Origin of the sequence: Acetobacter okinawensis JCM 25146 (assembly GCF_000613865.1) — a bacterium.
Lineage (GTDB): Bacteria > Pseudomonadota > Alphaproteobacteria > Acetobacterales > Acetobacteraceae > Acetobacter > Acetobacter okinawensis.
Genome location: NZ_BAJU01000023.1, coordinates 1 through 42313, shown reverse-complemented (window position 1 = coordinate 42313; position 42313 = coordinate 1). Strand labels below are relative to the sequence as shown.

At 60.6% G+C, this 42313-nt stretch carries 36 protein-coding genes, 1 tRNA gene and 9 pseudogenes; 23 read left to right on the top strand and 23 right to left on the bottom strand.

Going from position 1 to position 42313, the window contains the following annotated elements:
- From JCM25146_RS10275 to JCM25146_RS10250, 6 genes are all read left to right on the top strand, one after another.
- The coding region (locus JCM25146_RS10275; protein WP_025827776.1) for an allantoate amidohydrolase at positions 1 to 1228 on the top strand (1228 nt) is incomplete at its 5' end.
- Positions 1200 to 2426: a pyridoxal-phosphate-dependent aminotransferase family protein gene (locus tag JCM25146_RS10270; protein WP_025827774.1), complete on the top strand. Its 1227-nt coding sequence runs from the start codon at positions 1200 to 1202 to the stop codon at positions 2424 to 2426. The genes JCM25146_RS10275 and JCM25146_RS10270, both read left to right, overlap by 29 nt.
- A gap of 34 nt (positions 2427 to 2460) precedes the next feature.
- Positions 2461 to 2865, top strand: a complete 405-nt coding sequence (gene hpxZ, locus JCM25146_RS10265; protein WP_025827772.1) for an oxalurate catabolism protein HpxZ — start codon at positions 2461 to 2463, stop codon at positions 2863 to 2865.
- A gap of 15 nt (positions 2866 to 2880) precedes the next feature.
- Positions 2881 to 3069, top strand: a complete 189-nt coding sequence (locus JCM25146_RS10260; RefSeq protein ID WP_025827770.1) for a DUF4089 domain-containing protein — start codon at positions 2881 to 2883, stop codon at positions 3067 to 3069.
- Positions 3066 to 4415 carry an AtzE family amidohydrolase gene (locus JCM25146_RS10255; RefSeq protein WP_025827768.1) on the top strand — a complete coding sequence of 450 codons (1350 nt, stop codon included), beginning with the start codon at positions 3066 to 3068 and terminating at the stop codon, positions 4413 to 4415. Before JCM25146_RS10260 ends, JCM25146_RS10255 begins: the two co-directional genes overlap by 4 nt.
- A gap of 97 nt (positions 4416 to 4512) precedes the next feature.
- Positions 4513 to 6387, top strand: coding sequence for a CocE/NonD family hydrolase (locus JCM25146_RS10250; RefSeq protein WP_025827766.1), 1875 nt, complete (start codon positions 4513 to 4515; stop codon positions 6385 to 6387).
- Here JCM25146_RS10250 and xdhC read toward each other — a convergent pair.
- The 8 genes and pseudogenes from xdhC to JCM25146_RS10210 all read right to left on the bottom strand — a co-directional run bounded on the left by xdhC (position 6344) and on the right by JCM25146_RS10210 (position 15816).
- Entirely contained in the window at positions 6344 to 7102 is a 759-nt protein-coding gene (gene xdhC, locus JCM25146_RS18710) for a xanthine dehydrogenase accessory protein XdhC (RefSeq protein WP_408734918.1), read from the bottom strand. The two genes, JCM25146_RS10250 and xdhC, sit on opposite strands and share 44 nt — an antisense overlap.
- Before the next feature lie 96 nt (positions 7103 to 7198).
- A pseudogene (gene xdhB, locus JCM25146_RS18705) lies at positions 7199 to 9588 on the bottom strand (xanthine dehydrogenase molybdopterin binding subunit).
- The gene (xdhA, locus tag JCM25146_RS10235) at positions 9581 to 11098 is read right to left on the bottom strand and encodes a xanthine dehydrogenase small subunit (RefSeq protein WP_025827765.1); all 1518 of its coding nucleotides are present in this window, start codon (positions 11096 to 11098) and stop codon (positions 9581 to 9583) included. The pseudogene xdhB and the gene xdhA overlap by 8 nt, the downstream one beginning before the upstream one ends.
- 64 nt (positions 11099 to 11162) lie before the next feature.
- The gene (locus tag JCM25146_RS10230; RefSeq protein ID WP_025827763.1) at positions 11163 to 12623 is read right to left on the bottom strand and encodes a nucleobase:cation symporter-2 family protein; all 1461 of its coding nucleotides are present in this window, start codon (positions 12621 to 12623) and stop codon (positions 11163 to 11165) included.
- Positions 12624 to 12627: 4 nt separating this feature from the next.
- A complete protein-coding gene (gene uraH, locus JCM25146_RS10225) occupies positions 12628 to 12960 on the bottom strand; it encodes a hydroxyisourate hydrolase (protein ID WP_025827762.1) in 333 nt (110 codons plus the stop codon).
- Positions 12957 to 13475 carry a 2-oxo-4-hydroxy-4-carboxy-5-ureidoimidazoline decarboxylase gene (uraD, locus tag JCM25146_RS10220; protein WP_025827761.1) on the bottom strand — a complete coding sequence of 173 codons (519 nt, stop codon included), beginning with the start codon at positions 13473 to 13475 and terminating at the stop codon, positions 12957 to 12959. The genes uraH and uraD overlap by 4 nt, the downstream gene beginning before the upstream one ends.
- Positions 13472 to 14368, bottom strand: coding sequence for an allantoinase PuuE (gene puuE, locus JCM25146_RS10215; RefSeq protein WP_025827759.1), 897 nt, complete (start codon positions 14366 to 14368; stop codon positions 13472 to 13474). The genes uraD and puuE overlap by 4 nt, the downstream gene beginning before the upstream one ends.
- A gap of 29 nt (positions 14369 to 14397) precedes the next feature.
- The gene (locus JCM25146_RS10210) at positions 14398 to 15816 is read right to left on the bottom strand and encodes an FAD-dependent oxidoreductase (protein ID WP_025827757.1); all 1419 of its coding nucleotides are present in this window, start codon (positions 15814 to 15816) and stop codon (positions 14398 to 14400) included.
- 151 nt (positions 15817 to 15967) lie between these two features.
- Between JCM25146_RS10210 and JCM25146_RS10205 the strand changes: the two genes are divergently transcribed.
- Both JCM25146_RS10205 and guaD read left to right on the top strand, forming a co-directional pair.
- Positions 15968 to 16870 (top strand): LysR family transcriptional regulator, encoded by a 903-nt coding sequence (locus tag JCM25146_RS10205; protein WP_025827755.1) that lies wholly within the window; start codon positions 15968 to 15970, stop codon positions 16868 to 16870.
- Positions 16871 to 16890: 20 nt separating this feature from the next.
- Positions 16891 to 18221: pseudogene (gene guaD, locus JCM25146_RS18700) on the top strand (guanine deaminase).
- Here guaD and JCM25146_RS10195 read toward each other — a convergent pair.
- A complete protein-coding gene (locus tag JCM25146_RS10195) occupies positions 18218 to 19810 on the bottom strand; it encodes a gamma-glutamyltransferase family protein (protein ID WP_025827753.1) in 1593 nt (530 codons plus the stop codon). The pseudogene guaD and the gene JCM25146_RS10195 overlap by 4 nt on opposite strands.
- Positions 19811 to 20035: 225 nt before the next feature.
- Between JCM25146_RS10195 and JCM25146_RS10185 the strand changes: the two genes are divergently transcribed.
- From JCM25146_RS10185 to JCM25146_RS18695, 3 genes are all read left to right on the top strand, one after another.
- Complete coding sequence (locus JCM25146_RS10185; protein ID WP_051544192.1) at positions 20036 to 20647, top strand: nucleoside 2-deoxyribosyltransferase; 612 nt, start codon at positions 20036 to 20038, stop codon at positions 20645 to 20647.
- Positions 20648 to 20780: 133 nt separating this feature from the next.
- On the top strand, positions 20781 to 22046 hold the full coding sequence (locus JCM25146_RS10180) for an FAD-dependent oxidoreductase (RefSeq protein WP_025827749.1): 1266 nt from the start codon (positions 20781 to 20783) through the stop codon (positions 22044 to 22046).
- A 6-nt stretch (positions 22047 to 22052) separates the two neighbouring features.
- Positions 22053 to 22529: a c-type cytochrome gene (locus JCM25146_RS18695; protein ID WP_025827747.1), complete on the top strand. Its 477-nt coding sequence runs from the start codon at positions 22053 to 22055 to the stop codon at positions 22527 to 22529.
- 22 nt (positions 22530 to 22551) lie between these two features.
- Here the strand turns inward: JCM25146_RS18695 and JCM25146_RS18690 are convergent.
- Positions 22552 to 22930 (bottom strand): annotated as a pseudogene (locus tag JCM25146_RS18690) (hypothetical protein).
- Between the two features lie 162 nt (positions 22931 to 23092).
- Here JCM25146_RS18690 and JCM25146_RS10160 point away from each other — a divergent pair.
- Positions 23093 to 23875: an META domain-containing protein gene (locus tag JCM25146_RS10160; protein WP_025827745.1), complete on the top strand. Its 783-nt coding sequence runs from the start codon at positions 23093 to 23095 to the stop codon at positions 23873 to 23875.
- Between the two features lie 333 nt (positions 23876 to 24208).
- Positions 24209 to 24907: a hypothetical protein gene (locus JCM25146_RS10150; protein ID WP_148299043.1), complete on the top strand. Its 699-nt coding sequence runs from the start codon at positions 24209 to 24211 to the stop codon at positions 24905 to 24907.
- Positions 24908 to 24961: 54 nt separating this feature from the next.
- Here the strand turns inward: JCM25146_RS10150 and JCM25146_RS10145 are convergent, their stop codons facing one another.
- A complete protein-coding gene (locus JCM25146_RS10145) occupies positions 24962 to 25366 on the bottom strand; it encodes a hypothetical protein (RefSeq protein WP_253518187.1) in 405 nt (134 codons plus the stop codon).
- Positions 25367 to 25549: 183 nt separating this feature from the next.
- Here JCM25146_RS10145 and JCM25146_RS10140 point away from each other — a divergent pair, with 183 nt between their 5' ends.
- Entirely contained in the window at positions 25550 to 26230 is a 681-nt protein-coding gene (locus tag JCM25146_RS10140; protein ID WP_025827740.1) for a YoaK family protein, read from the top strand.
- 180 nt (positions 26231 to 26410) lie between these two features.
- Positions 26411 to 26587: a hypothetical protein gene (locus JCM25146_RS22910; RefSeq protein WP_199897724.1), complete on the top strand. Its 177-nt coding sequence runs from the start codon at positions 26411 to 26413 to the stop codon at positions 26585 to 26587.
- 68 nt (positions 26588 to 26655) lie between these two features.
- Here the strand turns inward: JCM25146_RS22910 and JCM25146_RS10130 are convergent, their stop codons facing one another.
- Positions 26656 to 26958, bottom strand: a complete 303-nt coding sequence (locus JCM25146_RS10130) for a YggT family protein (RefSeq protein ID WP_242401051.1) — start codon at positions 26956 to 26958, stop codon at positions 26656 to 26658.
- Positions 26959 to 27077: 119 nt separating this feature from the next.
- Between JCM25146_RS10130 and JCM25146_RS10125 the strand changes: the two genes are divergently transcribed.
- Positions 27078 to 27153 (top strand) — tRNA-Ala (locus JCM25146_RS10125).
- A gap of 44 nt (positions 27154 to 27197) precedes the next feature.
- Here the strand turns inward: JCM25146_RS10125 and JCM25146_RS10120 are convergent.
- Positions 27198 to 27431: a hypothetical protein gene (locus tag JCM25146_RS10120; protein WP_148299042.1), complete on the bottom strand. Its 234-nt coding sequence runs from the start codon at positions 27429 to 27431 to the stop codon at positions 27198 to 27200.
- Positions 27432 to 27568: 137 nt separating this feature from the next.
- Here JCM25146_RS10120 and JCM25146_RS10115 point away from each other — a divergent pair, with 137 nt between their 5' ends.
- The 4 genes and pseudogenes from JCM25146_RS10115 (at position 27569) to JCM25146_RS23850 (ending at position 31541) form a co-directional block, all read left to right on the top strand.
- Positions 27569 to 28030: a (2Fe-2S)-binding protein gene (locus tag JCM25146_RS10115; RefSeq protein WP_025827735.1), complete on the top strand. Its 462-nt coding sequence runs from the start codon at positions 27569 to 27571 to the stop codon at positions 28028 to 28030.
- A pseudogene (locus JCM25146_RS18680) lies at positions 28027 to 30243 on the top strand (molybdopterin cofactor-binding domain-containing protein); the annotation flags it as partial. The gene JCM25146_RS10115 and the pseudogene JCM25146_RS18680, both read left to right, overlap by 4 nt.
- A 6-nt stretch (positions 30244 to 30249) precedes the next feature.
- Positions 30250 to 30966 carry a c-type cytochrome gene (locus JCM25146_RS24915; RefSeq protein ID WP_369347407.1) on the top strand — a complete coding sequence of 239 codons (717 nt, stop codon included), beginning with the start codon at positions 30250 to 30252 and terminating at the stop codon, positions 30964 to 30966.
- Positions 30876 to 31541 carry a c-type cytochrome gene (locus JCM25146_RS23850; RefSeq protein WP_242401049.1) on the top strand — a complete coding sequence of 222 codons (666 nt, stop codon included), beginning with the start codon at positions 30876 to 30878 and terminating at the stop codon, positions 31539 to 31541. Before JCM25146_RS24915 ends, JCM25146_RS23850 begins: the two co-directional genes overlap by 91 nt.
- A 59-nt stretch (positions 31542 to 31600) precedes the next feature.
- Here JCM25146_RS23850 and aldA read toward each other — a convergent pair.
- The 10 genes and pseudogenes from aldA to JCM25146_RS18660 form a co-directional block, all read right to left on the bottom strand.
- Positions 31601 to 33044 (bottom strand): annotated as a pseudogene (gene aldA / locus JCM25146_RS18670) (aldehyde dehydrogenase).
- 366 nt (positions 33045 to 33410) lie between these two features.
- Positions 33411 to 34247 (bottom strand): aldo/keto reductase, encoded by an 837-nt coding sequence (locus JCM25146_RS10090; RefSeq protein WP_025827731.1) that lies wholly within the window; start codon positions 34245 to 34247, stop codon positions 33411 to 33413.
- 187 nt (positions 34248 to 34434) lie between these two features.
- The gene (locus tag JCM25146_RS10085) at positions 34435 to 35034 is read right to left on the bottom strand and encodes a thioredoxin domain-containing protein (protein WP_025827729.1); all 600 of its coding nucleotides are present in this window, start codon (positions 35032 to 35034) and stop codon (positions 34435 to 34437) included.
- A 45-nt stretch (positions 35035 to 35079) separates the two neighbouring features.
- A pseudogene (locus JCM25146_RS10080) lies at positions 35080 to 36440 on the bottom strand (outer membrane beta-barrel protein).
- A gap of 174 nt (positions 36441 to 36614) precedes the next feature.
- Entirely contained in the window at positions 36615 to 37151 is a 537-nt protein-coding gene (locus tag JCM25146_RS10070; RefSeq protein WP_148299041.1) for a cytochrome c family protein, read from the bottom strand.
- Between the two features lie 2 nt (positions 37152 to 37153).
- A complete protein-coding gene (gene mauA, locus JCM25146_RS10065) occupies positions 37154 to 37750 on the bottom strand; it encodes a methylamine dehydrogenase (amicyanin) small subunit (protein ID WP_025827723.1) in 597 nt (198 codons plus the stop codon).
- Positions 37737 to 38348 carry a thioredoxin domain-containing protein gene (locus JCM25146_RS10060; protein ID WP_369347406.1) on the bottom strand — a complete coding sequence of 204 codons (612 nt, stop codon included), beginning with the start codon at positions 38346 to 38348 and terminating at the stop codon, positions 37737 to 37739. Before JCM25146_RS10060 ends, mauA begins: the two co-directional genes overlap by 14 nt.
- Positions 38348 to 38932, bottom strand: coding sequence for a MauE/DoxX family redox-associated membrane protein (locus tag JCM25146_RS10055; protein ID WP_025827720.1), 585 nt, complete (start codon positions 38930 to 38932; stop codon positions 38348 to 38350). The genes JCM25146_RS10060 and JCM25146_RS10055 overlap by 1 nt, the downstream gene beginning before the upstream one ends.
- Positions 38929 to 40127 (bottom strand): annotated as a pseudogene (locus tag JCM25146_RS24910) (amine dehydrogenase large subunit). Before JCM25146_RS24910 ends, JCM25146_RS10055 begins: the two are co-directional and overlap by 4 nt.
- 139 nt (positions 40128 to 40266) lie before the next feature.
- Positions 40267 to 41153, bottom strand: a pseudogene (locus tag JCM25146_RS18660) (LysR family transcriptional regulator).
- Between the two features lie 61 nt (positions 41154 to 41214).
- Between JCM25146_RS18660 and JCM25146_RS10040 the strand changes: the two are divergent.
- The 3 genes and pseudogenes from JCM25146_RS10040 to JCM25146_RS23845 form a co-directional block, all read left to right on the top strand.
- Entirely contained in the window at positions 41215 to 41742 is a 528-nt protein-coding gene (locus JCM25146_RS10040) for a PACE efflux transporter (RefSeq protein WP_025827718.1), read from the top strand.
- A 121-nt stretch (positions 41743 to 41863) separates the two neighbouring features.
- Positions 41864 to 42100, top strand: a complete 237-nt coding sequence (locus tag JCM25146_RS10035) for a (2Fe-2S)-binding protein (RefSeq protein WP_025827717.1) — start codon at positions 41864 to 41866, stop codon at positions 42098 to 42100.
- 34 nt (positions 42101 to 42134) lie between these two features.
- Positions 42135 to 42313, top strand: a pseudogene (locus JCM25146_RS23845) (hypothetical protein); the annotation flags it as partial.

Below are 42313 nucleotides of genomic sequence, written 5' to 3'. Positions count from 1 at the left end.
CACGCAGGACGGTCTTTTCCGCGCGTATCTGTCCGATGCGCACAGGAGCACCTGCCAGCAGGTCGCACAGTGGATGCACGCCGCAGGCATGACCAGCCGCACGGACGCCGCAGGCAACCTGATCGGCCGTTACGAGGGGCAGACACCCGGCGCACCCGCGCTGCTTATTGGCTCGCACCTGGATACCGTGCGCAATGCGGGCCGGTATGATGGAACCTTGGGTGTTATGCTGGGCATAGAAGTTGTGGCCCATCTGGCCGAACGGGGTGAGCGCCTGCCATTTGCCATAGAGGTGATCGGCTTTGGGGATGAGGAAGGCTCGCGCTTTCCTGCCTCCATGCTGACTTCCCGCGCGGTGGCTGGCACGCTGGACACCCTACCGCTGGATGCGGTGGACGCCAGCGGCAGCACGCTGGGCGATGTACTGCACCACGCAGGGCTGGACCCCGCCCGTTACAGGGAGGCCGCCTATACCCCCGAACAGGTTGTGGCCTATCTGGAAGCGCATATAGAGCAGGGGCCGGTGCTGGAAGCGGCGGACATGAGCGTTGGCGTGGTCACGGCCATTGCCGCGCAATACCGCTTCAAGGTGAGTATGGTGGGGGTAGCGGGCCATGCAGGCACCATGCCCATGTCCCTGCGCAAGGATGCACTGGCCGCCGCCGCACAAGCCCTTGTGGAAATCGAACGCATTGGTGCCAGTGGTCCGGCCGATCTGGTGGCAACGGTTGGTCAGTTGCACGTAGGGCCGGGAGCCAGCAATGTTGTGCCCGGGCATGTCACCTTCAGTCTGGACATCCGTGCGGGCACGGCAGACGTGCGCGACCGGGCTGCCACCAAAATCCGCACGGCCTTGCAAGATATTGCAGACACCCGTGGCGTGGCACTGCGTATTGAGCTCCAGAACGATCTGGCCCCCACCCCGTGCGACCCGGAGCTGACCGCGCGTCTGGCAACATCCGTTGCCCGCATTACCGGCCAGCCCGCGCACAGGCTGGTCAGCGGTGCGGGGCATGACGCCATGGTCATGGCAGCACTCACCCCGGTTTGCATGCTGTTCCTGCGTTGCCACAAAGGGATCAGTCACAACCCGGCCGAAGCCGTGCGGCATGATGATGCACACACGGCCCTGCTGGTCATGCTCGACTTTATACAGGCACTTGCGCCACCCCGGCCCCAACACCAACGGAGTTTTCTGCATGAGTTCCTCTTTTTTCCGGCAGATTGATCCGCCCCAGCGTATGTTAATGGGCCCCGGCCCCATTAACGCGCATCCGCGTGTGCTCCGCGCCATGTCTGCGGACATGCTGGGCCAGTTCGACCCGGAAATGACAGAGTACATGAACGAAACCATGGCTCTGTACCGTCAGATTTTCATGACGCAGAACCAGTGGACCTTTCTGGTGGACGGCACGGCGCGCGCGGGCATTGAGGCAGCTCTGGTCTCTCTGGTGGAACCGGGCGACAAAATTCTGCTTGTCCGGGCCGGGCGCTTTGGCCTGCTCCTGTCCGAAATAGCCGAGCGTATTGGTGCCACCATCTGCTCGCTTGACCTGCCATGGGGGGAAGTGGCCACACTGGCCCAGATCGAGGACGCGCTGAAAACCCACAAGCCCAAAGTCTTTGCCTGCATTCATGGGGACACCTCCACCACCATGGCCCAGCCACTGGATGGCGTGGGCGCACTGTGCCGCAAATATGATGTGCTGTCCTACACGGATGTCACCGCAACACTGGGCGGCATGGCTGTCAGGACGGACGAATGGGGGATTGATGTGGTCTCCGGCGGGTTACAAAAATGCATGGCCGGCCCCCCCGGTTCCGCCCCCATTACCATATCCGACCGGGCGGCCGAGCACATTATGGCCCGCCGCCATGTAGAGGCCGGTATTCGCGCCGAAGGCGTGCACAACGGCAGCCGTACACGCATCCTTTCCAATTACTTCGATCTGGCCATGGTCATGGACTACTGGTCGGAAAAGCGCCTTAACCACCATACCGAGGCCACAACCATGCTCTACGGCGCGCGGGAAGCCGCACGTATTGCACTGGAGGAAGGGCTGGAAGCCCGCTTTGCCCGCCACGTACAGGCCAGTTCGTGCCTGATTGCAGGGTTGCGCGCCATGAACCTGCGCCTTTTTGGCAATGACGCACACCGCATGAGCAATGTGACCGGTATATGGATTCCAGACGGCGTGGATGGCGAGGCCATACGCACCCGCATGCGCGATGACTTTGGCATAGAAATCGGCACGGCTTTTGGCCCGCTGGCAGGCCGCGTCTGGCGCATTGGCACCATGGGGTACAACGCCGTCAAACATAAGGTGCTGCTGACCCTTGGCGCGCTGGAAGCCTGCCTTGCGGCACAGGGCCATGCCCTGCCACGTGGTGCTGCGGTAGACGCAGCACTGGCGGACTGGCCGTAAAAGGCCAGTCCATAACAACAAGGAGGCAAAGCGCATGCAACTCGATGATGCCCAGACCATCGTGGCGCTGACCCACTGCTCCGACCAGTACGAACACGCACTGGCCGAAAACAGGGTGGAGGAGCTGGACGCCCTGTTCTGGCAGGGACCGCAGACCGTACGCTACGGTGTGGGAGAAAACCTTTACGGCGCGGACGAAATTGCCGCCTTCCGCCGTAACCGCACGGGTGGCTCACCCGCCCGCACCGTGCTGCGCCGCACCATAACCCCCATTGGCACCCATGCGGGGGTCGTCAGTCTGGAATTTCGCCGCATCGGTTCCACCCGCACAGGGCGGCAGATGCAGACATGGATCAACACCCCTGATGGCTGGAAAATTCTGGCAGCTCATGTGTCCATCATGGCCGAGCAGCCAGAAACAGAACGCCCCACACTGTAAGGAAAGGAGCACGCCGTGACTTCGCCTCCCTTCTCTGACGAGGTTCTTGTTGCCGCCCGCGCACAGGCCATGGAGCTTGCACTCCCCCCGGCCTGTGTTGCCGGTGTTATTGCCAACACCAGAGTATTGCAGAACTATGCTTCCCTTATAAGGGACTTTCCATTACCCGATACGTGCGAACCAGCGGGGGATTACACGCCATGACCCGCTTTGCAAGTGCTCAGAGCATTGCGCATGACATCCGCAGTGGCAAACGCAGCGCAGCCTCCACCATGCAGGCCGTGCTTAACACCATAACCCAGCACGACAGCGCCATTCATAGCGTAACGCACCTGTTTGCCCAGCAGGCCATGCAGCAGGCCCATGCGGTGGATGCCATGGTGGCGCGTAAGGAGCCGCTCCCCCCGCTGGCCGGTGTGCCGTTCGGGGTCAAGGACCTGTTTGATATTCAGGGCCATGTGACCACCGCAGGCTCCATTGTGCTGCGCAACACCCCCCCTGCGGCACAGGATGCAGCCCTTGTCGCCCGGTTGCGCACCGCCGGAGCCATTCCCGTAGCCACGCTGAACATGGATGAATTTGCCTACGGTTTTGCCACGGATAATGCTCATTACGGTATCACCCGCAACCCGCATGATACGCAGCGCATGGCCGGTGGCTCCTCCGGCGGGTCCGCTGCCGCCGTGGCCGCAGGCTTTTTGCCCTTTACACTGGGGACAGACACCAACGGCTCCATCCGTGTACCCGCATCCCTTTGCGGGGTATGGGGGCTCAAGCCCACGCTGGGCCGCCTGCCGCGCGCAGGGGCCTACCCTTTTTCCGCCAGTCTGGACGTGGTGGGCCATTTTACCGGCACGCTGGAAGACCTGCGGAATATTTTTTACATCATGGCAGATACCCCTGCCGAGCCCGAACCGCAGGACCTGCGCGTAGCCTGTCTGGGCGGCTGGTTTGCCCAGAACCTGAGCCCCGCACTGGCAGCGGCCATAAGCCGGGTTTGCGCGCACCTTGGGCTTACGGGCACCACCGAACTGCCACAAACGCCCACAGCACGGGCTGCCTCCTTCGTCATCACCGCTTCCGAAGGGGGGACATTGCACCTGCCCCGCCTGCGTGCCGCAGCGGAGGAGTACGACCCCGCAACCCGTGACCGACTACTTGCCGGTGCCATGCTACCCGCCAGCACCTATGTGCAGGCCCAGCGCTTCCGCCGCTGGTTCCGCGAGCAGGTGCATGCTGTATTTGAGCAGGCGGATGTGCTGATTGCCCCATCCGTCATGTGTGAGGCCCCTCTGCTGGATGACCCGACCATCATGGTTGGGGGCAAGCCCACCTCCGCCCGTGCCAATCTGGGCCTGTACACCCAGCCACTCAGCCTGCCGGGCCTGCCCGTGCTGTGCCTGCCATTGAGCAACACAGGCACGCTGCCTCTGGGGCTACAACTGGTTGCCGCCCCCGGGCGTGAGGCAGCTCTGTTCAGCCTTGCCCGCAAGCTGGAGCAGGCAGGCCTTGCCGGGCGCTACCCGCTCAACACGCAGCAGGCCGCCTGACAGACACAAGATAGGATAATGTTGTAATATAAGGTTGCTCTTTCGTCCGTTTGCGGCCAACCATTTCGTTACCGATATATTGTACGAAAGAACACCCATGCACCGGTTTCTGCTTTTCTTGGGATGCGGGCTGGCCGCTCTTGCGGTCAGCCATGCCCATGCAGGCACGTTACCCGACACGGTTGGACGCGGGAGTTGCGCAGTCAGCAAACAGACCGATGTCCCCGTCACCATGCGCGATGGCGTGACACTACGCGCAGATGTGTACACCCCCGCAACAAAGGACAAAGTCCCCGTTATTCTGATGCGCACGCAGTATGGCAAGGCTGCTGCGCAGACTGACCCGTCGCGCTTCCACTCCCCCGACTGGTTTGCATCCCACTGCTACATTGTGGCGGTGCAGGATATTCGTGGTCAGGGAAAATCCGATGGCGTGTTCTACGAATATCGCAATGACCGTGACGATGGATATGACACCGTGGAATGGGCCGCGCGCCTGCCCGGCTCCACCGGCAAGGTCGGCATGTATGGGTCCTCCTATGTGGGTGCGACCCAGTGGCTGGCCGCTACCGCCACACCTCCATCGCTTGCTACCATTGTTCCCTCCAACACCGGCTCGGATTACGGCGATGGCTGGACTTACGAGGATGGCGCCTTCCGTCTGGCATTTATTGAACCATGGATGATGGAGGACATTGCCTCCTCCGCGGCAGAAAACCGGGGGGATAAAAAACTGGCGGCAGAACTGGCGGCACAGGGGCACAATGCGGCTGTACTTATGCGCCAGACCCCCTATGCCACCTTCACGCCCTTTACCGTGGACGGCAAAAATGTTGCCCCGTATTTTTACGATGCCATCAAACACTCCACATCTGATGCATACTGGAAGGCGTTCGACATCAAATCCCGCTATGCCAAGGTAACCGTACCCGTCCTGGCGTTTGATGGATGGTATGATTCCTTTTTGAGCGGCGCGCTGGAAAACTTTAACGGCATGCAAGCCCAAGGTGGCTCGGCGGCTGCACGCGCCAACCAGCGCATTGTCATCGGCCCGTGGGACCACATTGGCTGGGGCCGCCCGGATTCCAGTGTCAGCCCACGGCTCAAGGCCATCGGCCCCGTGGCCAACAGTCCGGTGAACGAACTGATGCTCCTGTGGTTTGACCATGTTTTAAAAGGCATGGACAACGGTGTGCAAACCGGCCCGCGCGTGGACTACTTTACCATGGGCGAAAACCGCTGGCACACAGCCTCCTCCTGGCCCATTGCCGGAACACAGTACCAAAAGTGGTATCTGGGCAGTGGCCGCAGCGCATCCTCGGTTATGGGCGATGGTAGCCTGACACCTGAGCATCAGGACAAACACAGCACCACAAAGACCGACACCTTTGTGTATGACCCGCACAACCCCGTACCCAGCGTAGGTGGACATTCCTGCTGCGAATGGAGCTTTGGCCCGCAGGGACAATACGACCAGTCCCAAGTTGAGCAGCGGCCAGACATACTGGTCTATACCAGCAAACCGCTGAATGCCCCTTTGGCCGTAACCGGCCCGATTACGGTTGACCTGTTTGCCACCTCCACCGCAACAGATACGGACTTTACCGCCAAACTGGTGGATGTCGCCCCCGACGGCACGGCCCTTAACCTGAACAATGGGATTCAGGTCGCACGTTTTCGCAATTCACTCTCCACACCGGAGCTGATCACCCCCGGTGCAGTGTACGAATACCGGATAAAAGTCTGGCCAACCAGCAACCTGTTTTTAAAAGGTCACAGCATACGGCTGGAAATTTCCTCCAGTGATTATCCGCAGTTTGCACCCAACCCCAATACCGGGGAGGTGTTTGGCCAGTCCGACCGCACGCTTGTCGCCACACAGACCATTCTGCATGACCGCAAACATCCTTCAGCGCTTGTTTTGCCCGTTATCCCTGTAACGCAAGGGGTGGATCACCCGCCCGCGTTGTAAAAACCTGCTGCCGGGGTGAGGGATGGAGCAGTTTTTCCACCACCTCGGCCGCCACAAGGGCGGCAATAACCTCGGGGCGTTTGTCCCGCACACCCCGATCCCCTATAGGGCAGACCAGTTTTGCCAGATGCTCTGGCAAAACTCCAACTTCTGCGAACGATTTTTCAAACCGCAGCCGCTTGGCGCGCGAGCCGATCAGCCCCACATAGGCCAGACCGGGCTGGAGGAGTGCCGCCTCCACAATAAGCGCATCCAGCGTGTGCGATGGGGTGAGCACCAACACCCCCGCCCCCGGTTGTGCCGTAGCCAGCACCCCGGCCCAGTCGGATGTTACGCGCACATCCACCCCGCTGGGCACGGTACCAAATTCATGCGCACGCGGGTCCACCCAGACCAGCCGTAGCGGCAGGGGGGCAAGTGCGTGGGCAAGTGCGCGCCCCACATGCCCGGCCCCGAACAGGAACAGGCTGACCCGCAGGTTGCTCTGGCGGGCAAGCTGGTCCTCCAGCTCCGTGCATAACTCCGGGGTCAGCACCTCCAGCCTGACAGCCACACGGCCACCACAGCACTGGCTGACATTTGCCCCCCCCAGCACAATCTGGTGTTCGCGCACCACCTCGCCCGAGCAGAGCATGGCATGGGCGTGCTGCTCACACGCCAGTTCCAGCGCGCCGCCCCCCACAGTGCCTGCCACAACAGCCTGCCCTACCAGCATAAAGGCTCCTTCCTCCCGCGGGTGGAGCCGCGCGTCAGGGTTACACGCGCCACAACAAGGGGCTGCGGGGCCTGCCGCCACTGGCGGAGCAGGACGTCAGGCGCGAGCCTGTGCATCTGCCCCCGCACGGCGCTGGCGCAGGCGTTCGGCCACGCGCAAAATCTGCTCAGGCGTTGCCGGAGCATTCAGCCCCGGGCAGGTGCGGTAGTCATCCACACTGGCCAGCGCATCGGAAATGGCATGCAATACGGCCACACCATGCACAAAAGGCGGTTCCCCCACCGCCTTGGAGCGGAAGATGGTGTCCTCCCTGTTGGGGACGTTTTCCATAAGGCGCACATTAAAAATACGGGGCCGATCAGAGCAGGCAGGAATTTTGTATGTGCTGGGGGCATGTGTGCGCAACTGGCCTGCCGTATCCCAGAACAGTTCCTCCATGGTTAACCAGCCAGCACCCTGCACAAAGCCACCCTCTATCTGCCCGATGTCAATATCAGGGTTAAGCGAGAGACCGGCATCATGCAGAATATCCACACGCTCCATGCGGTTCTCGCCTGTCAGCAAGTCCACCGCCACTTCTGCGCAGGCGGCACCATAAGCAAAGTAGTAAAAAGGGCGCCCCCGCCCGGTTGCCGCATCCCACGAGATTTTAGGCGTTTTGTAAAACCCCGTGGAGGAGAGGGAGATACGCGCCATATACGCTGCATTGACCAGCGTTGCGAACGGCACCAGTGCCTCCCCCACCACAACGCCTTGGGCGGTAAACTGTATCTGTTCGGGCGGGGTCTGCCAGTGGCTGGCGGCAAATGTTACCAGCCGGTCCTTGATTGTGCGCACCGCCGCCAGCACGGCCATGCCGTTCAGGTCCGCACCGCTGGACGCCGCGGTTGCAGAGGTATTGGGCACTTTGCCAGTGGTGGTGGCGGTAATGCGCACACGCTCCTGCGCAAGCCCGAACTCGCGCATGGCAATCTGCACCATTTTGGTGTGCAGGCCCTGCCCCATTTCCGTGCCGCCGTGGTTCACCTGCACGGAGCCATCAGTATAGACATGCACCAGTGCGCCCGCCTGATTGAAATGCGTGGCGGTAAAGGAAATACCAAACTTAACCGGCGTAATGGCAATGCCGCGCCGCATATGCGGGCTTGTCTTGTTAAAAGCCTTATCTGCTCACGGCGCTTACGGTAATCACAATCTATGGCAAGCTGGCTCAGCACCTCCGTGGTAATGGAATCCTCCACGGTCATATGGTACGGGGTCAGGTTCCGTTCGGTTGTGCCATAGGCATTGCGTAGCCTGACATCCAGCGGGTCCAGCCCGGTGGCAAAAGCAATTTCCTCCATAATCCGCTCGGCCGCAGCAACCCCCTGCGGGCCACCAAAGCCGCGAAAAGCCGTGTTGGACTGTGTATTGGTCCGCAATGGCAGGGAGCGCAGGCGTACATCGGGGTAGTAATAGGCGTTATCGGCATGGAACAATGCGCGGTCCGTAACCGGGCCGGACAGGTCGGCCGACCAGCCACAACGGGCAGCCAGCTCCATATCCACCCCCAGCACATGGCCCTGTGCGTCAAACCCCACATCATAATCGATCACAAAGTCATGGCGTTTGCCTGTGACCATCATATCGTCATCACGGTCGAGGCGGAGTTTGGCGGGGCGGCCCGTGCGGGCAGCGGCAAGGGCTGCAAGGCAGGCCACAATGTTGGCCTGTGTTTCCTTCCCGCCAAAACCACCACCCATGCGCCGCACTTCCACGGTCACAAGGTTGTTGGGGCAGCCCAGAACATGGGCCACCATATGCTGGGTTTCCGTCGGGTGCTGGGTGGAGGAACACACGCGCATCTCCCCATCCTCCCCCGGGCAGGCCAGTGCGGCCTGCCCTTCCAGATAAAAGTGCTCCTGACCGCCAACCACAAGCTGGCCCGCAAGCCTGTGCGGGGCAGCGGCCAGAGCCTGCGGGGCGTCTCCGCGTGTCATTTCCAGCGAGCGGCAGACCAGTGCCCCGCCTTGGGCACGTGCCTGCTCTATGCTCAGCACAGCGGGCTTGTCCTCGTACGTGACCTGCGCAAGGGCTGCGGCATGGCGGGCAGCATGGCGGGTCTGGGCCACCACGGCAAACAGGGGCTGGCCATAAAAAAACACATGATCTTCGGCCAGAAGTGGCTCATCGCCCGCCCCCACGGGACTAATCTGGTTGTGCGCCACGTCCTGCGCGCGCAGCACACACAACACGTCAGGGTGGGCCTCAACCGCGCTCAGGTCCATGCTCAGGATACGCGCATGGGCACTACGGCTTAGGCCCAGAGCAACGTGCACGGCGTTGGGGGGGAGTGGCACGTCATCCACATACCGTGCCTCCCCCGCTACGTGCAGGTGCGCACTTTCGTGCCGCAGGGAAGAAGATGCCCCCCCAGCAACCTGCACGGAACCATGGGGCAGCGTTGTATCGGTCTGGGTCTGCACGGTGCTCTGTACCTCAACCATCCGCCAGCTCCCGCCAGTTCTGTAATGTTGGAGCCCCTGTGGTCATGCCCGCTACGCTGCTGGCTGGCTCGGGCTCAAACAGGCGAGCCAGCAGATTGGCCGCAACAGTGGAGCGGTACCAAGCACTGGCGCGCATATCTGACAGGGGGGTAAAATCCTCCTGTATGGCAGCCTGAGCGGCGCGCAGGGTCGCCTGTGTTCTGGGCTGGCCAAGCATGGCGGCCTCTGCCTTTTTGGCCCGGCAGGGTATGCCCGCCATACCCCCATAGGCCAGACGGGACTGCTGTATGGTGCCGTCCGCGGCCATAACCAGCACAAACGCCCCCAGCACAGCCGAAATATCCTGATCAAAGCGTTTGGAAACCTTATACACCGCGCACACGCTCCCCTGCACCAGTGGCGGCACCAGAACCCCTTCTATGAACTCGCCGGGCTGAATATCCTGTTTGCCATATTCCAGAAAAAACGCCTCCAGCGGCACAACGCGCCGCACGTCTGCGCAACGCAGGTGCAACTGCGCCCCTGCCGCCATAAAAATGGGCGGGCCATCGCCAATGGGGGAGGCATTGCCAATATTGCCACATACCGTGGCGGCATTGCGCACCTGTGTGGAGCCAATGCGCCGCAACGTTTGCTCTGCCGCAGGCAGGTGTGCAAACAGGTGGGGCATGGCCTCGGTATAGGTGACCGCAGCCCCGATCCACAATGCACCATCGGGGCGGGTGTGGATGTTGTGCAGGTCCTGTGCAGACCGCACGGCAATAATATGGGGGAGCTGGCGCAACCGTTTGGTCACCCACAGCCCCACATCCGTGCCACCGGCAACCAGCACGGCCGCCGGGTCCTGCGCATAGGCCGTAGCCAGTGCGTCCACACTGGCGGGCAGCGTTATGCGTCCTTTGGGGCTGCGCAGTTCCACCGTTTTGCCATCCTGCAAGGCACGCAGGCGTACGGTCAGTTCCTCATGGCGCGCACTTATGGGCTCACCATTACGAACGCAGTGGGCGGCCGCTTTTTTCATGGCGCGCACTATGGGTGCATAGCCCGTGCAGCGGCACAGATTGCCTGCAAGGGCCTCGTTTATCACGCGCTCGCCATCCAGTGTGCCCTCCAGCGCCGCCAGATCCGCGCGTGTGGACAATGCGACCATGGACATGACAAACCCCGGAGTGCAGAAGCCGCATTGCGACCCATGCTCGTCCACCATGGCCTGCTGCACGGGGTGCAGCCCACCACTGGCAGTCCGCAGGTCCTCCACAGTCAACAACTGCGCGCCATCAAGCATCCATACCATATGGATACAGGCATTGACCGCACGCCACACCAGCCTGTCCTGCTCCAGCCGCCCGACAAGCACGGTGCAGGCACCGCAGTCTCCCTCGTTACAGCCTTCCTTCGTACCTGTGCGGTTCTGCTGCTCGCGGAGCCAGTCCAGCAGGGTCATCTCCGGCGGCAGGTCCGAGAGATGGTGGAGTGTATCCCCCACATAAAAGCGGATGTGCTGGCGCATGCATGCTCTCCCGGCCTGCTGTTTTTTTACGTCTCTGGCTGCGTGTTCGTGCGGCCGGGTGGTGTTAGTGCGTGGGGGTGTGCCCAGCAGGCTCGCCACCCACATGGGGTTTGTCCTGCATACCCACCACATTCCACACCGGCGTTTCCAGTATGACGGTATCCTGCTCGACAGACTGCTCCGTGGAGCACAGGTTGCCAAAATTGAACACCAGATGCAGCACAATGGCGGACATGGCCCCCAGTGTGATGCCACTCCCAAAAATCACCTGCATCCATGCGGGAAAATGGTCGGCAATATGCGGCTGGGCCGTGGCCAGCATGCTCAACCCGATGCTGGTGCCCACAATAACCGTGTTGTTCAGGTTATCAAAGTCCACTTTGACAAGGGTTTGAATGCCCACCACGGCCACAGCGGCAAACATGGCCAGAGCCGCACCACCCAACACGGGCAATGGCACGCTGGCAATAATGGCGGCCAGCTTGGGCAGGCAGCCAAGCCCCATCATGATAAAGGCAGCCGCAACCACAACCCAGCGGCTGGTCACACGGGTCAGCCGCACAAGGCCCACGTTCTCGGCAATGCAGGTATAGGGGAAGGAGTTGAGCACACCCCCGATCATGGTGGCCAGACCATCGGCCCGGATCGCACGCGTAATGTCCTCCGAGGTAATGTCTTTTTTAACAATGGAGCCGGTTGCAAACACATCGCCCGTGGTCTCAAGCATGGTAATGATCATGACCACCAGCATGGACAGCACAGGCACTACATGGAATGTGGGCATGCCAAAGTAAAAAGGCTGGGCCACGGTTACCCACGGGGCGGACAGCACACCACTAAAGCTGGCATCCCCCAGGAACCACGCGGTCAATGTCCCCGCCACCAGCCCGAACAGCACGGCAATGCTGGCGACAAACCCCTTAAACATACGCTGGATCAGCAAAATGGACGCAAGCGTACCCAGACCATACGCCACATTGCGCATGTTGACCGGGTTCTGCATGACCCCCGTGCCTTGCCCGTTGACAATGTCGTTCGCAGCCACCGGCAGCAATGCCAGCCCAATGACCAGAATGACCGAGCCTGTGACCACGGGAGGGAAGAATTTGACCAGCTTGCCAAACCACGGGGCGGCCAAAAAGGTAAAAATGCCACCCGCAATAACGGCCCCAAAAATCTGGGGCAGGCCCTGCACGCCCCCGCCCGCTGCCACGCCAATGGCGATCATGGGGGTTACGGCCACAAAGGTGACCCCCTGCAACAACGGCAGCTTGACCCCGATATACCGCCCCAGCCCGGCAGACTGGATAAAGGAGGCAATACCGCAGGTAAACAGATCAGCCTCGATCAGATGTTCAAGGGCTGCGCGGGGCAGGCCCATGGCGCCTGCCAGCAGAACAGGCACAATCACCGCCGCAGCGTAGAATGTGAGCACATGTTGCAGGCCATAGAACCCCAGCTTCCAGACCGGAAGCATCTGGTCCACGGGATGAACGGCATTTTGCGTTTTGCTGGCAGGCTGCATGGACTTAGCTCCCCCTGTAAGTCGAATAGGCGTATGGGGCGACCAGCAGGGGCACATGGGCATGCCCGCTGCCGCCAAGGCCAAAATGAATGGGCACAATATCAAGGAATGGCGGGTCCGCCAGCGCTGTGCCCTGCTGGCGGAAGTAGGCCGCCACCTCAAACTCAAGGCAGTATGCCCCGGCAGCCAGTTCCAGCGACCGCAGTGCAGGGCAACGGCCATCCGCATCGGTCACACCTGTGAACAGTATGCCCTGAGCGCCACTCAGCCGCAGGGTTACGCCCTGTGCCGGACGACCCGATACCGTATTGAGAACATGGGTTGAAAGAGAGCTCATGCCACCACCTTATCGTGCAGACGTAACGCGGCTATGGCGTCAATCTGGTGCAGGGCCTCGGCCAGCTCGGCCTGAGGCGTGCTGGCAAGCCGCCGCTCCATGGCCTGAGCTATAACCTCTTTGGCATGCCCGCCAACCTTGCGCACGCAAATAACAAACGGCATGCCGAATTTTTGCGTGTACGCATCATTCAAAGCCCGAAAACGCGCGTATTCCTCTGGCGTCAACCGGTCCAGCCCGGCCCCGCCCTGCTCCTGCGCGGAGGCTGCTGTCAGCCCTGCGTCCACCCCAAGACGGTGCCCCAGCTCGGGGTGAGCACGCACAAGGGCATACTGCTCGGCCACATCCGCGCCATGCATGGCGGCTGAAAATGCCTGACACATGGCCCCAAGATCAGCAAAAGGGCGGCTGAGGGCAGCTTTTTGCGCAACCCAGGGGGAGTGCTCGTACACCCCGCCAAACGCCTCCACAAAGGCAGCCTGTGGCATGGTGTTGACTTCGGCCAGTGTGGTCATGCGGGGTGGACCTTCTGCCAGTGGCGGGCAATATCGGCCCGTGTGGCAACCCACACATCCGCATGAGCGCCCACGTGCTCCAAAAAGCGGGCAACAGCCAGCGCGCGCGCAGGTTTGCCAGCAAGGCGGCAGTGCAGACCGACAGACATCATACGCCCTCCTTCACGGTAGAGCATGTCAAACGTGTCCCGCAGGTAATGGAAGAACTGCTCGCCTTCGGTAAAGCCATTCAGGGCGGCAAACTTCATGTCATTCACATCCAGCGTATAGGGCACCACCAGTTGGGGTTTGCCGTATTGCCGGTCGTAATACGGCAGGTCATCGGCGTAGGAATCTGCATCGTATAAAAAACAGCCTTCCTCCACCACCAACCGGGCGGTGTTGGGGCTGGTGCGCCCCTGATACCAGCCAAGGGGGGCCTCCCCCGTAACCTGCGTGTGCAGGGCTATGGCCTCGCGCATGTGGGCGCGCTCCACGTCCTCGGGCACGTTCTGGTAATCTATCCAGCGCAGACCGTGGGTTGCAATCTCCCACCCACTCGCCTGCATGGCGGCAACCACCTGCGGGTTGCGGGCCAGCGCCATAGCCACGCCAAAAACCGTAACCGGCAGACCCGCACCGGCAAACAGACGGTGCAGCCGCCAGAAGCCTGCACGGCTGCCGTATTCATACAGGCTTTCCATCTGCATGCAGCGCGCACCCACAATGGAGCTTGTACCCACCATCTCGGACAAAAATGCCTCAGACCCGCGATCATTGTGCAAGATGCAGTTTTCTGCACCTTCCTCGTAATTGATCACGAACTGTACGGCTATGCGTGCGCCACCGGGCCACTGTGCATCGGGCGGGGTAGCACCATAACCGATCATGTCACGCGGGTATGTCTGAGTCATTTTTGTCCCGTTTTACGCTTGTTTTTTTCTCAGGCCTGCTCTGGCGGATCAAAGCTGGTCAGTTCATCCACGTTATAGTCCAGCAGGCTTTGCAGGTGCAGTGCGCCATCCTGCACAAACAGGCTGCGCCCGATGCAGGTCGTCAGTTTTTCTACCCCAAAGCGCATGCCGCTAATGGTTGCACCGGCAAGGCCCATGCTGGGCATGGCGGAGAATGTAAAGTTGTAGATGCACTGCATCATCGGGGCGAGCGGGTCGTTAGCATCAAGCGGTTGGAACTGGAACGCGTTGCTCAGGTACGGGTGGCTGCCCAGCAGAGCGCTCTGCTCATCAGCCGGGGCTTCAAACCGGTCTTTCCACAAGGCAATGCGACTGGCCATGCGTGCAAGCTCGGGCCGCTTGGTCAGATCAATGATAAAGCCTGTGCCGATAATGAGGAAGTCAAACGTCATCTCACCGTGCGGGGTGGTGACAACCACAGCGCCGTTTTCCTCCCGCGCGGCAGTCCATGGTGTGCCGGTGTGGTAAGCAAAATTGGTGTATTTGCGGCACCGCCAGAACGTGTCCTGCGGAGGGGGCTGGTTCAGGTCATAAATCTTGTACATGAACCGCCAGCGCAGCAGGTCTGGCAGATCGGCCAGATAGCTTAGAAAACCTGCGTTTTCCATCCAGCGATAGGGGTTGACTGTGGGGATCTGCTTGCGGCGCAGGCACAGGTCCACGCTGGCGGCTCCGTGCTCCAGTGCGGTAGCCGCATTGTCAAAAGCCGAGGCACCAGCGCCCAGAACACCAATGCGCTTGCCACGCAGGGACTCAAAATCAATCTGCTCGCAGGTATGGGCGTACCGGCTTTTTGGCACCCCCTGTCTGATGAAGTCGGGCACATGCCACGCGCCACCGCCCTCTATGCCTGTTGCCAGCACAACGCGGCGCGCCCACACTACCTGCTCGGCACCACCGGCACAGACAAAGGTCAGCCTGAGCAGACCATCTTCCCACGCAATGTCGCTCAGCCGGTGTTCGTTGCGGACCGGCAGGTCCAGCACGGTGCGCAGCCAGACCAGATATTCCTGCCAGTCATGGCGGGAAATCTTGTCCAGATCACGCCATGCCTGCTCGCCGTATTTTGCCTCAAACCAGGACTGGGGAGTCAGGCTGGGAATACCAAGGTCGGGCCCAACCACATGCTTGGGTGTGCGCAGGGTAATCATGCGCGCAAAGGTGACCCACGGCCCTTCCTCCCCCTGTGGGGCCAGATCGAACACACAGGTATTGGTCACCCCGCGCCGCCGCAGCCCGAAGCACGTGGCAAGCCCGCCCTGCCCACCACCAATAATGGCAACGTCGAGCACATCCTTGCCATTGTGCTGCTGGGGAATACACCAGTTGCCCGAGGCAAACTGGATTTTGGCAAGGTCGTCCCGGACGCGTCTGTTAAGCTGTTCCATACCTGTTTATCAGTCCACGTTATGCGTATCGGGAATCCTGCGTGGTTCCTGATCGCGGCAAATAAAATCAGACTTACTGTTTCACACACGTATCGTTCTTGTATATGACTTAATTCAGCATGGTGCGTTCGCAAAAAGAGAGCAAAAGCTGATGCCCGTTTTTTCCCGCTTCTTGCGGTACTTCATGGCCGTTGCCCAGCATGGCTCTATCAGAAAAGCCTCTGACGAGCTGCATATCGCCGCCTCCGCCATAGACCGGCAGGTGTTGCAGGGCGAAAAAATTCTGGGCACCCAACTGTTCGAACGCCTGCCATCGGGACTGCGCCTGACCACGGCGGGGGAACTGCTGCTGACCTCCTGCCGCCGCTGGTCGCGGGACCTGAACGCCCTGCAAACCCAGCTCGACAACCTCAAAGGTCTGCGGCAGGGCTCCACGGATATTCTGATCCCCGACGCCCTGACCAAAGGCTTTTTGCCCACCCTGCTGGGCAGGCTGCGCCAGACCCACCCGGGCATTATGGTCAGCGTGCATGTGCGCAAAAGCCATGACATGGGGGAACTGCTGGTCAAGGGGCATGCAGATTTTGCGCTCATGTTCAACCCCGGCCACATGCGCGAGTTGAGTGTGCGCACACACAAGGAAATTCCGCTCGGTTTTGTCTGCCTTCCCTCCCACGAAATTGCGGACATGGAGGAGGCACGGTTCAGCCTTGCAGCCGAATACCCCATGATCGTACCCACACCCCCACTGGCCCTGTGGCGACCCATTGGCGTGCTGGAGGCGGAAACGGGGGTCAAGGTCGCAACCGTGGCCAAGGCTGACAATATTCAGATGATAAAGTCCATGGTGCTCGAAGGGGCAGGTGTTGGCATTCTCAGCTACCTTGATGCCTATGACGAGGTGCAGAAAGGCCAACTGGCCTTTACCCCCATTGTCAACCGCAAGCTCCCACCCCTGACACTGGCCCTGTGCGTGGACCGCTCCCGCCAGCTTTCCACTGCGGCACGCTTCATTATTACCGAGATTGAAAACTTTTTTGCCGACCAGTTCTAACGGTCAGAGAGCCCCCCGCCATGCCCCATACCCCCACCCGTCACGCCATACGAGGCAGTTATGTAACCTTCCGCGCAGACCCGTTTGCCGCACCCGCAGCCGACGCGCTGGTGCTGGAGGAGGATGGGCTGATTATTATGGAGCACGGGCGCATTACCCATTGCGGCCCCTATGCTCTTGTGCGCGCGCATCTGGGGGAGAACACCCCCCTGACCCACTACCCGGACTGCCTGATTAGTGCGGGTTTTATCGATGCGCATGTACACTACCCCCAGATTTCGGCCATTGCATCATGGGGGGAGCAGCTTCTGCCTTGGCTGGAGCAGTATATTTTCCCCACCGAGGCGCAGTTCGCCAGCATGGACGTGGCCCGGCAGACCGCGCGGCTGTTCCTGTCCGAGTTGCTACGCAATGGCACCACAACGGCTGCGGTGTACTGCACGGTGCACCCCCAGTCGGTCGATGCGTTTTTTGAGGAATCCGCACGCCTTGGCACCCGCATGATCGCGGGCAAGGTGCTGATGGACCGCAACTGCCCCCCAACCTGCAGGACACAGCCCAAAGCGGGTACGACCAGTCAGCCGCACTTATTGCGCGCTGGCATGGCACGGGCCGCCAGCTTTATGCCGTAACCCCGCGCTTTGCCATAACCAGCACCCCCGAACAGCTTGAACTGGCAGGCGACCTGCTACGCCGCACGCCGGGGCTGTACATGCAAACCCATCTGGCCGAAAATCTGGACGAAATAGCCGCCGTACGCAGCCTGTTCCCCCACCACAGCTCCTATCTGGACGTGTATGCAAAAGCCGGGCTGGACGGGCCACGCGCCATATTTGGCCATGCCATCCACATGAGCGAGCATGACTTTGCGCATTGCCACCACTCCGGCTGCACACTCGCCCACTGCCCCACATCCAACCTGTTCCTCGGCAGTGGGGCCTTCCGCCTGTTTGATGCACTCAAGCCTGACCGCCCCGTGCATGTGGCATTAGGGACGGACATTGGAGCGGGCACGTCGCTCTCCCTGCTGGCTACAATGGGGGAGGCCTACAAGGTGTCTCTCATGGCGGGGGATACGCGCCTTTCTGCCGCACAAGCACTCTGGCTGGCAACGGCGGGAGCCGCACGCGCCCTGCACCTGCATGACCGGATCGGCCATATTGCTCCGGGCATGGAGGCCGACCTGTGCGTCATGGACCCCCATGCCACACCGCTTATGGCCCAGCGCAGCGCCCGCACCACCACATTAGCCGAGCGCCTGTTTACCCTGATGGTGCTGGGCGATGACCGGGCCATCCGCGCCACATGGGTCAATGGCAAAGTCGTGCACAACCGAGCAGAAGCGGCCTAAAACGCCGCCACGCATCCATCGCTCCGCGGGTCTGCCGCTCCCTCAAACAGGCCATTGGCATGGCGCACCACAGCGCCTGCGTGGCCCATCATGCTGGTAAAGGGAGCAACGCGCTCCACCTCATGCCCGGCCTGTTCCAACCGGGCCAGAACACCTGCATCAAACCGGCTTTCGAGCTTGAGCGAATGGCTGTTACTGCCCCATGTGCGCCCCAGCAGCCAGCGCGGCGCGGTAACGGCCTGCTGTATGGGCACACCAAACATGGCATAGCGTGTGAACACGGCAGCCTGTGTCTGTGGCTGGCCCTCGCCCCCCATGGTGCCGTACACCATGACCCGGCCATCATCAAAACGGGCCAGAGCGGGGTTGAGGGTATGGAACGGTTTGCGCCCGGGCACAAAGGCGTTCCACGCCCCTTCCCCCAGTTGGAAGGACGCCCCACGGTTCTGCCACAGCAGCCCTGTTTGCGGCAGAAACACCCCGGACCCGAATTCAAAATACAGGCTCTGGATCATGCTGACAGCAACGCCTGAGCGATCCACAGCCCCCATCCATGTTGTATCCCCCATCTGCGACGGAGCAGGCCATGGCATGGCGCGGTGGGGGTCAATGCTGGCAGCCATGGCGCTCAGCCGGGCATCATCATCAAGGAAACCCTGCGCGCTCTCAGTCATCCAGCGCGGGTCGCCCACATGCGCGTTGCGGAAGAGGAAGGCATGCTTGGTCGCCTCTACCAGTGCATGCACATAGGCAAAGCCGTCCACCTCCTGCACTTTAAGTTTTTCAAACAGTTTGAGAATGGCAAGGGAGGCAACGCCCTGTGTTGGCGGGGGGGCGTTATACACCTGCGCCCCTGCCACGCGCGTATGCAGGGCGGCGGGAGTGGCCACCGCGTGATGGGCAAAGTCCTCCGCGCGTAATGGGCTGCCCGCATGGGTCAGGTCATTGAGCAGCCTGCGCCCTACATCCCCGGTGTAAAAGCTCTCCAGCCCATTGTGGAGCAGGCTTTGCAGGGTCTCGGCCAGTGCAGGGTTCTTGCGGATATCCCCCGCACGCGGCAGACATCCATCGGGCGCATACGCCGCCGCAAAATGGGCGTTTGCCAGCAGTTCGCCCTGTTTTTCAGCCAGCAGGGTGGCCTCGCTCAGGCTCAGGGCATATCCGTTTTTGGCATACCAGATGGCATCTTCAAGCACCGCATCCAACGGCAGAGCAGGCTGGAGTGCCGCACTGCGCGCCAGTGCCGCCTGCCAGCCTGAGACGGTACCAGCCATGGTGTTGGCAGCCCATCCCCCGCGCCATGGCACGCTGGTATGCCCCGCAGCCGCGTAATCGGCAGCACTGGCGTGTAGTGCGGCAGCCCCGCAGGCCTCCAGCACCTCCGTGCGCCCATCGGGGTAGGAGATCAGCCAGAACGCATCCCCCCCCATGCCGGTCATATGCGGGTAAACCGCACACAGTGTTGCAGCCATGGCGGTTACCGCCTCCAGCGCCGTGCCACCTTTTTTAAGGATCTCCAGACCACTCTGGCTAGCTAGATGGTGGGGGGATGTGACCATCCCACGGGTTGACTGAAAACTATGCAGCATGGTCTTGGGCGGCTCCCGCTCTGGTCTGGCCTGTGTGTCAGCACACAATAACCCGCTTTTACGCAAGCCCCCCCTAAACAAAAAAAGCACGCCCCCATTGCCACGGAGCGAGCGGTCCAGAGCACACCGCACACTCCCCCCGACCTGCCACCTTTGCGCCTGACAGAAGGCGCAAAATCTGACAACCATAATACCCGGACACCACCGCCAGCAGGACCACACGCCATGCCAGACCACGGACCACACCGCCGCCAGACAGAGCAGCCGACAACAGCCCTGCCAGCCGTTTATCTGGCAGGGCCAGGTGTCTTCCGCCCCGATGCACGCGCACACGGGGCCGCACTGGTAGCAAGCTGCGCCCGCGCGGGCCTGCGCGGGCTCTACCCGCTGGACGCAGACCTAAACCCGCAGGCCCATGCCAGCCCTACAGCCCTTGCCACAGCCATTGCCCGCGCCAACATGGCGCTCATACGCCAAAGCTGCGCTGTTATTGCCGATCTGACCCCATTCCGTGGCCCCAATGTGGATGACGGTACAGCGTTTGAAATCGGATATGCCCACGCCCTTGGCCTGCCCGTTTTTGGCTACGCCAGCACAGCCACCCCCATGGCCTCCTACCCCGAGCGGGTGCTGGCCTGCGGGGGTAGCATGGACAGGGTCCTGCGCGATGGCCACGCCACGCTGGTCGATGATAACGGCATGGTGGTGGAAGATTTTGGGCTGCCAGTTAACCTGATGATTGCGACAGTCCTTGGCGATTGTGGTACCATTTTCTCCTCGGCACAGGCGGCCATCATGGCGCTGGCGGCCTCTCTGGCCGCACAGCGCACCCCCTGAGCAGCCACCCTGCCGGGCGTTTTTGTGCCCGTCTGCCTGCTGTTTTCCCCGGCAGGGGTAGCGCATGCACACACAACTCCCTTATGCTGCTCCCCTGATCCGCCAGTTAAAACACACGTCAGGAACATACAGCTTGAAACGTAGAGACCTGTTTGCGGCCTCTCTGGCAGCCGGGATGATGGGGGTTGCACGCCGTGGCTGGAGTGCCGCACCAGACGGAACCGCCCCTCAGGCAGCCGCAGCCCTTGGCCGCACGGCCCTGCATGGCACCATCCCCCGGCTGGTGCCTATTCGCGCCCATGCCGACCAGATCATGGACATCAAGGTTTGCCTCCGCCCTTTCCGCCCGGCGGGGCCACGCATGGACGTGGAACACGTGGCAGGCAAAACCGTTGTGCATAATTACGGCCATGGTGGCAGTGGCTGGTCACTCTCCTGGGGGGCAGCGTATCTGGCGGTCGGGCATGCGGCGGCAACACTGGAGCGCAGAGTTGCGGTTATTGGCTGTGGTATTATCGGCCTGACATCGGCCCTGACCGCACTGCGCGCGGGGCTGGATGTGACCATCTATACCCGCGACCTTTTGCCCCATACCCCATCCATGCGCGCAAGCGGGAGCTGGACCCCGGACTCCCGCATTGCCCTAAGCGCACAGGCCAGCCCAAACTTTGCCCGAACATGGGAGCAGATGGCCCGTTACTCCTTACAGACCTACCGTGATGACCTTGGCCTGCCCGGCAACCCGATTGATTTTCGCGACAATTACACCCTGTCCGACACACCTCTCGATGCCGCCGACCATGCACCCGCCCCGACCGATCCGGGCAAAGGCACCTTTGCCACCACAGGTGCCCCTCAGAGCAGCGCCGAATTCGCCTCATATGCCGGCCTGATTGCAGACGTAACCCCCGCACCCGAACTGCTGGCCGGGGCGGACAACCCCTTCCCCGTAGCCTATGCGCGGCGCACACCGCTCATGATTTATAATTTTGGTGCTTACGCCCATCTGCTGCTCTCGGAGTTCCATCAGGCCGGGGGGCGGATTGTTATCCGCGAGTTCCATAGCCCGGCCGATCTGGCGGACCTGCCCGAGCGTGTGGTCATCAACTGCCCCGGCTATGCTGCGCGGGAATGGTGGAATGATAAATCCCTCATTCCCATTCGCGGCCAGACAAGCTGGCTCCCCCCTCAGCCGGACGCGCCTTATGCTCTGGACTACAAAGGGGTCGCCATGATCTCCAAATCCGATGGGGTGATGATCTCAGGTTATGATCAGAACGGTCTGGGGCTGATGGATGGGGTCGGCAACATCTCCGAACGTCCGGACAGGGCAGAGGCGCAAAAGGCCATTGCGGTGGTTGAAGACCTGTTCGCCCGCTTTCAGCCACGCAACGGATAAAGGCTTATGTTTACCAATTCTCTGCTGCGCACATCCCTTATGGCCTGCGTGCTGGGCAGCCTGAGCCTGCACCATGGCGCATGGGCGGAGCCGCACACACATACGGGCAACCGGGGCAACGCCGGGCAGCCTCTCTCCTTCTCAGCCGAACAGGTGGCGCATGGTGCGCAGATTTACGCCACAACCTGCGCTGCCTGCCACGGCCCCGACCTTGCCGGCGGGCATGATGTACCCGATCTGGGGCCCTATTTTACCACCCGCTGGGCCAGCACACCGCTGGACCGGCTGGCCAGCGCCGTGTCCCACGCAGCCCCTCTTATGCCGCCACAGGATACTGCCGCCCTTGTGGCATTTATCCTGCACCATAATGGGGTGACATCTGCCAGCAATGCCCCCCTCCCCATGGAAGAGGCCCGTCTGGCCAATATTCGCTTCCCCGCCCCGGCACCCCCCACCACGTCAGGCAAGCCCCATGGGCGGTAAGCGGGGCCTTTAACCCCGCCCCTTATGCTCCCGCTGCGAGAGCTGCGTTGCAGCGGACATAGGAATCCTTGTCCCGGAAAATGAACAGCACATAGTAATCCAGCGCGCGCCACGCCTGTGGGTGGTGTGCGTGTAAAAAGGGTACACGTCCTGCACCGCTCCATAGCCCGCAGGGAGTGGCTCTGACGCGACAAGCGTGTTGACCCGGAACAGCGGCACATAAACATGCACAGGTCCGGGGTTACGGCGCACATGCCACAGATGCCTGCGGAACTTGCGCAGCCGGTCAGGCAGGATGAACACCATATTCTCCTCAATAAACCGTTCATCCGGCTGGGCGCGGCGGAGGTAGCGCGTATCCTCCGGCATGTCGCAAAAAAATTGTAGCCCTGAATAATCATGCCCCACTTTTAAGCACCCGACGCGCCAAGGAACAGTCCACCCTGCGCGCTTGCCCCTATTTTTTGCCTCACCCCACCCCCATGGGAGCAAGAAAGCCGTTGTGCGCGCACGCCAAACAGCCATACTGCACGCGGTCCGCAACAAAAATGAGGAGCCACACCATGGCCCTGCCACGCATTTGTTCTTTTATGGCTCCCGGCGCGCTGCTGTTTGTAGCGGGGTGCGCGACACAGACTCTCCCCATAAACCCTGCGGACAACACGGTATATGAGGCGCGCGGGAACGAGCCATTCTGGAACCTGAGCATGGCAGCTGGCACGCTGGTCCTGAGCACACCCGATGGCCCCCGGCTGACGCGCACCATAACCCGTGCCTACGCGCGCGCTCACACCCGTTATTACGAGGCCCAAGACCTGAACGTAGCCATGACCACCACCCCCTGCCAGGACAGCATGAGCGGGCAGATGTTTACGCAGACTGTGCGTGCCACCACGGGCGGGCGCACACTCCACGGGTGCGGCGGTGCGCTTGTCGCCCCCACACGCCTGAACGCGACACGCTGGGTCGCCACCGAACTGGACGGCCACAAGCTCAAAAACGGCATACTCCCAGCCGACGCGCATGACAGCGCAACAGACGAAAACCCCAACCCCGCGGCAGATATGTTTACCCCCACGCTCGATATTAACGAGAGCGGCAAGGTGTCCGGCTCTGATGGCTGCAACCGCTATACGGGCGGGCTGGTGTTTGGTGCGCATGGCCGTGTGGAGACCGCTCCACAGGTGGGTATAAGCACACTCATGGCCTGCCCGGGCGCACACGCCAGCACCTCTACTACATTCCTCAGCCTGCTGCACAACGCACACACATGGACCATTGAGGACAGCAGCCTTGTACTGCACACGCCAGATGGCAGAACCATGCGCCTGCGCCAGACATTCTAGCCACTACAGGTGCCTGTCCCACACGGCGTGCAGGGGGCAGGCTGGCACGGCTGAGAGTAACCGCAGGCCGGGCCTGCGGCACATGCATGCTTAAAATTCACACAAGCCCGCCTTTGTGGAAGAGCGGGAAAAACACGATTTTTAACTATAATTTTAAAAAAAGTTTTCATGACGTAACCAAATTTTATTGTTAACGATAATTTTACATTTTTTGTGCAAAATGCGTGAGCGTATTTTCAGCATAACCTGCGCAAAAGGTTTTTGTCGCGCGCTCTGGCCCCGCATGGTTTTTTAAAACCTGCCTGTTTCAACCATTTTTTCAAAAGCGCCATCATGCCCAACACCCAGCTTTCAGGGCCGTATATTCTTACCAAAGCCAGATTTTACGATAAATTTGTGGAATTAACCCACGACAAAAGCCAAAAATTCCGCACAATCATGTACAGCATCAACCATGAGGAGCTTCTGGCTGTCACCCTACGCGCCTTCAAGGGGGCGCAACTGCGTGTTTCGGGCATTTTAAGTGTGGCAAAACGCCTTGCCGACCTGAACGACACACTGCCGTTTGAAGTGACATCCAGCCTGTACAAGAATTTTCTCAAAGCCACATCGCGCGATACCGGCATTTACACCAAGGTGACGTTTGCAGAGTATCTGCTCTATTCAATCCACTATGAGCAGTGCAAGGAAACCTACAACGCAGAGACGCTCATCCCCACCATTTACAGCCCGAACCAGCCGCTAGGCCGGGTTCTGGGCGGGCATATTGCGCTGGAAACTGTTCTGCTAAGCATCTGCCAGGCCAATGCCCGACGTTTGAATGAAACAGAATGGCTGGACGTGACACCAGACATGGATTGCCACACGCATATCATGCACAGCCTCCTCCGCCACGCCCTGCTCAGTTTTGAAGACGTGCAGGAGGAGTTCGAGCGCATTATGCTCTATGTCACGGCCTTTGTGTTTGACACGGTGCGCACACTCTCCACCGCTGGGGGGCCACCTCCAGCCCCGGACCCGCAGACGGAATAGGCAGCGCCTACCCCGCCTGCTGGCCATGCGCCTGTTCAGGCACCAGTGACCAGCTTACAGGTGCTCCGCACCCTGCGCGGCTGGTTGACCCTGCGGGGGCTGTGCCGCAGGTGCGCCAGAACTGGCTGGCGGGGTGCCTGCCACGCTACCCGGTGTTGTGGAGTGTTCCACATCATAGGCCGTGGCTTTCTGCTCGTATGTCCCTTTGGCTCCGGGGTGCTCCTGATCATAGAGCTTGGCCTTGATCCGGGCTTCCTTACGGTATTCGTGCCTGCGGTACATGCCTGTTATACACCCGGCAGTCGCGCCAAGCATGGTGTGGTTGGCCAGATGCCCGCCAACCGCGCCCGCCGCGCCGTATTTAAGGCAGCCACCCGGCTCGGCCTGTACAACAGTGGCTCCAACTGTTGCGGCCACAACGCCCGCCAGCCCCAGAGTTATCATGCGGTGCAGTGTCATACGCTCTCTCTTTTCCCTTCCCGAACCCGCCCGATATTGAGGGGGCGGGCTGTTTTGCATAACCCTATCTGGTGGCAGGATTATGGTTTTTAAAGCACCCCTGCTCCATGACCGGAAAAAGGGCGTGAGTGTGCCTGTTTTGCCTTGCTCACCTAGTATGGCGCGACTACCACAGAACACACCATGCCCGACATGCCCCCCACCATACCTTCCGTAGCTGTTTCTGCCCGCCGTATTCTGGTGCTGGGCATTCTGGCGGGGTATGTTGATGCGCTGAGTTTTGCCCATTTGGGCGGGCTGTTCGCCTCCGCCATGACCGGCAATACCACCCATCTTTCCGCCGCCATAGCCCATGCCAACACCCACCATGCAGTGCTGCTGATCTGTGTTCTGGCCATTTTTTTTGGTGCGGCTTTTATAGCAAGCCTTGCCCGCCTGCGGTGGGGGAGCGCCTATGGCATCGGGCTTATGGCCTGCCTGCTGCTTGTGGTGCAGGCCGCACAGTCGGGCAGCCACGCCCACCTGACCGAACTGGTGCTGCTCCCCGCCCTTATGGCGGTGCAGGGCGAGGGCATATCGCGTTTTTCGGGCAATGCCATCCAGACCGTGGTGATTACCAGCAACATGCTCAAATGTGCATCCGCACTGGCTGCGGCTCTGGCCATACGCTGCGGGGCGAGCAATGTTGCCCCACCTCCTGCGGGGAGCATTGTGCTGCCCGCACTCTCGTGGGGTGGGTTTGCCTGCGGGGCCATGCTGGGTGCGCTGGCCCTGCTATGGCACGCCCCCCTGCCCTTTTTGTGGCCCCTGCCGTGGCTGGCCATTCTGTACGTTGACATACGCAGGGCAAAAAGCACGGGCTAGGCCCTACACCGCCCGAAAATGCCACAATGCCATGCAACAGATAGCTGTTGACCCTCAAAACCAAAGGAGTAGTGTGACGCTGTCAGATTTGTGAATGAATCCGGCAGGTCCTGCACAGTAGGCATTCCCCGCCAGAACACCAGCAGCTCCTGCCTTACAGGCTACAAAAGGGTTTTTGGAATGGGCATTTATCTGTGCGTAACACTTCTGGGTCTTGACCTGATCGCTTACCTGCTGGGTGGCAACACCGCCGCTCTGGGCGTTGCGGTTGTGGCGTTCCTGGTTCCGGTTGTCATCATGAGCAGCTACACGCTGGCTCACATTGAAAAAGACGGCACGCCGGACGCTCACCACTGAGCTTTTGCGGATTATCCGTTAAAAAACCGCCAGCCTGTAAAGGTCTGGCGGTTTTTATGGTCTGGCGGTTAATGCAGGATCAATGCCCGGAATACATCGGCCAGCAGCGGCTGAATGACGTACTGAATGCCCAGCAGCACCACCATGGGGCTAAAATCCACCCCACCGGGTGTTGGCAGCACCCGCCTGACCGGCGCCAGAACAGGCTCGGTCAACCGCTCTAGGAACATGCCAATCTTCCAGACAAGCTGGTTACGGCTATCGAGTATGCCAAACGCATACAGGTTAACAAAAATACAGGATATAAGGAGAATCCAGCAGTAAATCTCCAGTATCCGCGTCAGCACCATGAAAAGCGAAAACACAAACACGATATAAAACCAGCTCCTTACGATCAGCCCAGAGGGCATACCACCCTTGGTTATACGCCCTACAATACAGCTTGACAGAAAAATCGTAAGCCCTGTAAACCACTGCCTGACAAACAGGCGGGGCTGTAGCTCAGATGGGAGAGCGCCTCGTTCGCAATGAGGAGGTCAGGGGTTCGATTCCCCTCAGCTCCACCAACCGCCTTGTTCTGTTGCTTTATTTCCTTGAAAAATTGCGGGTTTTACAGCCCCCTTACCCCACAGGTTAACACACCTGTCACTCCGGCATAGGGCCCCGGCCCACCGTCATCGCGCCCGGTTGCACAGGCGGCATCATACCCGCTTTTTGTAATCCAGCAGGTGTGGGGGCTTGGCAGGGCAGCTCTCAGGCTTTCAAGCATATTCCTGACCCGTGACCCTTCTGTTCTGGTAGCCCCATGTGCCAGCGCCGTGCCTGTAACGGGCGCGCAACCCATGCTGCACGGCACACGAACATATTCTTGAATATACAGATAATTTTCCAAAAAAACCGGACCCATTCTCCAAAATTGCCATTTCGGAAACAAATCAATTCCACTACATTTACACCCACCACCACCCCCAAGGAGCCCCCATGCTAAGCCTGAACATAAACGGACAACCCCACCAGGTGGACGTGGACCCGGACACCCCCCTGCTCTGGGTTCTACGCGATGTTCTGGGCATGAACGCCACCAAATTCGGCTGTGGCATAGCCCAGTGCGGTGCTTGCACCGTGCATATGAACGGGCAGGCTGTACGGGCATGCAACCTGCCGGTAGGCCTGATCGGGGAGCAGCCCATCAGCACGCTGGAAGGGGTGGACCCGACCGACCCGGTGGTCAAAGCCGTGCAGGCGGCATGGATCGCGCTGGACGTGGTACAGTGCGGCTATTGCCAGCCCGGGCAGATTATGGCCGCCATTGCCCTGCTGCGCACCGTCCCCCACCCGACAGATGAGCAGATAGACAGCGCCCTGTCCGCCAATCTGTGCCGTTGCGGAACCTATATGCGCATCCGTGCGGCTGTCCACCACGCTGCGGGAGCACTGGCATGACCACGCACGCCACCACCGGCACACCGGCACCTCACGCCACTCACACTCCGGCGCGGGCCAGCCGCAGGCAGGTTCTCGGGGCCGGGGGAGCCCTTCTGCTGGCAACTCTCTGGCCAACACCCCGTAGCGGACGGGCGCAGTCCGCCCCCCGCCCCGAACAGGGCCTGCTGGTTGAAAACGCCCCGTCGGCCTTTGCCCCCAATGCCTATATCCGCATTGCAGCAGACAACCGCATCACCCTGATTCTCCCCAATGTGGAAATGGGACAGGGCATTTACACCGGCTCCGTCATGCTCCTTGCCGAGGAACTGGGCGTGGATATGGCGCAGGTCGCCATTGAGGCCGCCCCGCCGGGTGGCGGGGCCGAAATTACCGGAGGCTCCACCTCGGTCATGACCGAGTGGCTCCCCCTGCGTCAGGCAGGGGCTGCGGCACGCAGCATGCTGGTGCAGGCCGCAGCCACCCGCTGGCAGGCCAACCCGGCCGAGTGCACCACACGCTCCGCCACCATCATCCATACACCCACTGGCCGCAGCCTGAGCTTTGGCGCAGTTGCGGCACAGGCGGCAACCCTGCCCGTGCCACAAAAACCAGCACTCAAGGACCCGAGCACCTACACACTTGTCGGCCACGCCCAACACCGTGTGGATAGTGTGGCAAAGGTGCAGGGGCGCGCGGTGTTTGGCATGGACATTCAGGTGCCGGGGCAAAAAATCGGCACCGTGGCCGCCTGCCCGGTAGAAGGCGGCACACTGGGGGGCATGAACAAGGCAGCAGCCCTTGCCATCCGTGGTGTGCAGGCCGTGCTGGTCAATGCGCAGAACAACACCGTTTGCGTTGTGGCTGACCATTACTGGGCAGCCCGCAAAGGCCTGCGCGCACTCAAGCCACACTGGCATGATGGCCCTAACGCCCACATCAACACCCAGACCATTTACGAGCAGTTGCACGACGGGCTGACCGGCCCCGCCATTGTGGCCAACACAAAAGGCGATGCCCCGGCCATTATCGCCCGTGCCCATGCCACGCACACCGCCACATACCAGCAGCCCCTGCTGGCCCATGCCCCCATGGAGCCCATAAACTGCACCGCCCATGTGCGCCCCGATGGATGCGACATATGGACCGGCACCCAGATTGCCGACCGCGCGCGGGACACGGCAGTGGAACTGACGGGCCTGCCCAAAGACAAGGTTATGGTGCACTGCCAGTATATTGGCGGGGGATTTGGCCGCAGGCTGGAGCATGAATATGTTACCCAGTGCGTGGATTTTGCCCGGCAGGTTCCCTACCCGCTCAAAATCATCTGGAGCCGTGAGGAAGACCTGACGCGCGACCGCTACCGCCCCGCCTATGTGGACCAGATGAGTGCGGCTCTCGATGACAAAGGCTTTATAACCGCACTGACGCACCGCATTGTCGGCCCTGCGGTTGTTGCCCGCTGGGACCCGCCAGAACTGACCAAGGATGGGTATGACGAGGACCTTTCGGTCGCCACGGTCATAACCCCTTACAGCTACCCCGCCTACCGGCTGGAATTTGCCCGGCGCGAAGCCCCCGGCATTATAACCGCATGGTGGCGCGGCGTTGGCGGCACACGCGGGCTGTTTGTGGTGGAAGGCTTTATAGATGAGCTGGCCCAGCGCGCAGGGGCAGACCCCGTGGCCTACCGCCGCGCCATGCTGGCCCAGAACCCCCGCGCCCTTGCCGTGCTGGACCGGGTTGCACAGGAGGCAGGCTGGAACACACCCCTGCCACCGGGCCGCGCACGCGGTGTGGCCGCGCAGTTTGCCTTTGGCTCCTACATGGCCAGCATTGCAGAGGTGGAAATGCCCGACCCGGACAACGTGATTATCCACCGCGTGTGCGCTGCGGTCGATTGCGGGCGCGTTATCAACCCCGATCAGGTTATCTCCCAGATTGAAGGGGGGCTGATCTTTGGCTTTAGCGCCGCTCTTTATAACGAGATTACACTTAAAAACGGACGGGTACAGCAGACCAACTTCAACACATGGCGTATCATGCGCATGAACGAGGCCCCGCGCAAAATTGACGTCTTCCTTATACCCAGCACGGAAGACCCCGGCGGCATTGGCGAGGTTGGCACCGCAGCAGCAGCCCCCGTGCTGGCCAACGCCATGGCCGCGGCACAGGGGCGGCGCTACCGCACACTGCCTCTGCTTTCTGCACGCAATGCGACGGCTGGCAAGGAGCAGCTGATGCGTAACTTCATGCACATATCTTCTTTTTTGTCCGGCCTGCCGCGTGCCATGTGCGGTGCGCTCGTTGGCGGCGTTGTTGGTGCTGCCGCCATGTTTGTGCCCGCACCCCATGCCCACGCCACCCCACTGCCACCCAACGTGGAAAAAGGGCGCTACCTGGCCCGCGCCGCAGACTGCGAGGTCTGCCACACAGCCGAAGGGGGAACACCTTACGCAGGTGGGCGGGCCTTCAGCCTGCCGGGGATTGGGGTGATGTATGCACCCAACATTACACCGGACAAAACCGCAGGCATTGGCGCATGGACTGATGAGCAGTTTGTCAGCGCGGTGCGCAAAGGCGTGTCCCCCCATGGCAAGCGCCTTTACCCCGCCATGCCCTACACTGCCTACGCCCGCATGAGCGATGAAGAGGTCAGGGACATACGCGCCTATCTGGCGACCCTGCCCCCATCCAGCCAGAAAACACCTGCAAATACCATTCATTTTCCGTTCTCAATCCGCTCGCTCATGGTGTTCTGGAACATGCTCAACGGCCCCGCCGCCAGCTATGCGGATGACCCCGCCCAGTCGGCGGAATGGAACCGGGGGCGGTATCTGGTGGAAGGGCCTGGCCATTGTGGAGATTGCCATACCCCACGCACCCGCACCTTCGGCTGGACAGCAGCCGGGCACTGGGTGGCAATATCATCAACGGCTGGCGTGCCTATAACCTGACATCTGACCGCCAGAGCGGACTGGGCGCATGGAGTGATGCGGAACTGGCCCAGTACCTGTCCACCGGTCATGCCGATGGGCATGGCACGGCAACGGGGGATATGGCCGATGTGGTGGGCCATAGCCTGCGCTACCTGAGTGCCCCGGACATTCACGCCATGGTGGTTTATCTGCGCAGCATCCCCCCCCTGCACACGGCGGAAGATGCGCTGGAGCGCACAACACCCCCTGCGGGTGATGCCGCTCTCCCGCAGAACACACGCGGCGCACGCCTGTATGCCTCCACCTGTGCAGGCTGCCACATGGCCGATGGCACGGGCCGCCAGTCCAGCTTTGCCACCATAACGGGGGCGCGCTCACTGGGGGCGGATAACGGGCGTAACCTTGTGCAGGTGCTGGTGCAGGGGAGCGGCATGCAGACCGCAACGGGTGTGCAGATCATGCCGCATTTTGTCGGTGGGGGACTGAGTGATAGGGACCTGGCGGATATTGCCAGTTTTGTCATGACCCATTTTACCACCGCCACGCCCCATAACATGGAGCAGGCCGTGCAGGACGCCAAGCGGGCCAACTAGCCCGCACCCGCCGCCTCCTGCACCATAGCGGAGGCGGCAGAACTTCACGCCGGGATCTATCAGGCGTTGAGGTAAATGGTCTTGGTCCGCACATAGGCTTCCAGCCCGTGCTGCCCGTCCTCCCCACCCAGACCGCTATTTTTGTAACCATGGTGGAAGCCCTGTGGCTCCTCACCCGCACCGCGGTTGACGTACACCTCGCCAAACTCCAGTTCGCGCGTCATACGCAGCACCCGGCCCAGATCTTTGGTAAACAGGTAGGCCGACAGGCCATACTGGCTCTCGTTCGCCAGTTTAAGGGCCTCATCAAAATCCCGCACCTTGAGCAGGGATAAAACGGGGCCAAACACCTCGTCGTGCACAATGTCCATACCGTGGCGGACGTTGCTCAGCAGTGTGGGGGCGTAATAGGTGCCGCGATCATACGCGCCACCTTGCAGCCGGTGCCCACCCAGTTCGAGTGTAGCCCCCTGTGCAACGGCCTTCTGCACCATGGCGTCCACTTTTTCCAACTCTGTCAGGCTGACCTTTGGCCCCATGTCCGTGCTCTCATGCAGGGGGTCGCCCACTTTGAGTTTTTCCATACGTGCACGCAGGCTTTTGGCAAAACGATCGTACACCGCCTCGTGCACATAGGTGCGCTCGTTGGCAGTACAGACCTGACCACAGTTAAAAAAGCGTGCACTGACCGCCGCCTCCACTGCTGCGTCTATGTCCGCATCCTCCATAACAATAAACGGCGCCTTGCCCCCTAGCTCAAGCCGCACCTCCTTCAGATGTTCGGCAGCGGCGGCCATGATTTTTTTACCCGCAGGTGGAGCCAGTCATGGTGATCAGCGGCACATCCGCGTGGGCCACCAGTGGTACGCCTACATCCGGGCCATCCCCGGTTACAATGTTCAGCACACCTTCGGGCAGGCCGACCTCCTGCGCCAGAGCCGCCAGCGCTAGTGCGCTAAGCGGGCTTAGCTCGTGCGGTTTGACAACAATGGTGTTGCCCGCAGCCAGAGCCGGGCCAATTTTACGCGCGCACAGGGCAAGCGGGAAGTTCCACGCAGCAATGGCCCCCACAACGCCATGAGGGACACGGTCGATGAGAATTTTTTCCCCCTCGAGCTCGGCCGGAATGATCTCTCCTTGCAGGCGGCGTGTGTTTTCGGCTGCAAAGCGTAAAAGGCCTGCTGCAAAATCCACCTCCATCCGCGCTTCTGTAATGGGTTTGCCCATTTCCGACGTAATGGTGATGGCCAGTTTTTCGCGCTCACGCACCACCGCGCGCTCCAGCGCATACAGATAATCCGCCCGTGCAGAAGCCGTTTTTGCACTCCATGGCCCAAAAGCCTTGCGGGCAGCAGCAACCGCCCTGTCCACATCCTGCACGCTCCCCTTGGCTGCTGCTGCCACATCCACCCCGTTGGCAGGATTTGTAATGGTGACATACGCACCCGATTCAGGCTTGACCCATTGGCCATTGATGAACAGCTCGTGTTTTTTCAAAGACATTTCCAATATAATCCTTAACTGTTGCAGTTATTATGGCGCGGGAGCCTGTGCGTGGGTGTGTGGCAAAACATGCTGGTTCTGTCTGTCTATTTCACACATTGGCCATTGGCTATACTGGCATTGCAGGTGCAGCATGTGGTGGCTTGAGGCATGCGCTGCGCCATAGCCAGGTGGACAATGCACACCGTGGGTATGGGCCTGTTCAGGCATAACGCGCAGACAAACAAATGCTGTGAGCAACCCCACCATACCCCGGCCGGAACAGGCACAGGGTGATGGGAGAAGAGGATATGAAAAACCGCTTAAAAAACCAGTACTATGCATATTTGGGGGCGTTCAGCCCCCTGCACCTCTGGTTGTGTTTTTTCAGAATTCCTCGTAGGTCGCGGGGTCCTGACCGAAAGAGCGCCCGTCTGGGCGGGCCAGTGTGGCAATATCGCGCATGTCCTGATCAGTCAGTTCAAAGTCAAACACAGACATGTTCTCAATCTGGCGTTCACGGTGGGCCGCTTTGGGTATGGGTACGGAACCAACCTGCACATGCCAGCGCAACACCACCTGTGCTGGAGTTTTGCCAAGCCGCTTGGCAATACGTGCAATCAGGTCATCAGACAGAATTTTGCCGCCACGCCCGATCGGACTCCAGCCCTCGGTCACAATGCCGTGCTTCTGGTGGTACGCCCGCATTTCGTCCTGCGGGAAGTAGGGCGAAAGCTCGATCTGGTTGATGGTTGGCAGCACGCCGGTCTCGGCCTTGAGCTTGTCCAGATGGTCAGCCAGAAAGTTACATACGGCAATGGAGCGCACATAACCGCGCTTCTGTGCCTCAATCAGGGCCTGCCATGCCTCCACGTACAGCCCCTGTTTGGGGTTGGGCCAGTGGATAAAATACAGGTCATAGTAGTCCAGCCCAGCACGGTAGAGGGATTCCTCAATGCAGCTCAGGGCCTCATCATACTTGTGGTGGCGTCCGGGCAGTTTGGAGGCAATGCTCAATTCCTCACGCGGGCGCCCGCTCTGGCGCACCGCCTGGCCCACGGCACCTTCGTTCTCGTAATTAAAAGCGCTGTCGAGCGCGCGGTAACCGACGTCGAGCGCGCTGAGCATACCCTGCACGCCTGCCGCACCGTTCAGTTTGTATGTACCAAAAGCTATAAGTGGAAAGCTCCGGCCATCGTTCAGGGTTAGTTCAGGAATAGTCACGCCTGCATTCTCCTTGATTATGGATGGACCCCGTGTAAACTCCCACACGGATTACCCTTAACACCTATGTGTGCATGAAGGTTCCACCCCCCACAAGGCCAGAGCAGGCAGGTGGGGTACGCATGGTATGCCGCTCCACTGGACCTCATGGGGGCAGATTGCCCCCACCCATCACAGGGGGCCTAACCTAAACGGCGGCGCGCCCGGCCTTGCGGCTATGGGTAATATAGGCCTGCACCGTGTCAAACCCGCTCTCCCATGCATTGAGCAGGCTTTCCAGATGTTCGCGGTTATTAACCAGTCCGCGGGCGATCAGCACCCCCTGCTGGTCCAGCAAAAAGGCTGCTGGCAGTTTGTCCACCTCCAACGCCCGCCCCAAAGCAGGATCGTTGATAAACCGCGCAGGCTCTGTGCCTGTCTGGTGGGCAAAATGTTCCTGCACGGCCGCTGTGTCATCCCCCGCCAGCACAAAGTCCAGCCGTTCCCGCGCACAGACGTTGCGGGCAATGGGAATAACCTTGCGAGAGATCGGGCATGTTGCTGACACAAACAGAAGCAGGCGCGGCATAGCCCCACCAGCCAGCGCCATGCTCTGCCCATCCAGCGTTGCAAACGCATTACCTGGGCATACATCCCCCGGCTGGGGGCCACGCGCGTTGGTCAGAGCCCCCACGGGTGCAATTTCCTGAAAAAGCCTGCGCAGACGGAGCAACATGCGCCATGCCACACAAAATGCAGCGCACAGCAGAATGCTGAGCATGGCATTCACCAACACAAGTGTTTGCAAACTGGCCTGCGTCATACCACTCCCCCGCGTCCGGCTGCTGGCCGCTCAGTACGACCAGATGGCATCGCAACTGAACCAGAACATATTGTTGGTGCCATTATTGGCATAATTGACCGTCGGATCATCCGTGGGAGAAACACGATTGAACGGACGGGTGCCATTGAGCGCCTTGTCCAGCCGCACTTCGGGGCGAATGGAAAAGCTGCCGCGCGGCAGTTTGAGGAACTGCGGCCGGTAGGTCACGCCCACGGTCAGTTCACCATAGGTCGTGCCGGGGGCGGAGTCATACGGATAGGGCCGCCCACGCAGCTCGTTGACATAGGACATGGGGGACGTGTTGTTCCCCACCACGCTGCCATTATTGTCGCGGAAGATTTCGCCACGCGCATTGAAGGTGAGCGAGGGCGAGAAATCATGCGAAAAATAGGTCGTCACACCGTACACGTCGTCCTGAAGATAGTCGTCGTGGTAGTAGGTGCCATTGAGCGTAATGGAGCTTGTATCGTTCAGCTTATAGGTCGCCAGAAAGTCGCCAATATATTCCATCTGGTGGTTGGCTTCATTCCCAATGGCGTACACGCTCTGCTGGGGACCAAGATAGGCAATGGCGGCCACATCAAGCTTGCCGTCGGCAAGGCCGCTCAGCTGCACGCCAAAATAGCCTTTGGGGCGCGTGTTGTTTTTGGCCCCGCCAAATGTGGTGGAGTTACCCGCATTCACCCCCATGACCCACGCAACCGTGTCGGTCATGTGCCATGTGGCCAGCACGCCCACGGTTTCAAACGGCACAATGTAATCGGATGAATAGTTGTAGGAATAAAAGGGGCGCTCCAGCGCATCCGTACCCTCAAACCCCTGAATCCCGTACTGCTGACCAATCTGGAGGTCTATGCCCCCTTTGCTCAGCCATGGCAGATGCGCATCAATATGGGCCTGTGTGGGTGCCCACTGGTAAATGCCCGTCAGGCTGCCATCCCCCATACCGATGGTCGGGTTAAAGCGTGCGTCCGAGCCGTACAGCACCTCAAACACAAACCCTATGCCATACCCACCGCCTATATCGGTGGTGGGGTGGGAGAGCGTGCCGGTAATCTGGTTAAGGGTCGCAGTGTTGGCACGGTCCACGTAGGACTGCGCCAGTTGCGGCCTGTATGCGTCCACGGGTTGCCGTTTACACCGGCCTCGACCACCAGATGACCTTCAAGGTCATCAAACCATGTGTGATGTGCTGTTGGTTTAAGGTTGACCTCGTCCTTTGCCGCCTGTGCCTTTTCTGCCGGGGTTTCCTCCAACACCAAGGGACGCGCCGTATCACCGGGCGTTATTTTTTCCTGCGCCAGTGCGGGCAGCGCCGCCAGTTGCAGGGTCAGGCACATCCCCACGGGTAAAGGGCGGCGAAAAAGCATTCTTTATTTGCTCCACACATCAGATACGGACAAAAACGGGCAGACCGGGTTGGTACGGCTTGTGTTTGCTACAGGCTGGAGGACGCGCGAGCAAAAGTCATTTTACGTTTTCATGTCATAGTGGTGTTTTTGCCACGCGCTGCGGCATAACAGCCACAGGCGCGTCATCAGCACTCAGCCAGCGCCCGGCCCGTGCGCACAGGCTGCAAGGGCCCGCTCCAGCACATGCGCACGCGTGGCCATAAAATCCGGGCCGGAGAGCGGGTGCGCCCGCCATGCATGCACCTCGGCTGCGGTATAGGGCTTAAAGTCAGGGGGCGTGCTGCTCCCCCCCAGCGTGATGAGCACAAAATTCATGACATCAGCCAGCGTCTGGTCATCACGGATCAAAGACATGGAAACACCGGGCACGCGCACCAGATAGGCGCGCCCCTCCGGCGTGCAGGCAAAACTGCCCACGCTGTTACGCAGCGTAGGCACAAAGGTCGGGCCGGATATGCCCTCAATCCCGTGGCACCCCCCACAGTGCGACACATAAACCGACTGCGTGTGGCTCAGGGTCGTCGCACCCGCCACCGCATCCGGTACAGTGTGCAAAGCCACGGGGGGCTGGGGCGTACCTACAGCGGCATGGGTGCGCACGGCACCAGCCAGAAGCACGCCCACCACAGCACAGGCGGGCAGCAGGCAACGCAACAACGCCGCTCGCATAATCAGGATGCTTTGCCGATCACAGCGGCAGTGGAGCAGTTGTACATTTCCGATGTACCCGTGCCAAAGCACCAGATAATGTCGTTGTTGGCCATGGGGCGGTAGGAGGGCTGGTCCCCATCGGTACCAAGGCATGTGACCTCGTTACACGAATCCTGCCCACAGCAGTCGCGGTAGGCAATCATGTAGGAGTTCCCATCCTGCGGGTTGTAGCAGCTCCCGATCCATGATGTGGGGGACGGGGCGGTGCCGGGCGGGCAGCTATGCACACCACCACCACAGGAGGAGCAGAGATTGCCGTCAATGGCGCAGTAACGCCAGTAATCACAGGCGTTGGGGTCTTTGGCCTGAGCCTTGGCACCAAAAGGTGTCGTCGCTTTGGCCACACCCTTACCTGCACTGGCGGCAGGTGTCGCAGCAGAGGCACGGCTGACCGGCAGCAGCGGGAACAGCGGCACAGCAGCAGCCAGCCCACCCAGACGGGCCACCACGCCACGGCGGGACGTGCGCCCGGCAAAGTGGCGCAGTGCGGTTTCGGTCAGGCGGTCGAACAAGGATGCGCCCTGTTCCGTTTTTTGTGTGTGTTCAGAAGGCAACATGGGCATTCGCTCCTGTCTCTTTCATAGGGTCTGGCAATGCGGGGCGGGCAGCACTTACGCCGTCCAGCGCCCCTTCAATCTGACGTCGGGTATTTACTAGGTCTTTGGCCAGTATGGTGCCGCGCTCATCAAGCAGCACCAGCGATGGCATACGGTTGATCTGCAACACCAGGGCCAGTTCAACCCCGGTAATAAGTGGAACGCCCTGCATTTCCGGTCGTGCCTGCTGCATGGCGCGGAGTTCGGGTTCGGGGCCATCACCCACAAATACAAGCTCCAGCCCACGCTCGGCTGCAATCTGGCGGGCAATGGGGGAGACCCGCTTGCACACGGGGCATTCCGCCGCCACAAACAGCAAGAGCTGCCGCTGGCCTGCGGGCAGAAGGTCCCCCACGGTAAAGGGCCTGCCGTCTAGTGTGTGCAGGATCAGGCGCGGGAGAACCTGCCCCACATCCAGTCCGGGCTTGACCTCCTGATCCCCCAGAGGGGCCAGACGCTCATGCAGCACGCCAATCTGGCGCGCCAGAGCAACCAGCACAACCGCCAGCAGCAGCACGGCCAGCACAAGGGCCGCCTGCCAGACGTAAAGCAGTGTCATCATGCTCCGTACTCCCCCGAGCCGGGTACGCGCACAGGCGGCAGCACCTGCATGGCCTGCCACAACAGATACACACAAACACCACCGGCAACACCACAGACCCACACGGCGGGAGAAAGCCCGCCCGCAAGGGCAAGCCCCAAACAGGGCACAAGGGCGCACACCGCACACACCAAGGTACGCAGCACAACGGCCCACGAGAGCTTCTGCCCCGCAACACCGGGTGTGCACCCACAGGACAGGTCCGTGCGCCCACGCAGGACGTTCACCCCCATGGCGCAGGCAAACACAACCAGCAAAGCAGCGGCCACAATGCTGCCCACAAAAGCACCACGCCCCGAAAACAGGAGAAGAGCCACCCCTGTTTCGGTTATGGCCAGCGCCCAGGCTGCACTCTCATACAGCCATTCGGGAAGCAGACGGTACGATGCAAGCGTGCCCAGAAACGCATCATGCGCACGCAGCTTGGCAACCCCTGCTACCAGAAACAGCGCACCGATGCCGCCCGCGCACAGGGCGGCAAACAGTTGGCCTGCCTGCACGCACCATGTGGGCGCGGAAGAAACCCAAGCCTGAAGGCTCATCCTTCACCCGGCGCAACCGTAAAGATAAGGGATGTGCCGAGCGCTTTCATCGTCCGCAGCAGCTTGCCGGTGCGCGCGTCGGAGATAAAGAAGTCGCCTTCCTCATCCGTTGTAAACATCAGAGGAGCGGCGTCCTGTGTGATGCCCACCATGGTGCTGGCAACCTTGAGCGGCATGCGGCGGATACGCTTATGGGTATCCGTATTATACACCCACACTTCTGTTCCCGCATCCTTGTGGGTCCAGAACGTGCCGCGGTGCATGAGCACATACAGTTCATGCGTAGCCTTGTGCAGGGCGGACATCTGCCACCCACCCGGCCGCCATGTTACCTCAAACGGAGCAGAAGCATCGGGGGCGGGCTTGAGGCCAGCACCCACCTGCAAGGACCACGCAGGCTGCACAGTGGAGTTGGCAGACAGGGTGGTCGGGTAAACCTTACCGCTATAGCTGATGAAATACGTTGAGCCGTCTTTAGCCACGCTCGGGCTCTGCTCAAAAATACCATCCTTATCCGGCTCAAAGAACGGAGCGGTGTGGGTTACACTGGCCTTGCCATCTGCTTCCAGGCTGACATTGCTCAGAGAACCATCGCCACACAGGGAGGAAAAACCGGCATTGCCCCATGCATAGGCCAGCGCGCAGCGGGAACTTCCACCGTATGGGTGATCTTGTGGTCCTTTGTGTCCACCACTTCCACCGCGTTGGCAGGGCTCATCTGGTACACATAGACCCGCGCACCATCGGCACTGATGGCCAGATTATTGCGTTTGGGCGTAACCAGCGCGCGTGAGGGCAGTTTTTCATCCACCATCAGCTTCAGGGTCTGGGCGTCGTATTCAGCCAGCAGGTCATTGCGTGCGCCACGGTTGCCACGTTCCCATGTGGTTTCCCCCACATAAAAGCGGCTGGCATCGGGGGCGAGCACCACATTGGGGTTGTAAGCGGCCTGTACCATACCCAGCAGCACGCCCTTGTCGGCGTCCACCACGTTTACACGACCATCCTTGTTATGGCTGTAAACCGCGTCTTCCACCAGAACGGTGTGAGGGCTGTAGGGTTTGAGGGTCACCACGTCGCTCTGCTCGGTTTGCAGAACAGGTTCGGTGGCCAGAACAGGCGCTACGGATGAAAAAAAGGCCGCGCTGCCAAGAAGCAGGCCAACCCAGAATTTACGTGGACAAAGAACGGACATACGGACCTGTTTTTCTCTCGTTTCCTTCAGGATTTTCGTATCATAGCCGTTACTGTTGCATTTTCAACACAAATATAACCACACATCTGCGTTTCCTGATAAAACCAGAAAAATACCAGAAGAAACAGCCAGACCCGCTTTAAAAATTTCCTTCTTTTTTGAAGAAACGTTGCAAAAGCCAGCGCGCAGCAACCCCGTGCGAACCCTTGGCGTGCCAGACCACCGCAAGGGGAGCCAACCGGTCGCCCGCGTCAAATTGTTGCTCTAACACAACAATATCGGGTGCTGCGGGAGACGCCGCCAGAACATGGTCGGAAACAAAGGCCCAGCCTATGCCGTGGCGCACCAGTTCCAGTATGACCCAGTGACTTTCCACCCACCAGACCTCCCCCGCCACCCGCAGGTAATGCCGCTCGCGCTCACGCTCACGCGCGGCCACCAGAATCTGGCGGTGGCGCTTGAGGTCCTCACGCGCAACGGGGCCACCCTGCGCCAGCGGGTGGTTGCGCCCGCACACCAGCTTGAGCGGCACCCGCCCGATGGTGCGGAATGCAAGCTCTGGAGGAATGCGATGCTGCTGCCACATAAGCCCAAGCTGTGCCGCGCCATCACGCACAAGCTGACCGACGTCTCCATGAGCGGGAACAGGATTTCCATCTCCACATGGGGAAACACCTGCGCAAACTCGGCAAAGACCGGGCCAAGAGCGTGCTCGGGATAAAGCTCGTCTATGGCAACAACCAGCCTGTTCTCCACCCCGCTTTCCAGCGAGCGGGCAACGCCTATCAGATGTTCGCGCCGGTCCAGCACCACACGGGCCTCGCGCAGCAGGCGCTCGCCTTCAGCACTCAGCACCGGAGTGCGCCCTGTACGCACGAACAGGACCACCCCCAGATCCACCTCCAAATTGGCAACATGCGTGCTTATGGCCGACTGCGCCCGCCCCAGAGCGCGAGCTGCTGCGGAAAAAGACCCCGCATCCACCGTGGCCACAAAGGCCTCAAGCTGTTCGAGTGAAACGTTCATCCATCTGTTTTTCTGATAGGTTCTATCTTTCCTTTCCCAGAAGGCCAGATAGATTGCCGCCATGTCAACTTACGTACCTACACACGCCCCGGCTTTGGGGGCTACCGGGCCTGCGGCCCCTTCCGCCACTTCTGCCGTGCAAGGCAGTGTCCCCACGCGCTCGCGCATGGACCGCCTGCGCCATGTTGTGCTGTTTGAGCTGTTTGCACTGGCCACCACCATCCCTGCGGGCAGCGCCCTGTTTGACCTGCACGAATCCGCCATGGGCGTTATTGGCATTGGCAGCGCCATAACCGCCATGGTGTGGAATTACCTGTACAACCTTGCCTTTGACCGGGTGATGGTCCGCCTCTACCGCACCACGCACAAAACCATGCGGGTAAGGATGGTGCACACCGTTGTGTTCGAGGCGGGGCTCCAGCTTGTGCTTGTACCCGGCATTGCGCTGTACACCCATGCGTCCATGCTCGGCGCTCTACCACTTTCGCTCTCTCTGGCTCTATTTTATCTGGTTTACGCCTTCGTGTTCAACATGGCTTATGATCGGGTTTTTCCCCTCCCCCACAAAGCTAACCCACACGCCAGATAGGCCGCTCCCGCCCAGATCACTTTTGGGGCGCAACCGGCGAGTTGTTGCATAGAAAGTATTGCGACTAATTCTCATTTATGGTTGAGTAGGATGAGACTCGCAATATTGAGGTGCAAAGCTCATGGTTGTCTGCTCCTGCAACCTGCTGACCCATAAAGACGTTGAGGCCGCCGTGGCCGGTGGTGCAAACCACCCGCGTGAGATTTATGCAGCACGCGGCTGCAAGGCACAGTGCGGCAACTGCGTAAAGGGCGTTGTGTGCCTTCTACGCGAGGCCAAGCTACGCCACATGCAGCAGGCCGAACTGGCCGCCCACGCCGCACGCCAGCACGGCGTAGCACTTGCCGCTTCTGCCTGAATCACAAACACCCCACACCAGCCTCTCCCCCCGCTTGCGTAGCGGTTACGCTTCTGGCACCGATGCGGGTATGACCGATCCTGTTTTTGTATTGGGCGGAGGTGCCTGGGGCACCGCACTGGCCCTGCATGCCAGCCGCACCGGCGCACAGGTCTACCTGTGGGCACGCACCGCCCAGACCCTGCCCAACGGGGCCATGCCCCGCCTGCCGGA

Excerpts from the sequence above, each read along its gene's own strand:
- JCM25146_RS10250 (WP_025827766.1), top strand. The coding sequence starts at position 4,513 with ATGCACCGGTTTCTGCTTTTCTTGGGATGCGGGCTGGCCGCTCTTGCG.
- uraD (WP_025827761.1), bottom strand. The coding sequence starts at position 13,475 with ATGACCACACTGGCCGAAGTCAACACCATGCCACAGGCTGCCTTTGTG.
- hpxZ (WP_025827772.1), top strand. The coding sequence starts at position 2,461 with ATGCAACTCGATGATGCCCAGACCATCGTGGCGCTGACCCACTGCTCC.
- JCM25146_RS10230 (WP_025827763.1), bottom strand. The coding sequence starts at position 12,623 with ATGCAGCCTGCCAGCAAAACGCAAAATGCCGTTCATCCCGTGGACCAG.
- JCM25146_RS10070 (WP_148299041.1), bottom strand. The coding sequence starts at position 37,151 with ATGCGAGCGGCGTTGTTGCGTTGCCTGCTGCCCGCCTGTGCTGTGGTG.
- uraH (WP_025827762.1), bottom strand. The coding sequence starts at position 12,960 with ATGAGCTCTCTTTCAACCCATGTTCTCAATACGGTATCGGGTCGTCCG.
- xdhC (WP_408734918.1), bottom strand. The coding sequence starts at position 7,102 with ATGCTGGTAGGGCAGGCTGTTGTGGCAGGCACTGTGGGGGGCGGCGCG.
- JCM25146_RS10205 (WP_025827755.1), top strand. The coding sequence starts at position 15,968 with ATGCCCGTTTTTTCCCGCTTCTTGCGGTACTTCATGGCCGTTGCCCAG.
- JCM25146_RS10145 (WP_253518187.1), bottom strand. The coding sequence starts at position 25,366 with ATGACACTGCACCGCATGATAACTCTGGGGCTGGCGGGCGTTGTGGCC.
- JCM25146_RS10255 (WP_025827768.1), top strand. The coding sequence starts at position 3,066 with ATGACCCGCTTTGCAAGTGCTCAGAGCATTGCGCATGACATCCGCAGT.
- JCM25146_RS10055 (WP_025827720.1), bottom strand. The coding sequence starts at position 38,932 with ATGAGCCTTCAGGCTTGGGTTTCTTCCGCGCCCACATGGTGCGTGCAG.
- JCM25146_RS10185 (WP_051544192.1), top strand. The coding sequence starts at position 20,036 with ATGCCAGACCACGGACCACACCGCCGCCAGACAGAGCAGCCGACAACA.
- JCM25146_RS10115 (WP_025827735.1), top strand. The coding sequence starts at position 27,569 with ATGCTAAGCCTGAACATAAACGGACAACCCCACCAGGTGGACGTGGAC.
- JCM25146_RS22910 (WP_199897724.1), top strand. The coding sequence starts at position 26,411 with ATGGGCATTTATCTGTGCGTAACACTTCTGGGTCTTGACCTGATCGCT.
- JCM25146_RS10270 (WP_025827774.1), top strand. The coding sequence starts at position 1,200 with ATGAGTTCCTCTTTTTTCCGGCAGATTGATCCGCCCCAGCGTATGTTA.
- JCM25146_RS18695 (WP_025827747.1), top strand. The coding sequence starts at position 22,053 with ATGTTTACCAATTCTCTGCTGCGCACATCCCTTATGGCCTGCGTGCTG.
- JCM25146_RS10150 (WP_148299043.1), top strand. The coding sequence starts at position 24,209 with ATGCCCAACACCCAGCTTTCAGGGCCGTATATTCTTACCAAAGCCAGA.
- xdhA (WP_025827765.1), bottom strand. The coding sequence starts at position 11,098 with ATGCGCCAGCACATCCGCTTTTATGTGGGGGATACACTCCACCATCTC.
- puuE (WP_025827759.1), bottom strand. The coding sequence starts at position 14,368 with ATGACTCAGACATACCCGCGTGACATGATCGGTTATGGTGCTACCCCG.
- JCM25146_RS10120 (WP_148299042.1), bottom strand. The coding sequence starts at position 27,431 with ATGGGTTGCGCGCCCGTTACAGGCACGGCGCTGGCACATGGGGCTACC.
- JCM25146_RS10210 (WP_025827757.1), bottom strand. The coding sequence starts at position 15,816 with ATGGAACAGCTTAACAGACGCGTCCGGGACGACCTTGCCAAAATCCAG.
- JCM25146_RS10040 (WP_025827718.1), top strand. The coding sequence starts at position 41,215 with ATGTCAACTTACGTACCTACACACGCCCCGGCTTTGGGGGCTACCGGG.
- JCM25146_RS24915 (WP_369347407.1), top strand. The coding sequence starts at position 30,250 with ATGCGTAACTTCATGCACATATCTTCTTTTTTGTCCGGCCTGCCGCGT.
- JCM25146_RS10060 (WP_369347406.1), bottom strand. The coding sequence starts at position 38,348 with ATGACACTGCTTTACGTCTGGCAGGCGGCCCTTGTGCTGGCCGTGCTG.
- JCM25146_RS10140 (WP_025827740.1), top strand. The coding sequence starts at position 25,550 with ATGCCCGACATGCCCCCCACCATACCTTCCGTAGCTGTTTCTGCCCGC.
- JCM25146_RS10195 (WP_025827753.1), bottom strand. The coding sequence starts at position 19,810 with ATGCTGCATAGTTTTCAGTCAACCCGTGGGATGGTCACATCCCCCCAC.
- JCM25146_RS10035 (WP_025827717.1), top strand. The coding sequence starts at position 41,864 with ATGGTTGTCTGCTCCTGCAACCTGCTGACCCATAAAGACGTTGAGGCC.
- JCM25146_RS10160 (WP_025827745.1), top strand. The coding sequence starts at position 23,093 with ATGGCCCTGCCACGCATTTGTTCTTTTATGGCTCCCGGCGCGCTGCTG.
- mauA (WP_025827723.1), bottom strand. The coding sequence starts at position 37,750 with ATGTTGCCTTCTGAACACACACAAAAAACGGAACAGGGCGCATCCTTG.